The 55,989-nt window shown below is 73.8% G+C and carries 49 protein-coding genes (2 of these 49 running past the window's edge); 31 read left to right on the top strand and 18 right to left on the bottom strand.

Features of this window, described 5'->3' with window-relative positions; all coding sequences use genetic code 11:
- Positions 1–1,356, top strand: the 3' portion of a protein-coding gene (locus ACF073_RS12770; RefSeq protein ID WP_392069177.1) for an amino acid permease. Its footprint begins 63 nt before the window's first position; 1,356 of the gene's 1,419 nt are visible here — the last part of the coding sequence; the start codon falls outside the window, past its left edge; the stop codon is at positions 1,354–1,356.
- A 941-nt stretch (positions 1,357–2,297) separates the two neighbouring features.
- Here ACF073_RS12770 and ACF073_RS12765 read toward each other — a convergent pair.
- Positions 2,298–2,879, bottom strand: a complete 582-nt coding sequence (locus ACF073_RS12765) for a biotin transporter BioY (protein WP_392069175.1) — start codon at positions 2,877–2,879, stop codon at positions 2,298–2,300.
- A gap of 436 nt (positions 2,880–3,315) precedes the next feature.
- On the opposite strand from ACF073_RS12765, the gene ACF073_RS12760 reads away from it, so the two are divergent.
- The 7 genes from ACF073_RS12760 (at position 3,316) to ACF073_RS12730 (ending at position 11,059) form a co-directional block, all read left to right on the top strand.
- The gene (locus tag ACF073_RS12760) at positions 3,316–4,515 is read left to right on the top strand and encodes an ROK family protein (protein WP_392069174.1); all 1,200 of its coding nucleotides are present in this window, start codon (positions 3,316–3,318) and stop codon (positions 4,513–4,515) included.
- 206 nt (positions 4,516–4,721) lie between these two features.
- The gene (locus ACF073_RS12755; RefSeq protein ID WP_392069172.1) at positions 4,722–5,765 is read left to right on the top strand and encodes an ABC transporter substrate-binding protein; all 1,044 of its coding nucleotides are present in this window, start codon (positions 4,722–4,724) and stop codon (positions 5,763–5,765) included.
- Complete coding sequence (locus ACF073_RS12750) at positions 5,762–6,607, top strand: ABC transporter permease (protein WP_392069170.1); 846 nt, start codon at positions 5,762–5,764, stop codon at positions 6,605–6,607. The genes ACF073_RS12755 and ACF073_RS12750 overlap by 4 nt, the downstream gene beginning before the upstream one ends.
- Entirely contained in the window at positions 6,583–7,317 is a 735-nt protein-coding gene (locus ACF073_RS12745; protein ID WP_392069168.1) for an ABC transporter ATP-binding protein, read from the top strand. Before ACF073_RS12750 ends, ACF073_RS12745 begins: the two co-directional genes overlap by 25 nt.
- Positions 7,314–8,648, top strand: coding sequence for an LLM class flavin-dependent oxidoreductase (locus ACF073_RS12740; RefSeq protein ID WP_392069166.1), 1,335 nt, complete (start codon positions 7,314–7,316; stop codon positions 8,646–8,648). The genes ACF073_RS12745 and ACF073_RS12740 overlap by 4 nt, the downstream gene beginning before the upstream one ends.
- 13 nt (positions 8,649–8,661) lie before the next feature.
- A complete protein-coding gene (locus ACF073_RS12735) occupies positions 8,662–9,552 on the top strand; it encodes a TauD/TfdA dioxygenase family protein (RefSeq protein ID WP_392069164.1) in 891 nt (296 codons plus the stop codon).
- A 121-nt stretch (positions 9,553–9,673) separates the two neighbouring features.
- Positions 9,674–11,059, top strand: coding sequence for an amino acid permease (locus ACF073_RS12730; protein ID WP_392069162.1), 1,386 nt, complete (start codon positions 9,674–9,676; stop codon positions 11,057–11,059).
- Positions 11,060–11,270: 211 nt separating this feature from the next.
- Here the strand turns inward: ACF073_RS12730 and ACF073_RS12725 are convergent, their stop codons facing one another.
- Together ACF073_RS12725 and ACF073_RS12720 are read right to left on the bottom strand one after the other, a co-directional pair.
- Positions 11,271–11,879, bottom strand: coding sequence for a histidine phosphatase family protein (locus ACF073_RS12725; RefSeq protein ID WP_392069160.1), 609 nt, complete (start codon positions 11,877–11,879; stop codon positions 11,271–11,273).
- A complete protein-coding gene (locus tag ACF073_RS12720) occupies positions 11,876–13,318 on the bottom strand; it encodes an FGGY-family carbohydrate kinase (RefSeq protein ID WP_392069158.1) in 1,443 nt (480 codons plus the stop codon). The genes ACF073_RS12725 and ACF073_RS12720 overlap by 4 nt, the downstream gene beginning before the upstream one ends.
- A 179-nt stretch (positions 13,319–13,497) precedes the next feature.
- Between ACF073_RS12720 and ACF073_RS12715 the strand changes: the two genes are divergently transcribed.
- From ACF073_RS12715 to ACF073_RS12680, 8 genes are read left to right on the top strand one after another with little or no spacing between them, the layout of a single operon-like run.
- Complete coding sequence (locus tag ACF073_RS12715; protein ID WP_392069156.1) at positions 13,498–14,922, top strand: ABC transporter substrate-binding protein; 1,425 nt, start codon at positions 13,498–13,500, stop codon at positions 14,920–14,922.
- On the top strand, positions 14,922–15,806 hold the full coding sequence (locus ACF073_RS12710; RefSeq protein WP_392069154.1) for a carbohydrate ABC transporter permease: 885 nt from the start codon (positions 14,922–14,924) through the stop codon (positions 15,804–15,806). Before ACF073_RS12715 ends, ACF073_RS12710 begins: the two co-directional genes overlap by 1 nt.
- Positions 15,803–16,627: a carbohydrate ABC transporter permease gene (locus ACF073_RS12705; protein ID WP_392069152.1), complete on the top strand. Its 825-nt coding sequence runs from the start codon at positions 15,803–15,805 to the stop codon at positions 16,625–16,627. The genes ACF073_RS12710 and ACF073_RS12705 overlap by 4 nt, the downstream gene beginning before the upstream one ends.
- Positions 16,624–17,712, top strand: coding sequence for an ABC transporter ATP-binding protein (locus ACF073_RS12700; RefSeq protein WP_392069150.1), 1,089 nt, complete (start codon positions 16,624–16,626; stop codon positions 17,710–17,712). Before ACF073_RS12705 ends, ACF073_RS12700 begins: the two co-directional genes overlap by 4 nt.
- The gene (locus tag ACF073_RS12695; protein ID WP_392069148.1) at positions 17,709–18,536 is read left to right on the top strand and encodes a DeoR/GlpR family DNA-binding transcription regulator; all 828 of its coding nucleotides are present in this window, start codon (positions 17,709–17,711) and stop codon (positions 18,534–18,536) included. Before ACF073_RS12700 ends, ACF073_RS12695 begins: the two co-directional genes overlap by 4 nt.
- A complete protein-coding gene (locus ACF073_RS12690; RefSeq protein ID WP_392069146.1) occupies positions 18,514–19,587 on the top strand; it encodes an ABC transporter ATP-binding protein in 1,074 nt (357 codons plus the stop codon). The genes ACF073_RS12695 and ACF073_RS12690 overlap by 23 nt, the downstream gene beginning before the upstream one ends.
- Positions 19,584–20,609 (top strand): 2-hydroxyacid dehydrogenase, encoded by a 1,026-nt coding sequence (locus ACF073_RS12685; RefSeq protein ID WP_392069144.1) that lies wholly within the window; start codon positions 19,584–19,586, stop codon positions 20,607–20,609. The genes ACF073_RS12690 and ACF073_RS12685 overlap by 4 nt, the downstream gene beginning before the upstream one ends.
- Positions 20,610–20,618: 9 nt before the next feature.
- Positions 20,619–22,049 (top strand): FGGY family carbohydrate kinase, encoded by a 1,431-nt coding sequence (locus ACF073_RS12680; RefSeq protein ID WP_392069142.1) that lies wholly within the window; start codon positions 20,619–20,621, stop codon positions 22,047–22,049.
- A gap of 20 nt (positions 22,050–22,069) precedes the next feature.
- Here ACF073_RS12680 and ACF073_RS12675 read toward each other — a convergent pair whose 3' ends face one another.
- Complete coding sequence (locus ACF073_RS12675) at positions 22,070–22,732, bottom strand: DsbA family protein (RefSeq protein ID WP_392069140.1); 663 nt, start codon at positions 22,730–22,732, stop codon at positions 22,070–22,072.
- 140 nt (positions 22,733–22,872) lie between these two features.
- Between ACF073_RS12675 and pepN (ACF073_RS12670) the strand changes: the two genes are divergently transcribed.
- The 3 genes from pepN (ACF073_RS12670) (at position 22,873) to ACF073_RS12660 (ending at position 27,813) form a co-directional block, all read left to right on the top strand.
- A complete protein-coding gene (gene pepN, locus ACF073_RS12670; RefSeq protein ID WP_392069138.1) occupies positions 22,873–25,455 on the top strand; it encodes an aminopeptidase N in 2,583 nt (860 codons plus the stop codon).
- A 207-nt stretch (positions 25,456–25,662) separates the two neighbouring features.
- Positions 25,663–26,712, top strand: a complete 1,050-nt coding sequence (locus ACF073_RS12665; RefSeq protein ID WP_392069136.1) for a hypothetical protein — start codon at positions 25,663–25,665, stop codon at positions 26,710–26,712.
- Between the two features lie 288 nt (positions 26,713–27,000).
- Complete coding sequence (locus ACF073_RS12660; RefSeq protein ID WP_392069134.1) at positions 27,001–27,813, top strand: SGNH/GDSL hydrolase family protein; 813 nt, start codon at positions 27,001–27,003, stop codon at positions 27,811–27,813.
- A 66-nt stretch (positions 27,814–27,879) separates the two neighbouring features.
- On the opposite strand, the gene ACF073_RS12655 is transcribed toward ACF073_RS12660, so the two are convergent.
- The 4 genes from ACF073_RS12655 to ACF073_RS12640 form a co-directional block, all read right to left on the bottom strand.
- On the bottom strand, positions 27,880–29,073 hold the full coding sequence (locus ACF073_RS12655) for a glycosyltransferase (RefSeq protein ID WP_392069972.1): 1,194 nt from the start codon (positions 29,071–29,073) through the stop codon (positions 27,880–27,882).
- Positions 29,074–29,214: 141 nt separating this feature from the next.
- A complete protein-coding gene (locus tag ACF073_RS12650; protein WP_392069132.1) occupies positions 29,215–30,354 on the bottom strand; it encodes a serine hydrolase domain-containing protein in 1,140 nt (379 codons plus the stop codon).
- A 97-nt stretch (positions 30,355–30,451) separates the two neighbouring features.
- A complete protein-coding gene (locus tag ACF073_RS12645; RefSeq protein WP_392069130.1) occupies positions 30,452–32,215 on the bottom strand; it encodes a TIGR03767 family metallophosphoesterase in 1,764 nt (587 codons plus the stop codon).
- Between the two features lie 200 nt (positions 32,216–32,415).
- Positions 32,416–32,898 (bottom strand): NUDIX hydrolase, encoded by a 483-nt coding sequence (locus ACF073_RS12640; RefSeq protein ID WP_392069128.1) that lies wholly within the window; start codon positions 32,896–32,898, stop codon positions 32,416–32,418.
- Positions 32,899–33,105: 207 nt separating this feature from the next.
- Here ACF073_RS12640 and ACF073_RS12635 point away from each other — a divergent pair, with 207 nt between their 5' ends.
- Both ACF073_RS12635 and ACF073_RS12630 read left to right on the top strand, forming a co-directional pair.
- Positions 33,106–33,648: a CGNR zinc finger domain-containing protein gene (locus ACF073_RS12635; protein ID WP_392069126.1), complete on the top strand. Its 543-nt coding sequence runs from the start codon at positions 33,106–33,108 to the stop codon at positions 33,646–33,648.
- Positions 33,649–33,813: 165 nt separating this feature from the next.
- A complete protein-coding gene (locus tag ACF073_RS12630; RefSeq protein ID WP_392069124.1) occupies positions 33,814–37,119 on the top strand; it encodes a S8 family serine peptidase in 3,306 nt (1,101 codons plus the stop codon).
- Positions 37,120–37,206: 87 nt separating this feature from the next.
- Here ACF073_RS12630 and ACF073_RS12625 read toward each other — a convergent pair whose 3' ends face one another.
- Positions 37,207–38,298, bottom strand: coding sequence for a hypothetical protein (locus ACF073_RS12625; protein ID WP_392069122.1), 1,092 nt, complete (start codon positions 38,296–38,298; stop codon positions 37,207–37,209).
- A 1-nt stretch (position 38,299) separates the two neighbouring features.
- Positions 38,300–38,863, bottom strand: coding sequence for an RNA polymerase sigma factor (locus ACF073_RS12620; protein ID WP_392069970.1), 564 nt, complete (start codon positions 38,861–38,863; stop codon positions 38,300–38,302).
- Between the two features lie 329 nt (positions 38,864–39,192).
- Here ACF073_RS12620 and ACF073_RS12615 point away from each other — a divergent pair, with 329 nt between their 5' ends.
- Positions 39,193–40,212 carry an aspartate-semialdehyde dehydrogenase gene (locus tag ACF073_RS12615; RefSeq protein ID WP_392069120.1) on the top strand — a complete coding sequence of 340 codons (1,020 nt, stop codon included), beginning with the start codon at positions 39,193–39,195 and terminating at the stop codon, positions 40,210–40,212.
- Positions 40,213–40,235: 23 nt separating this feature from the next.
- Here the strand turns inward: ACF073_RS12615 and ACF073_RS12610 are convergent, their stop codons facing one another.
- On the bottom strand, positions 40,236–41,408 hold the full coding sequence (locus ACF073_RS12610) for an MFS transporter (protein WP_392069118.1): 1,173 nt from the start codon (positions 41,406–41,408) through the stop codon (positions 40,236–40,238).
- 90 nt (positions 41,409–41,498) lie between these two features.
- On the opposite strand from ACF073_RS12610, the gene ACF073_RS12605 reads away from it, so the two are divergent.
- Both ACF073_RS12605 and ACF073_RS12600 read left to right on the top strand, forming a co-directional pair.
- Entirely contained in the window at positions 41,499–42,470 is a 972-nt protein-coding gene (locus ACF073_RS12605; protein WP_392069116.1) for a LysR family transcriptional regulator, read from the top strand.
- A 208-nt stretch (positions 42,471–42,678) separates the two neighbouring features.
- Positions 42,679–42,927, top strand: a complete 249-nt coding sequence (locus ACF073_RS12600; protein WP_392069114.1) for a hypothetical protein — start codon at positions 42,679–42,681, stop codon at positions 42,925–42,927.
- 104 nt (positions 42,928–43,031) lie between these two features.
- Here ACF073_RS12600 and ACF073_RS12595 read toward each other — a convergent pair whose 3' ends face one another.
- Positions 43,032–43,508: a DUF1203 domain-containing protein gene (locus ACF073_RS12595; RefSeq protein WP_392069112.1), complete on the bottom strand. Its 477-nt coding sequence runs from the start codon at positions 43,506–43,508 to the stop codon at positions 43,032–43,034.
- 112 nt (positions 43,509–43,620) lie between these two features.
- Here ACF073_RS12595 and pepN (ACF073_RS12590) point away from each other — a divergent pair, with 112 nt between their 5' ends.
- Positions 43,621–46,191 carry an aminopeptidase N gene (pepN, locus tag ACF073_RS12590; RefSeq protein ID WP_392069110.1) on the top strand — a complete coding sequence of 857 codons (2,571 nt, stop codon included), beginning with the start codon at positions 43,621–43,623 and terminating at the stop codon, positions 46,189–46,191.
- An 82-nt stretch (positions 46,192–46,273) separates the two neighbouring features.
- Here the strand turns inward: pepN (ACF073_RS12590) and ACF073_RS12585 are convergent, their stop codons facing one another.
- A complete protein-coding gene (locus ACF073_RS12585) occupies positions 46,274–47,188 on the bottom strand; it encodes a LysR family transcriptional regulator (RefSeq protein ID WP_392069108.1) in 915 nt (304 codons plus the stop codon).
- Between the two features lie 168 nt (positions 47,189–47,356).
- On the opposite strand from ACF073_RS12585, the gene ACF073_RS12580 reads away from it, so the two are divergent.
- Positions 47,357–47,809, top strand: coding sequence for a DUF5707 domain-containing protein (locus ACF073_RS12580; protein WP_392069106.1), 453 nt, complete (start codon positions 47,357–47,359; stop codon positions 47,807–47,809).
- 15 nt (positions 47,810–47,824) lie between these two features.
- Here the strand turns inward: ACF073_RS12580 and ACF073_RS12575 are convergent, their stop codons facing one another.
- Positions 47,825–48,739 carry a DMT family transporter gene (locus tag ACF073_RS12575; RefSeq protein WP_392069104.1) on the bottom strand — a complete coding sequence of 305 codons (915 nt, stop codon included), beginning with the start codon at positions 48,737–48,739 and terminating at the stop codon, positions 47,825–47,827.
- A 28-nt stretch (positions 48,740–48,767) separates the two neighbouring features.
- Entirely contained in the window at positions 48,768–49,721 is a 954-nt protein-coding gene (locus ACF073_RS12570) for an EamA family transporter (RefSeq protein WP_392069102.1), read from the bottom strand.
- A 209-nt stretch (positions 49,722–49,930) separates the two neighbouring features.
- Here ACF073_RS12570 and ACF073_RS12565 point away from each other — a divergent pair, with 209 nt between their 5' ends.
- A complete protein-coding gene (locus tag ACF073_RS12565; protein ID WP_392069100.1) occupies positions 49,931–50,431 on the top strand; it encodes a MarR family winged helix-turn-helix transcriptional regulator in 501 nt (166 codons plus the stop codon).
- A gap of 149 nt (positions 50,432–50,580) precedes the next feature.
- Positions 50,581–51,174: a TetR family transcriptional regulator gene (locus ACF073_RS12560; RefSeq protein ID WP_392069098.1), complete on the top strand. Its 594-nt coding sequence runs from the start codon at positions 50,581–50,583 to the stop codon at positions 51,172–51,174.
- Positions 51,175–51,329: 155 nt separating this feature from the next.
- On the opposite strand, the gene ACF073_RS12555 is transcribed toward ACF073_RS12560, so the two are convergent.
- The 3 genes from ACF073_RS12555 to ACF073_RS12545 all read right to left on the bottom strand — a co-directional run bounded on the left by ACF073_RS12555 (position 51,330) and on the right by ACF073_RS12545 (position 54,068).
- The gene (locus tag ACF073_RS12555; RefSeq protein ID WP_392069096.1) at positions 51,330–51,617 is read right to left on the bottom strand and encodes a hypothetical protein; all 288 of its coding nucleotides are present in this window, start codon (positions 51,615–51,617) and stop codon (positions 51,330–51,332) included.
- Positions 51,618–51,716: 99 nt separating this feature from the next.
- Positions 51,717–53,822 (bottom strand): 4-alpha-glucanotransferase, encoded by a 2,106-nt coding sequence (gene malQ / locus ACF073_RS12550; protein WP_392069095.1) that lies wholly within the window; start codon positions 53,820–53,822, stop codon positions 51,717–51,719.
- Positions 53,823–54,068: a hypothetical protein gene (locus ACF073_RS12545; protein ID WP_392069093.1), complete on the bottom strand. Its 246-nt coding sequence runs from the start codon at positions 54,066–54,068 to the stop codon at positions 53,823–53,825.
- 168 nt (positions 54,069–54,236) lie between these two features.
- Here ACF073_RS12545 and ACF073_RS12540 point away from each other — a divergent pair, with 168 nt between their 5' ends.
- The 3 genes from ACF073_RS12540 to ACF073_RS12530 all read left to right on the top strand — a co-directional run.
- Positions 54,237–54,845, top strand: a complete 609-nt coding sequence (locus tag ACF073_RS12540; protein WP_392069091.1) for an RNA polymerase sigma factor — start codon at positions 54,237–54,239, stop codon at positions 54,843–54,845.
- Positions 54,842–55,747 carry a zf-HC2 domain-containing protein gene (locus tag ACF073_RS12535; protein ID WP_392069088.1) on the top strand — a complete coding sequence of 302 codons (906 nt, stop codon included), beginning with the start codon at positions 54,842–54,844 and terminating at the stop codon, positions 55,745–55,747. Before ACF073_RS12540 ends, ACF073_RS12535 begins: the two co-directional genes overlap by 4 nt.
- 160 nt (positions 55,748–55,907) lie before the next feature.
- Positions 55,908–55,989, top strand: the 5' portion of a protein-coding gene (locus tag ACF073_RS12530) for an ATP-binding cassette domain-containing protein (protein WP_392069086.1). It continues 692 nt past the right edge of the window; 82 of the gene's 774 nt are visible here — the first part of the coding sequence; it begins with the start codon at positions 55,908–55,910; the stop codon falls past the right edge of the window.

Raw genomic sequence — 55,989 nt, 5'->3', positions numbered from 1 at the left:
GGTGGTGTCATCGGAGCCGGCCTCTTCGTCGGTTCCAGTACCGGTATCGCCACCGCGGGACCCGGCATCCTGCTGTCCTACGCGCTCGTCGGCACTCTCGTCGTGCTGGTGATGCGCATGCTCGGCGAAATGTCCGCCGCCAATCCCACCTCCGGCTCGTTCTCCGCGCACGCCGACCGTGCGCTGGGCCGCTGGGCCGGTTTCTCCATCGGCTGGCTCTACTGGTTCTTCTGGGTCGTCGTGCTCGCCGTGGAGGCGACCGCCGGCGCGAAGATCCTCGAAGGCTGGATCCCGGCCGTCCCGCAGTGGGGCTGGGCGCTCATCGTGATGATCGTGCTGACCGCGACCAACCTGGTCTCCGTCGGCTCCTACGGCGAGTTCGAATTCTGGTTCGCCGGTATCAAGGTCGTGGCGATCGGCGCGTTCATCGTGGTGGGCCTGCTGGCCATCTTCGGTGTCCTGCCGGGCGTCGACGCCGAGAAGGCGAGTTTCGGCAACCTGTCCTCCCACGGCGGGTTCCTGCCACACGGTCCGGGCGCGATCCTCACCGGTGTGCTGCTGGTCGTCTTCTCCTTCATGGGCAGCGAGATCGCCACCCTGGCGGCCGGCGAGTCCGAGAACCCGCAGCGCGCGGTCACCAAGTCCACCAACAGCATCATCTGGCGGATCGGCGTCTTCTACCTGGGCTCGATCCTGGTCGTGGTCTCGCTGCTGCCGTGGAACGACCCGTCGATCAAGGAGCAGGGCTCCTACGTCGCCGCCCTGGACTCCCTCGGCATCGCGCACGCCGGTCAGATCATGAACTTCATCGTGCTGACCTCGGTGCTGTCCTGCCTGAACTCCGGCCTCTACACGGCCTCCCGCATGGCCTTCTCGCTCGGTGAGCGGGGCGACGCGCCGAAGGCGTTCGCACGGGTCAACAGCCGGGGCGTGCCGATGACCGCGATCCTCGCCTCGGTGGTGTTCGGCTTCGTCGCCGTCTTCTTCAACTACCTGTCCCCGGACACGATCTTCCTCTTCCTCGTCAACTCCTCCGGCGCGGTGGCCCTGTTCGTGTGGCTGGTCATCTGCTTCTCGCAGCTGCGGATGCGGAAGATCCTCCAGCGCGAGGCGCCGGAGAAGCTCGTCGTGAGGATGTGGCTGTACCCGTACCTGACCTGGGCGACGGCCACGCTGATCGTGGGTGTGCTGGTCTACATGCTGTTCGACACCGAGCACGACGGGCGCGAGACCGTGCTGCTGTCGCTGATGGTCGCCGCCGTCGTGCTGGTGATCGCGGTGGTCAAGCAGCGGCTCACGGCTGGCCGCCCGGCCCCGGCGGCCGAGACCCCGGCCGACAAGGTGTCCATCGGCTGACCCGTACGCACGCCCCCGAGCGAGCACGGCTCATGGCCGCATGACCTGACGAAGGTGTCAGGTCATGCGGCCATACCGCGTTCTGGGACCCCGCGAACGGCCGCACGGCCCGGCGGGGCGCCGCCGCCCGGGGGCGGCGGCGGGGGCCTCCGGGGCGGGAGTACGCGGGCCGGGAAGGCGCGAGCGAGCGAGGGCCAGGAAGGCGCGGGCGGGGAGACGGGGGCCGGGGCCGCACGCCGGGAAGTCTGGGTACGGGTTCGGGCGCGGGGGCGGGCCGGGACCGGGCGGGGCGCGGGCGGGGGCCAGGAAGGCGGGGGGCCAGGGCCGGGCGGGGCCGGGAAGACGGGGCCGAGGCCGCGCGCCGAGAGGACTGGGTACGAGACCGGGTGCGGGTCGAGCGCGGGCGCGGGCCGAGCGTGAGTGCGAGTACGGGCACAAGCACGAGTACGGGCCGAGCGCGGGTGCGGGCCCGGCCGGGCGCGGGGCCGGACCGGGCCGGGCGCGGGGCCGGGCCGGGCGCAGGCACAGGCACAGGTGCGGGCCGGCACGGGCGAGGGCCGAGCCGGGCGGGGCACGGGTGCAAGGCGGGCACGGACGCAGCGCGGGTGCAGGGCGGCCCGGGCGCGGGCCGAGCCGGGCGCGGCCCGGGCGCAGGCCGGCCCGGGCGCAGGCCGGCCCGGGCGCAGGCCGAGCTGGCCACGGGACACAGGCACCGGTGCGGGCCCGGCCGGGCGCGGGTGCGGGTCAGGCGCCGCGCGGGGGCAGGGCGGGCCTAGGTGCTCGCGGAGGGGGCGGGCCGGGTGCGTTCGGGCGGATGTCGGGGTGCCCTTCGGGGCGGCCGGCCCGGGGGTGCATGGTGCTCTCGACGCCGAAGAGGCCCGCCGGGCCGAAGCAGGGCTTCGGCCCGGCGGGCCTCTTCGCGGGAACCGCGGCGCGGGCGCCTAGCGCTTGCCGGCGAGCTTCCAGGCGGTGGGCAGGGCGCCCATCGCCAGGGCGGCCTTGAGGGCGTCGCCGATCAGGAACGGGGTGAGGCCGGCCGCGATCGCCTGGGACGCGGACAGGTGGGCCGCCAGGGCCAGGTAGGGGACACCGACCGCGTAGATGATCGCCTCGCCGAGGATCATCGTGCCGGCCATCCGCAGCGGGGAGCGGTCGGCGCCGCGGCGGGCCAGGGCGCCCACGGCGGCCGAGGCGAGCAGCATGCCGATGACGTAGCCGAACGAGACCATGCCGGCGCCGGAGGCACCCTGCGCGAACCACGGCACGCCCACCACACCGGCGACCGCGTACAGGGCGAGGGAGAGGAAGCCGCGGCGGGCGCCGAGGGCGGTGCCGACGAGCAGCGCGGCGAAGGTCTGGCCGGTCACCGGGACCGGGGAGCCGGGCACCGGCACCGACAGCTGGGCCGCGAGGCCGGTGAGCACCGCGCCGCCGGCCACGAGGGCGGCGTCGCGGACGCGGGAGGACGGCAGCAGGTCGGCGAGGACTGCGCCCGGGCGGGCGGTGGCGGTGGCGGTGCTCATGGGATCTCCGCGGGTGACGGGGACATGCTGGGACACGGTGACGCTATCCCAGGCCCCACGGGCCGATCACCGTCAGCGATCGACAAAGGCCGGAACATGACCTTGGTGGGCACCGGACAAAGAGTGGTGATGACACCGGTCCGGGCGTGACACTGATCACTGAGGCCGGGACGTTTCCGTCACTCTCGCGGGTCGCGGGCGGACTGTGGAGTCCCGCCAAACGAATCCTGGTCATCTGGTCGGATTCGGCTTTCCTGCCCTACCCTTCCAGCCATGGTTGCCCAGGCCCGGAATCTCACGTCGCGTCGCTATGTCGACCTGCGACGCCAGGGCACGGCCACCTGTCGCCGTCCGGGGTAGGGGCGGGCCCTTCGGCACGCCTCGCCTTCTTCGAAGTCTCCGAGACGTGTCGGCCCCGTTCCCGAGGACGGTCCTCATGACCCGTACCGCCGTTTCCCCCCTCGCCTCCCCCGTCCCGCGTGCCGCCGACAGCGACCGGCGGCGCACCAGCGCCAGCGTCGTGCTGCGCACGGTGCTGGAGCACGGCCCGGTGGCCCGCTCCACCGTCGCCCGGCTGACCGGTCTTTCGCCCGCGTCGGTGACCGAGCACTGCGCCCGGCTCGCCGAACGGGGCCTGATCCGGGAGTCGGCCGCGCCCCGCCGCTCCAACGGGGTCGGCCGCCCGCACGTCCCGGTCGACCTGGACGACTCCCGCTTCCTCGTCGCCGGGGTGCATGTGGCCGTGCCGTACACCACGGTGGCGCTGCTGGACCTGCGTGGCCGGGTGGTGGCCCGGCGGGAGCTGCGGCACGAGCGGACCGAGCCCGGCTGGGTGCTGGCGCGGGCCGCCGAGGGACTCGCGGGACTGCTCGCCGGGGTGCCGGGCCGGCGTCCGCTGGGGGTCGGCGTCGCGGTGGGCGGCTGGGTGGACCGGGAGACAGGGACCGTGGTCGAGCACGAGCTGCTGGGCTGGCGGGAGGTGCCGGTGCGGGAGCTGCTCGGCGCCCGCACCGGTCTGCCGGTCCAGGTGGACGGGCACGCGCGGGCGCTGGTGCACGGGGAGCGGCTGTTCGGGCGGGCCCGGGGCAGCCGCAGTGTGCTGCATCTGTTCGTGGGCAATGTGGTGGACGCCGCCTTCGCCACCCATGACGCGGTGCACTACGGGCCCCGGTCGGCGGCCGGCGCCATCGCCCATCTGCCGGTGCCGGGCGGCACCGAGCCGTGCGCGTGCGGCCGTACCGGCTGCCTCCAGGCGGAGCTGAGCGAGCGGACGTTGTGCCGGCGGGCACGGGCGGCCGGGGTGCGCGGCTCGGCCGACGCGCTGCGGGTGGTGGCCGCCGCCGAGGGCGGGGACGCGGTCGCCCGGCGGCTGCTGGTGGACCGGGCCAGGGCGACCGGGCGGGCGGCCGGGCTGCTGCTGGACGTGCTCAACCCGGAGACCGTCGTGGTCACCGAGGTCGGTGTCATCCACTTCGAGGACTGTCTCGACGCGCTGCGGGAGGCGGCGGGCACGGCACGTTCCGCCGCCGTCCGCCCGACGAGCTTCCCGGATTCCGTCCTGGCGGTCGCGGGCGGATCCGTCGTACTCGACGCGCTGTTCCGGGACCCGCTCGGTCTGTCACCTGAGGGTATTTAATTCAGAAACTCGGAATGTTGACAGAGGTCGGCCGCGGACAGGAACATCCTGGTCATGAGCCTTCTTCGGAGCTGTCGCACTCTTTGTTGCTGACACATTGCCGCGCGTGAAGCGCGTGTTTCCGGCTCCGTGCTCTTTCTTTCTTCCGGTGTCCGACTCCGGAATTCTTCCTGCCTTTCCCCTCCTTTTCCCCGGGGAGTCCTCCCATGCACCGTCGTGTCTTTCTCACCTCCCTGCTCGGGGCGTCCGCCGCCGCCGCGGGTGTCAGCGGCTGCGCGAACGGCAGTGCCGCCGCCGACACCAGCGGCGCCGCCGCCCGGCCGCTCGCCGACCGGGTCCCGGCCGGCACCAGCCTGAAGATCGCCTCCTACCAGGGCGTGCAGCAGCTCCAGTTCAGGCTGGCGAAGCTGCCCCGGCTGCCCTTCAAGGTGTCGGACTGGGTGAACATCGGGGCGGGGCCGGACGTCATCAACGCCTTCCGCGCCCACTCCCTCGACCTCGCCGCCAACGCGGGCATCCCGCCGATCCAGGCCCACTACCAGGGCTTCGCCGCGAAGATCGTGGCGATCGGCATCACCCGCAAGCCCGTCTACCTCTTCGCCACCAAGCCCGGCAGCGACATCCGCGGGCCCGAGGACTTCCGGGGAAAGAAGCTCGCCTTCTCCCAGGGCCAGGCCCAGGGCGTCGTGCTGCTGCGGGCGCTGAAGCGGGCGGGCCTCTCGTACGACGAGGTGACACTGGTCCCGCTGACCAGCAACCAGTTCCTGACCGCCCTGCAGTCCGGCCAGGTGGACATCGCCCCGCTCGCCAACAGCCAGGTGCCGGCGTATCTGAAGCAGTACGCGGGCCGGGGCGCCCGTGTCATCCGGACCGACGTCGTCGATCTGCTCAGTCTGCTCTGGGCGCCGCAGCCGGTGCTGGACGACCCGGCGAAGGCCGCGGCGATCGCCGCCTACATCCCGCAGTGGGCCCGGGGCCAGGTGTGGCAGTACGAGCACCCGGACGTGTGGAACGAGGAGTTCTACGTCAAGACGCAGAACCTCTCCCTGGAGCAGGCGGAGTCCGTCACCGCCCTCGCCAACAAGCCGCTGTTCCCGCCCCGCTGGGACGAGGCGGTCGCCTGGGAGCAGGAGACCGCCGATCTGCTCGCCGAGGGCGGCTTCGTGAAGAAGTTCGACGTGTCCTCCCTCTTCGACCACCGCTTCGAGGCCCTCGCGGCCCGGGCCGTACCCGAGGAGTACCGGAAGTGACCGCCGTGACCACGACGACCGCGGTGCCCCAGGCCGCCGCCGGGGAGCCGCCCCAGGTCCGCAGGCGCCGCCGGCTCTCACCCGGCCGCCGGCTGCCCGCCGCCCGGCTGCTCGGCCCGCTGGTGCTGCTCGCGCTGTGGGCCGGCGCCTCGGCCGCGGGGACGCTCGACACGGGTGCCGTACCGGCGCCCTGGACCGTCCTCGGGACCGCCGGCCGGCTGTGGACCGAGGGCACCCTGCCCACCGATGTCCTGACCTCCCTGGAACGGGCCGGCTACGGCTTCGCGATCGGTCTGACCGCCGGGGTGCTGCTCGCGCTCGCCTCCGGTCTGAGCCGGACCGGGGAAGCGCTGATCGACGGGACCGTGCAGCTCAACCGGGCGATCCCCACCCTCGGCCTGATCCCGCTGTTCATCCTCTGGCTGGGCATCGGCGAGACCTTCAAGATCGCCATCATCGCGATCGTCGTCTACATCCCGGTCTATCTGAACACCCATGCCGCGCTGTCCGGCATCGACAGCCGGTACGTCGAACTCGCCGAGGTGCAGGGCCTGTCGCGGTTCGCCTTCGTCCGCCAGGTCGTGATCCCCGGCGCGCTGCCCGGATTCTTCGTGGGACTCCGGCTCGGGGTGACCGGCTCCTGGCTCGGCCTGGTGGTGCTGGAGCAGATCAACGCAACCAGCGGCCTCGGCTATCTGATGTTCCAGGCGCAGAACTACGGCCAGAGCGACGTCATCCTCGTCGGCCTGCTGATCTACGGAGTCTTCGGCCTGGTCTCCGACAGCGCGGTCCGGCTGATCGAACGGAGGGTGCTGTCATGGCGCCGCACACTGAGCAGCTGACCCGGCCCGCGGTCCGGCTCCGCGGCCTGACCCGGTCCTTCGCCGGCCGCACGGTCCTCGACGACATCGACCTCGACCTGCCCGCCGGGCAGTTCACGGCCCTGCTCGGGCACAGCGGTTCAGGCAAGTCCACCCTGCTGCGGGCCGTCGCCGGGCTCGATCACGCAGTGGCCGGCAGCGGCCGGCTCACCGCGCCCGAGCGGGTGTCCGTGGTCTTCCAGGACTCCCGGCTGCTGCCCTGGCGCCGGGTGCTGGACAACGTGCTCCTGGGCCTGGACGGCAGGGACGCCGAGGAGCGCGGCCGGGCCGCGCTGGCCGAGGTGGGCCTGAACGGCCGCGAGCGGGCCTGGCCGGGCGAGCTGTCCGGCGGCGAGGCACAGCGGGCGGCGCTCGCCCGCTCCCTGGTCCGCGAGCCGGCACTGCTGCTGGCCGACGAGCCGTTCGGGGCGCTCGACGCGCTGACCCGGATCCGGATGCACGCCCTGCTGCGCGAGCTGTGGGAGCGCCACCGGCCCTCCGTGCTGCTCGTCACCCACGACGTGGACGAGGCGATCGTGCTCGCCGACCGGGTTCTCGTCCTGGACCGGGGCCGCATCGGCCTCGACCTGACCATCGACCGTCCCCACCCGCGCTCGTACCGCGAGCCGGTCCTGGGCGAATACCGCGAGCGGCTGCTGGCCGCGCTGGGCGTCACGGAGGACCACCAGTGACACGGAGAAGGCTCCATCTGAACGCGTTCCTGATGAACACCGGGCACCACGAGGCGTCGTGGCGGCTGCCGGAGAGCGACCCGTACGCGCATGTCGACCTCGCCCACTACGTCGAGCTGGCCCGGATCGCCGAGCACGGCACCTTCGACTCCCTCTTCCTCGCCGACGGCCCCCAGCTGTGGGGCAACCTCGCCCAGCGCCCGGCCGGCGCCCTGGAACCGCTCACCCTGCTGACCGCGCTGGCGACCGCCACCGAGCACATCGGCCTGATCGCCACCGCCTCCACCTCCTACAACTCCCCCTACAACCTGGCCCGCAGGTTCGCCTCGCTGGACATCGTCAGCGGCGGCCGGGCGGGCTGGAACATCGTGACCACCGCCGGTGCCGAGGCCGCCCGCAACTTCGGCCTCGACGCCGAGCCCGCGCACGCCGAGCGGTACGCCCGCGCCGCCGAGTTCCTCGACGTGGCGCTCAAGCTGTGGGACAGCTGGGAGGACGACGCGATCCTCGGCGACAAGGCGGCGGGGGTCTGGGGCGACGACACCAAGGTCCATCCGCCCCGGCACCGGGGGACGTACTTCCGGGTCGAGGGCGCGCTCAACGTGCCGCGCTCGCCCCAGGGCTACCCGCTCCTCGTGCAGGCGGGCTCCTCCGACGACGGGAGGGCCTTCGCGGCCCGGTACGCGGAGGCGGTGTTCACCGCCCAGCAGACCCTCGACGGCGCGCGGGACTTCTACGCCGATCTCAAGTCCCGTACCCGGCGGGCCGGACGCGACCCCGAGCACCTCAAGGTGCTGCCCGGGATCGTCCCGGTGCTCGGCTCGACCGAGGCCGAGGCGCGGGCCGCCGAGCAGGTGCTGGAGGACCACATCGTGCCCGAGCACGGCCGGGCCCGCCTGGAGAACCTGCTGCGCCTTGCGCCCGGCACCCTCGACCTGGACCGGCAGCTGCCCGACGACCTGCCGCCCGAGTCCGCGATCGAGGGCGCCAAGAGCCGCTACACGCTCGTCGTGGAGCTGGCCCGGCGCGAGCGGCTGACCGTGCGGCAGCTGATCGGGCGGCTCGGCGGCGGACGCGGGCACCTCACGTTCGCCGGGACGCCCGGGCAGGTCGCCGACCGGATCGAGACCTGGTTCGCCCAGGGCGCCGCCGACGGCTTCAACATCATGCCCGCCGTGCTGCCCTCCGGCCTCGCGGCCTTCGTCGAGCACGTCGTGCCGCTCCTGCGCGCCCGCGGCCTGCTGCGCACCGGCTACGGCCCCCGCCAGACCCTCCGGGAGCGCTACGGCCTTCCCCGCCCCGCCAACCAGCACACCGCCGCCCTCGTCTGAAAGGACCACGCCCGTGTCCCTGGAGATCACCAAGATCACCGCCCGTATCGGCGCCCATGTCTTCGGCGCCGACATCTCCCGGCCGCTCGCCCCGGAGGAGGTCGCCGCGATCCGGGAGGCCCTCGACGTCCACAAGGCGCTCGTCTTCGACGACGTACACCTGGACGACGCGGGCCAGCAGGCCTTCGCCCGCCACCTCGGCGACCTCACCACCGCCCACCCGACGGTCGGCGCGGTCGAGGGCGCCCCGAACGTGCTGCCGGTCGACAGCGAGCGGGGCCGCGCCAACCACTGGCACACCGACGTCACCTTCGTCCTCAACCCGCCGCAGGCCAGCACCCTGCGTTCGCTCACCGTCCCGCCGTACGGCGGCGAGACGCTGATCGCCAGCGCGGCGGGGGCCTACCGCGATCTGCCCGAGCCGCTGCGCCGTCTCGCCGACACCCTGTGGGCCGAGCACACCAACGACTACGACTACGCGGTGCCGGACGAGGAGATCGACGAGGAGCGGGCCGCGCAGCGCGCCCGGTTCACCTCGATCCGGTACCGCACCGCCCATCCCGTGGTCCGCGTCCATCCGCTGACCGGCGAGCGCGGGCTGTTCATCGGCGGGTTCGCCCAGCGGATCGTCGGCCTGTCGGCGGGCGAGTCCCGCAAGATCCTCGACCTGCTCCAGGCCTATGTCACCCGCCCGGAGAACGTGCTGCGCCACCGCTGGTCGGAGAACCAGCTGGTGCTGTTCGACAACCGGATCACCCAGCACTACGCCATCGACAACTACGACGGTCTGCCGCGCCGGCTGCACCGGGTCACCGTGGCCGGTGACATACCGGTCGGCATCGAGGGCAAGGAGAGCTACGCGATCGAAGGTGACGCCTCGCACTACACAAGCGTGGCCGGGTAACCGTATATTCACCCTTCGTACCGCGAGTGTCCGGATACTGGGCAGCCCCTTCGTCTGAGCGGACGGGCCGCCCAGACTGACGGGGTTTTTGCCCGCCTATTGCACTGGGAGAGCCGCGCCCATGCCCAGCAGCACCACGACCGAGACGCCGCCCCAGGACCAGGCGGGCACCTCCCTCTCCCATGGCCTCAAGCAGCGCCATCTGTCGATGATCGCCCTCGGCGGGGTGATCGGCGCCGGTCTGTTCGTCGGCTCCGGCGCGGGCATCGCCGCCGCCGGACCGTCCATCGTGATCGCCTACACCGTCTCCGGCCTGCTGGTGATGCTGGTCATGCGGATGCTCGGCGAGATGTCGGCCGCCTACCCGTCCTCGGGCTCCTTCTCCGCGCACGCCGAGCGGGCGATGGGCCCGTGGGCGGGCTTCGCCGCGGGCTGGTCGTTCTGGGTGCTGCTGTGCACGGCCGTCGGCCTGGAGGGCATCGGCGCGGCGAAGATCGTCCAGGGCTGGGTGCCGGGCACCCCGCAGTGGATGTGGGTCGCGCTGTTCATGGTGGTGTTCTGCGGGGCGAACCTGGCCGCCGTGAAGAACTTCGGCGAGTTCGAGTTCTGGTTCGCCGCGCTGAAGGTCGGCGCGATCAGCCTCTTCCTGATCCTGGGCGTGCTGGCCCTCGCGGGTGTGCTGCCCGGCACGGACTCCCCCGGCACCTCGAACCTCAGCGACTTCATGCCGCACGGCAGCGAGGGCCTGCTCGTCGGCCTGCTCGCCTCGGTCTTCGCCTACGGCGGCCTGGAGACGGTCACCATCGCGGCGGCCGAGTCGGAGAACCCGGTGCGCGGTGTGGCGTCCGCCGTGCGCACGGCGATGTGGCGCATCGCGCTCTTCTACATCGGCTCGATGGCGGTCGTCGTCGCCCTCGTCCCGTGGGACTCCAAGGAGGTCGTGGAGAAGGGCCCGTACGTCGCCACGCTCGACCACCTCGACATCCCCGGCGCGGGCCGGCTGATGGACGTGGTCGTGCTGGTCGCCCTGCTGTCCGCGATGAACGCCAACATCTACGGCTCCTCGCGCATCGCCTTCTCGCTGGTCGAGCGCGGCCAGGGCCCGAAGGCGCTGGCGAAGCTGTCCGGCGGGGTGCCCCGGATCGCGGTCCTCACCTCGTGCTTCTTCGGCTTCGTCTGCGTGCTGCTCAGCTACTGGCGCCCCGATGACGTCTTCCCCTGGCTGCTGAACATGATCGGCGCGGTCATCCTGGTGGTCTGGATCTTCATCGCGGTCTCCCAGCTGATGCTGCGCCGCCGCATCGAGCGCGAGGCCCCCGAGAAGCTGGTCGTCCGCATGTGGGGCTTCCCGTGGCTGACCTGGATCGCCCTGGCCGCCATGGCCGCGATCTTCGTACTGATGGCCCGTGAGGCGGACACCCGTGTCCAGCTGTACTCGACGGGCGCGATGACCCTGACCCTGGCCGCCGTCGGTTACGCCTGGCAGCGGGCGCGGGCCAGGCGCTGACGCCCCCCGTCCGCCGCACCCGGCGAGGCCCCCACGCACGACGCGTGGGGGCCTTTCTGTCGTTCCGGCCTTGTTATTGGTAGCGTGCAGTTGCAAGCTCTTCGCAATAAGCCCTGAGCGTCCCGCCTCGTGATCGTCTTCTCACCCTTCACGGAGGCGGGCGGAGAAAAGAAGACCCCCGTGAGGACCTGACTCACGGGGGTCTTCCCGTTCACTCGCAGGGCGTGTTGAGCGACAGCAGCGCGGTGTGCCGCCCGTCGAGGCGGATCTCGCTGACCGCCGCGTTGCGCAGCCCCGGGAAGACCCGCCGGTAGTCGGCGAGCGCGATGCCCAGCAGGGAGCAGAGCACCAGCCGCAGCAGGGTGTTGTGGGCGACGACGAGGACCCGTCCGCCGGGGTGTGCGGCGGCGATCCGGCCGAGCGCGGCCGTGCCCCGGGCGGCGGCGGCGCCGGGTTCCTCGGCGCCCGGGAAGGGATGGGCCACCGGGTCGGCGCGGAAGGCGTCCGCCGCCCGGGGGTCCTCCTCGGCGAACTCGGCGAGGGTGCGGCCCTCCACCACCCCGAAGTCGCATTCGCGCAGGCCGTCCTCGCGGTGCGGGGTGAGGCCGAGGGCCCGGCAGGCGGGGCCGGCGGTGAGCACCGCCCGGGACAGCGGCGAGGTCCACACGGCGTCCACCGGGTGCGCGAGCACCCAGCGGCCGAGCGCCTCGGCCTGGGCCCGCCCGGTGTCGGTGAGGGCGACATCGCTCACCCCGGCGTACCGGTTCTCGGCGTGCCAGACGGTCTGCCCGTGACGGGCCAGCAGCAGGGTCGTACTCATGAGCCCGGAGTATTCCGGCCCAGCCGGGCCCGCGCATGCCCGGCCACCGCGCGCGGCAGCCAGCCCCGCGCCTCCAGCTCCCCCACCAGCCGCGCGTACGGTTCGGCGAAGCGGGCCGTGCGGCCGGGCCGGGGCTCGACCGTCGCGCCGGGGCGCACCATGCCCTCCGCCACCTGGGCCAGCCCCGCCCCCGCCCCGGTGCCGTACGCGGCGAGCGCCGCCATGCCCAGCGCCGGCTCGGTGCGGGCCGGCACCGTGAGCGGGCGGCCCAGGACGTCGGCGCGCAGCTGTGTCCAGTAGGCGCTGCGGGCCCCGCCACCGGTGACGGTGAGCGGGCCGTCCAGGGGGGCGCCCAGCTGGTGCAGGTAGTCGAGGCAGAGGCGTTCGGTGAAGGCCACGCCCTGGAGGAGGGCCGCCCACAGGTCGGCGTCCGACTCCGGGTCGCCGAGCAGCAGGGCGGTGGCCCCCGGGGCGTGGAACGGGAAGCGTTCGCCGGGTGAGACGAGCGGGTAGGCGACGGCGCCGGACGGCTCGAAGGCGGCGGCGCGGGCGTCCAGGGCGGCCGGGTCGGCGCCCGGGAAGCGGGCGGTGAGGACGCCGGCGCCGACGCTGGAGGCGCCGCCGGGCAGCCAGGTGCCGTCGGGCGCGCGGTGGTTGTAGACCACGCCGGCCGGGTCGGACACCGGCGCCGACGCCGCGCCCTTCAGTACGAGCGTCGTGCCCAGCACCGAGTTCCACGCGCCCGGCCGCAGCGCCCCGGCGGCGATCTGGGCGGCGCAGCCGTCGGTCATGCCCGCGATGACGGCGGTGCCGGCGGGGATGCCGGTGGCGGTCGCGGCGGCCCCGCAGACCTCGCCGAGCCGGGTGCCGGGGCGCACCACGTCCGGGAGGGTGCCGGCGGGCAGTCCGGTCAGCTCGGGCCAGGACTCGCGGCGCAGGTCGTAGGCGGTCTTCAGGGCGTGGCTGGAGTCGCTGGGCACGCGGTGCCCGGTCAGCGCGGCGGTGATCACGTCCGGCTGGTGGGCGATCCGCCCGGGGCCGTGCGCGGCCGTCAGCCAGCGCGCCTTGGGCAGCGCCCAGGTGTCCTGCACCGCGAGCCCGGCCGACCGCAGCCGGGCGCCCTCGGCCGCCGCGCGCCGGTCGTCGTACATGAGGGCGGGCCCCAGCGGGCGTCCGCCGTCGTCCGTGAGCAGCACGGTCCCGGAGGTCCCGCACACCGCGACCCCGGCCGGCCTGGCCCGCGCCCCGGCGAGCGCCGTCCGGCAGGCCGCGCACACCGCGGTCCACCACTCCGCCGGGTCCTGCTCGTGCCGGACGCCCGCCCGGTGCCCGTTCCGTAACGGCGCCGAGCCGCTGCCGAGCACCTCGCCGTCCGCCGCCACCAGCAGCGCCCGTACCCCCTGCGTGCCGAGGTCCACCCCGAGCCACGCCTCGTCCATCCCGACCTCCGCACTTCGCGACCGAGCCTGTGAACTTCCCACTCCTCTCCGAGATTTCCCCTTGATTTCCCCGTGCGCAAGGGATTGACGGCCCTCCCGTGCCGTTACACCCTCTGTTGTCGAGTCGACTCGCACTGTTAACCCGCCCGACCCCACCGCCCCACCGACGGAGGTCCCGGATGGACAGGCACGCGCACGACCGCCGACGCTTCCTCACGCTCACCGGGGCCCTCGCCGCCGCCCCGCTGCTCTCCGCGTGCGGCGCCGGCTTCGGCGGCGACAGCGGCGGCGACGGCGGCGGTTCGGCCGCGGGCGACGTCACCGGGGCCTTCGACTGGAAGCGGGAGAAGGGCACCGCCATCAAGGCGCTGCTGAACAAGCACCCGTACACGGACGCCCTGATCGCGGACCTGAAGTCGTTCACCGAGCGGACCGGCATCGAGGTGAGCTACGACGTCTTCCCCGAGGACAACTACTTCGACAAGCTCACCGTCGACCTGTCCAGCGGACGCGCCTCCTACGACGTCTTCATGCTCGGCGCCTACATGGTGTGGCAGTACGGGCCCCCGGGCTGGCTGGAGGACCTGGGCCCGTGGATGCGCAACTCCTCGGCCACCGGCGCCGAGTGGGACCAGGCGGACTTCTTCCCGAACCTGCTCCAGGCCGACCAGTGGTCGCTGAAGGCGGGGGCGCCGCTGGGCCGGGGCGGGCAGTACGCGCTGCCGTGGGGCTGGGAGACCAATGTGGTCGCCTACAACACCGAGGTGTTCCGCAAGCTGGGGCTGAGGCCGGCCGAGTCCTTCGACGAACTGCGCGAGCTGGCCGGGGCGATCAAGAAGAAGGCGCCCGGCGCCGGGTTCGACGGGATGTACGGGATCGCCGTGCGCGGGTCGCGCAGCTGGGCCACCATCCACCCCGGGTTCATGACCATGTACGCCCGCAACGGACTGCGCGACTTCACGGTCGAGGGCGGGAAGCTCACACCCGCGATGAACTCGCCGGCGGCCGTCGCGTTCACCGAGGACTGGGCGGACATGGTCCGGCGGGGCGGCCCGCCGTCCTGGACGTCGTACAGCTGGTACCAGTGCTCCGCCGACCTCGGCGCGAAGAAGGCCGGGATGCTCTTCGACGCGGACACGGCCGCCTACTTCCAGGCCGTGCGCGGGGCCTCCCCCGCCTCCGGGAAGATCGCCTTCCACCCGGGGCCGAAGGGGCCCGACGGCTCGCTCGCCACCAACATGTGGATCTGGTCGCTCGGCATGAACGCCAGGAGCAGGCGCAAGAGCGCCGGCTGGCTGTTCCTGCAGTGGGCCACCGGCAAGGAGCATCTGCGCCGGGCGGCGCTCACCGACGACCACATCGACCCCGTGCGCAGGTCGATCAGCCAGGACGGCGCCTACAAGGACAAGATGCGGCACCTGCCCGGCTTCCTGGAGACCTTCGAGACGGTCGTGGACCGGACGAGGATCCAGTTCACCCCGCAGGCCCAGTTCTTCGACGCCACCACCAGCTGGGCCGCGGCCCTCCAGGAGATCTACGGCGGACAGAGCGCCCGGTCCGTGCTGGACGGCCTCGCGGACGACCTGCGGCCGAAGGTCGGCTGATGCGCGTCCGCCCGGCGCTGCGGCCGTATCTCCTCGTCCTCCCGGCGCTCCTGCTGACCTGCGGGATCCTCTATCCGTTCGGACTCGGCCTGTACTACACGCTGTTCGACTTCTCGGCGGCCGAGCCGCGCCCGGACCTGGTGGGCCTCGCGAACTACGAGACCGTGTTCACCCAGGACGCCTTCTGGAACTCGGCGTGGGTGACCGTGCTGTACGCGCTCGGCGCGGCCGGCGCTGAGACCCTGCTCGGGGTCGCCGTCGCCCTGCTGCTGCACCGCTCGTCCCTGGTGGGCCGGGTCCTGGAGAAGATCCTGATCCTCCCGCTGATGATCGCCCCGGTGATCGCGGCGATCATGTGGAAGCTGATGCTCCAGCCCTCGGTGGGGGTGGTCGACCATCTGCTGAAGCCGTTCGGGCTCGGCGGGGTGCAGTGGACGGACACCCCGACGGGCGCGCTGCTGTCGTCGATCGCCGTGGACGTGTGGGTCTACACCCCGTTCGTGGCGATCCTCGCCCTGGCCGGGCTGCGCTCGCTGCCCGGCTCCCCGTTCGAGGCGGCGGCGGTGGACGGCGCCGGCCCCTGGTACACCTTCCGCCGGCTGACCCTGCCCATGCTGTGGCCGTATGTGCTGGTGGCGGTGATCTTCCGGTTCATGGACTCGCTGAAGGTCTTCGACATCATCTACGCGCTGACCGAGGGCGGGCCCGGCGACTCCACCGTGGTGCTCCAGATCCGGGCGTATCTGGAGGCGATCCGATTCCAGCGGTACTCCTTCGGGATCAGCTACACGATCGTGCTGTGGGCGGTGGTGTACCTGGCCGCGACGGTGCTGGTCCGGTACCTGGGGCGGATCCAGCGGAAGGCCGCGGAGGTGTCCGCATGAGGAAGCGGCTGTGGGGCCTGCTGGCGGACGCCGCCCTCCTGCTCTACTTCGCCTTCGCGCTGTTCCCGGTCGCCTGGATGCTGATCCTCTCCCTCAAGCCGGCCGACCAGCTCTTCAGCACCTACTTCTCCTTCACCCCGACCCTGGACGCCTACCGCACGGTGCTCGGCGGCAGCGAGGGCATCCCGTTCGTCCGCTTCTTCGTCAACAGCCTGGTGGTGTCGGTGGGCGCGGTCGCGCTGTCGCTGGTGGTCGGGCTGCCGGCCGCGTACGCCTCGGCGCGCTGGCGGTTCAGGGGCTCGGAGAACCTGCTGTTCCTGCTGCTGTCGTTCCGCTTCGCGCCCGAACTCACCGTGATCATCCCGCTGTTCGTGCTGTACCGGAAGCTGGGCCTGTTCGACACGTACGCCGGCATGGTGTGGGTGCTGCAGCTGGTCACCCTGCCGCTGGTGGTGTGGATCATGCGCTCGTACTTCGCCGATCTCACCCCGGAGCTGGAGCAGGCCGCGCTGCTCGACGGGTACCCGCGCAGGCAGGCGTTCTTCAAGGTGGCGCTGCCGCTGGTCAGGCCCGGCATCGCGGCCGTGTCGCTGCTGGCGTTCATCTTCGCCTGGAACAACTTCGTCTTCCCGCTGATCCTCACCTCCAGCTCGGCCCAGACGGTGACCGTCGGCGCGCTGTCCTTCCTCGGCGGCGACCGGCCCAAGTACCAGCTCACGGCCGCCGCCGCGCTCGTCTCCGCCGTCCCGCCGCTGCTGCTGGCGCTGACCATCCAGCGGTACCTGGTGCGCGGCCTGTCCTTCGGGGCGGTGAAGTCATGAGCATCGCGCTGCGCGGCGTACACAAGGCGTACGGCCGGACAGCGGCCCTGGACGGGCTCGAACTCGATGTGCGGGAAGGCGAGTTCTTCTGCCTGCTCGGGCCTTCGGGGGCCGGCAAGACGACCGCCCTGAAGACCGTCGCCGGTCTGGAGCGGCCCGACGCCGGCACGGTCGAGATCGACGGCCGGGACATGCGGGACGTGGAGCCCTACGACCGGGGCGTGGCCATGTGCTTCGAGAGCTACGCCCTGTATCCGCACCGGTCCGTGTACGACAACCTGGTCTCGCCGCTGCGTTCCCCGCGCCACCGGCTGCCGGCCGCCGAGGCCCGGGACCGGGTGGGCACCGTCGCCGGGCTGCTCGGGATCGGCGGCCTGCTGGACCGGATGCCGGCCCAGCTGTCCAACGGGCAGCGCCAGCGGGTCGCGCTCGGCCGGGTGCTGGTCCGCCCGGCCCGCGCCTTCCTGCTCGACGAGCCGCTGTCCCACCTGGACGCCAAGCTGCGCCAGCAGATGCGGGCCGAGCTGAAGGCGCTCGGCGCCGTACGGCGCACCACCACCCTGTACGTCACCCACGACTCCGTGGAGGCGCTGGCGCTCGGCGACCGGATCGGGGTGATCCGGGAGGGGCGGATCGTGCAGACCGGCACCCGGGAGGACATCTGGTACCGGCCCCGCGACACCGAGGTGGCGCGGGCCTTCGGGCGGCCCCGGATCAATCTGCTGCCGGGCACGGTGACCGAGGACGGCCGCTTCCGCTCACCGGACGGCGCCCTGGAACTGCCGCTGCCGGTGCGGATCGCGGCCGGCACCGAGGTGCTGGCCGGTGTGCGGCCCCGGGACGTGTCGCCGGCCGGCGCCGGGCACGGGTTGGCCGGCACGGTCTACGTCACCGAGGTGCTCGGCCGGTCCGTGGAGGTGACCGTGCGGATCGGCGCCCAGCGGCTGTCCTTCGTCGCCGCCCGGAGCGAAACGGCCGGACTGCGTCCCGACGACCCGGTCCGTCTGGCCGTCCGGCCTGAGAACCTGCTGCTGTTCGAGGCCGACCGGCCGCGGCGCCCAGGACGACGGATAGAGCAGCGATGAGCAGCAATGGTGCACAGCAGGGACCCGCGGCCCGGCAGGCCGCGATGGCCGAACGCGTGCTCGCCGAGGGGTCGGCGACCGCGGCCGAGCTGGCCGAGCGGTTCGGGGTGAGTCTGATGACCATCCACCGGGACCTGGACGAACTCGAACGGCAGGGCATCGTAAGAAAGTTCCGCGGCGGGGTGACCGCGCAGCCGTCCGGGGTGTTCGAGTCGAACGTGCAGTACCGGCTGAAGACCATGCGCGCGCAGAAGGCCGCGCTCGCCGAACGGGCGATGCGGTCGATCGAGCCCGGCATGGCGATCCTGCTCGACGACTCCACCTCCACCCTGGAGATAGCGCGCAGGCTGCGCCTCGGCGAGATCACCCCGCTCACGGTCGTCACCAACTTCCTGGAGGCGATCAATCTCCTCGCCGACCAGCGGGGCATCCACCTGATGGCGCTCGGCGGCGACTACGACCCGCTGCACTCCTCCTTCCTCGGGGTGTCCTGCGTGGAGGCCGTCGGGCAGCTGCGCGTCGACGTCGGCTTCGTGTCCACCTCGGGCGTGCACGGCGGCTACGCCTACCACCAGGAGCAGCACATCGTCTCGGTGAAGCGGGCGATGCTCGGCGTCGCGGCGCGCAACGTGCTGCTGGCCGACCACACCAAGCTGGGCCGGGTCGCCCTGCACCGGGTGGCCCCGCTGTCCCGCTTCGACCTGCTGCTGGTGGACGACGGTGCGGCCCCCGAGGCGCTGCGCGACCTGGACGAGCACAAGGTGCGCTACGAGGTGTGCGCCACCGATCCGAGGGAGGGCGATGACCGCGCTGGAGTTACGTGAGCTGCGCAAGACCTACCACTCGCGGGGCCGCCCGCCCGTGCGGGCGGTCCGCGGGATCGACCTGCGCCTGTCCCCCGGTGAACTGCTGGGGCTGCTGGGCCCGTCGGGCTGCGGGAAGTCCACCACGCTGCGGATGATCGCCGGCCTCGAGGCGGTGACCGGCGGGGACATCCTGGTGGGCGGCGCCTCGGTGGTGGACCGTCCGGCGCGGCACCGGAACATCGGGGTCGCCTTCGAGAACTACGCGCTGTATCCGCCGCTGACGGTCGCGGAGAACCTGGCGTTCGGGCTGAAGGCCCGCCGGAAGGCCCGCGGGGACGACGTCGCCCGCAAGGTCGCCGAGATCGCCGAACGGGTCGGTCTCACCGAGGTCCTCGGCGCCCGCCCGGCCGGTCTGTCCAGCGGGCAGAAGCAGCGGGTCTGCCTGGCCCGGGCGCTGATCAGGAAGCCGGACGTGCTGCTGCTCGACGAGCCGCTGTCCCATCTGGACGCGGCCCAGCGGGACACCACGCGCCGTGAGCTCAAGCGCATCCAGCGGGACGCGGGCCACACCACGATCCTCGTCACGCACGACCAGGAGGAGGCCCTGTCCCTCGCCGACCGGATCGCCGTCATGCGGGACGGCGTGATCCAGCAGCTCGGCACCCCGTACGAGATCTACGACCACCCCGCCACCTCCTTCGTTGCCGACTTCGTCGGCGAGCCCGCGATCAACCTGCTGCCGGGTATCGCCGGCGCCGACGGCCGCGCCCGGCTCTCCGCCGGGGTGCGCGTGCCGCTGCCCGTGCCGGTGCCCGAGGGCCGCCCGGTGCTGGTCGGGATCCGCCCCGAGGACCTGACCCTGACCGGCGCCGAGGGCATCCCCGCCCGGGTCGTCGCGCACGAACCCCTGCTGGAGTCCGGCATCGCCACCCTCGCCCTGGACGGGGTGGAGCGCCGTCTGGTGGTCCTCACCGGGCCCGAGGTGCGGCTCGCCCACGACGAGCCGGTGCGGGTGGCGGCCGGACTCACCCATGTCTTCGACGCCGAGACGGGAGATTCCCTGCGATGACCTCCAGTGCTGTGCGTGTGGTGGCCGCCGGCGACCACTTCGTCCTGCCCTCCCTCATCACGGCCGCCCTCGCGAAGGAGGCCGACTGCGCGGTGCGGGAGCTGACGCTGGACTGGCCGCTGACGCCGTTCGGTCCGGTGGCCGAGGTGAGCGAGGCGAGCGACGCCGAGGACGAGCTGATCGCGGCGCTGGCCGGCGCCGAGGTGCTCGTCACCCAGATGGGCCCGGTCACCGAGCGCGTCCTGACCGCCTGCCCCGCGCTGCGGCTGGTCGTCGTCTGCCGGGGCGGACCGGTGAACGTCAACCTGGAGGCGGCCGGGCGGCACGGCGTGCGGGTGTGCTTCGCGCCCGGCCGCAACGCCGCCGCCACCGCCGAGTTCACCGTCGGCCTGCTGCTCGCCGCCCTGCGCCGCATCCCGCAGGTCCACGACGCGCTGGCCCGGCAGGGCAGTTGGGCGGGCTCGGCGTACTACACCTACGAGCACAGCGGCCTTGAGCTGGAGGACCTGCCCGTCGGCCTGGTCGGCTACGGCGCGGTCGGCAGCCGGGTCGCCCGGGTGCTGTGCGCGTTCGGGGCGCGGGTGATGGTGTACGACCCGTATGTGCGCGGCGAGGTGCACGGGCTGCGCCTGGAGTCGCTGGACGAGCTGCTGCGCCGCTCGTCCGTCATCACCCTGCACGCCCGGCTCACCGCCGAGACCCGCGGCCTGATCGGCGCCCGCGAGCTGGCGCTGCTGCCGCCGGGCGCGGTGGTGGTCAACGCGGCCCGGGGCCCGCTGCTGGACGAGGACGCGCTGTGCGCGGCGCTGGCGGAGGGCCGGCTGTCGGCCGCGGCCCTCGACACCTATGCCGAGGAGCCGCTCCCGGCCGGCTCCCCGCTGCGGGAGCTGTCCGACCGGGTGGTGCTCGCCCCGCACCTGGGCGGTGCCAGCCGGGCGGTGGCCGAGAAGGCCGCGCGGATCGCCGCCGGCGAAGTGGGGCGCTGGCTGCGCGGGGAGCCGCTCGCGCACCGTCTGACGTGAGGAGAGGGCATGTTCGTCGGGATCGACGTGGGGACGTCCCTGGTCAAGGCGGCGGCCTTCGACCGCGGGGGACGGGAGCTGGCGGTGGAGGCACGGCCGGTCCGCCTCGATGTGCGCCACGGTGCCGTGGAGCAGGACATGCGGGAGGTGTACGCGGCCGTCGGCGGCGTGCTGGGGGCCCTGACCGGGCGGCTGGCCGGCGAGCCGGTGGAGCTGGCGGGGCTGACCGGGCAGGGCGACGGGGTGTGGCTGGTGGACGCGGCCGGCCGGCCGGTGCGCCCGGCGCTCTCCTGGATGGACGGCCGCGCCCATGAGCTGGTGGACCGGTGGCTGGCGGACGGCACCGTGGAGGCGGTGTTCCGGCGCACCGGCAGCGCGATGTTCCCGGGCTGCCCGGGGCCGCTGCTGGCCTGGCTCGACGCGCACGAGCCGGAGGCCCTCGACGCGGCGGACGCGGCCGTCTTCTGCAAGGACATGGTGTTCCAGCGGCTGACCGGCGCCGAGCGGGCGGTGACGGACGTGTCGGACGCGTCGATGCCGTTCCTCGACCCGCGCACCCGGGCCTACGACGACACGGTGGTGGAGCTGCTGGGCCTGGCCCACCGCCGCCGGCTGCTGCCCCCGATCGGCGACCCGGTCGCGACGGGCGAGGCGTGCGGCGAGGGCCTGCCGGCCGGCACCCCGCTGGCGAACGGCCCGTACGACCTGCCCGCGTGCGCGCTCGGGGCGGGCGTCACCGCGCCCGGTGACGGGCTGCTGATCCTCGGCACCTGCCTGGCGAGCCTGGTCGCCACCACCGAGCTGGATCTGACCGGCGAACCGGCGGGCCTGTACATCTCCACCGACCGCCCCGGGCACTGGCTGCGGGCGATGCCGGCGATGGTCGGGACGGCGGCGCTCGACTGGGTGCTGCGCACGACGGGGACCCGGCACGAGGAGCTGGACGGCCTGCTGGTCTCGGCTCCGCCCGGCGCGCACGGGGTGCGGGTGCTGCCGTACTTCGCGCCGTCCGGTGAGCGGGCCCCGTTCGTGGAGCCGGGGCTGCGGGCCGAACTCCTCGGTGTCTCCCTGGAGTCGACGCCCGCCCAGCTGGTCCGGGCGACCTGCGAGGGCATCGGCTACGCGGCCCGGCACTGCCTGGCGGCGGCGGGCCTGACCGGTTCGCTCGCGGTGTGCGGCGGCGGCGCCCGCAGCCCCGCCTGGGTGGGGCTGCTCGCCGATGTGCTGGGCCGGCCGCTGCGGGTGGTGGACGGCGAGGTCGGCGCGCGGGGCGCGGTGCTGGCGGCGGCCGAGCGGTACGGCGTCCCGCTGGACGCCGGCCGGTGGACCCGGCCGGCCCGGATCGTGGAGCCCGACCCGGACCGGGCGGCGTTCTACACCAAGGGCTTCGCCGAGCACCTGGAGCTGCTGGCCGCGGCGCGCGAGCGGGCCCGGCGCTGAACCGGGCCCGGCACGGCGGACTACAGGTTGCTGAAGTCGGGGCCCTGGGTGCGGCTCCGCTTGATCTCGTAGAAGCCCGGCACGGAGGCCACGGCGATGGTGCCGTCCCACAGCCTGGCGGCGTCCTCGCCCTTCGGGGCGGGGGTGACGACGGGACCGAAGAAGGCGACCTGCTCGCCGTCGGCTCCGGGCACCGCGATGACCGGGGTGCCGACCTCCTGGCCGACCTTCTCGATGCCCTCCTTGTGGGAGGCGCGCAGCTCGGCGTCGAACTCGAAGTCCTCCTGGTCGGCGTAGTCGATCAGCTCGGCGGGCAGGCCGGCGTCGGCGAGCGCGCCGGCGATGGCCTCCCGGGTCGGGCCCTCGCCGTCGTTGTGGATGCGGGTGCCGAGCGCGGTGTACAGCGGGCCGAGGACGTCGTCGCCGTGCTTCTGCCAGGCCGCGGCGACCACGCGGACGGGCGCCCACGCCTTGGTGGTGAGCAGCTCGCGGTAGTTCTCGGGCAGTTCGTCCAGCTTGTCCTCGTTCAGGACGGCGAGGCTCATGAGGTGCCAGCGGACCTCGATGTCGCGGACCTTCTCCACCTCCAGCACCCAGCGGGAGGTCATCCAGGCCCACGGGCACAGCGGGTCGAACCAGAAGTCGACGGGGGTCTTGCCGGACGAGGTGGTGGTCTCGGACATGGCGCTCCTCAGCAGAACCATCTTTTGAAAGGTCAACGAGGCTGCCCCCGCGCGCATTCCCTGCTGCCCGCCGTCAGGAGCACATGGCAGGATCGGTCCTGTTCAGCCGCCATTCACGCGATCACAAGGGAGTGCCGTCCGTGCCCGGTGAGAATCTGTCCCGCGACGAGGCCCGCGAGCGGGCCGCCCTGCTGTCCGTCGAGGGGTACGAGGTGTCCCTGGACCTGAGGTCCGCCGTCGGCGACAGCGGCGGCGAGCCGCGCACCTTCCGCTCGGTGACCACCGTCCGCTTCCGCTGCAACGAGCCGGGGGCGTCGAGCTTCGCCGATCTGATCGCGCCGGGCGTGACCGCGGTCTCGCTCAACGGCCGGGATCTGGACCCGGGCGAGGTGTTCGACGGCTCCCGGATCGCCCTGGAGGACCTGGCCGCGGAGAACGAGCTGGTGGTGGACGCGCAGTGCGCCTACTCGCGCACCGGCGAGGGCCTGCACCGCTTCGTCGACCCGGAGGACGGCGAGGTCTACCTGTACACGCAGTACGAGCCGGCGGACGCCCGCAGGGTCTTCGCGAACTTCGAGCAGCCGGACCTGAAGGCGCCGTACCGCTTCGAGGTGCGGGCGCCCGAGGGCTGGACGGTGTGGAGCAACGGCGCCGGCGAGCAGGCGGACGGGGTGTGGCGGTTCGCGGAGACCAGGCCGATCTCGACGTACATCACCTGCGTGGTGGCGGGCCCGTACCACTATGTGACCGATTCCTACACCCGTACCTTCGAGGACGGCACGACGCTGGAGATCCCGCTCGGCGCGATGTGCCGCAAGGGTCTCGCCCCGCACTTCGACGCGGACGACGTCTTCCTGGTCACCAAGCAGGGCCTGGACTTCTTCCACGAGCACTTCGACTACCCGTACCCGTTCGGCAAGTACGACCAGGCGTTCGTGCCGGAGTACAACCTGGGCGCGATGGAGAACCCGGGCCTGGTGACCTTCCGCGAGGAGTACATCTTCCGCGGGAAGGTGACGCGGGCGTCGTACGAGGCGCGGGCCAACGTCATCCTGCACGAGATGGCGCACATGTGGTTCGGCGACCTGGTCACCATGGTGTGGTGGGACGACCTGTGGCTGAAGGAGTCCTTCGCCGACTTCATGGGCACGTTCGCGAACGTGGGCGCGACCCGCTTCAAGGACGCCTGGATCACCTTCGCCAACCGCCGCAAGGCCTGGGCGTACCGCGCGGACCAGCTGCCCTCGACGCACCCGATCACCGCGGACATCCGCGATCTGCAGGACGCCAAGCTGAACTTCGACGGCATCACCTACGCCAAGGGCGCCTCGGTGCTCAAGCAGCTGGTGGCGTACGTCGGCCAGGACGCCTTCCTGGAGGGCGCCCGGCGCTACTTCAAGCGACACGCGTACGGCAACACGCGCCTGGGCGACCTGCTGTCGGTGCTGGCCGAGACGAGCGGCCGGGACATGACCCAGTGGTCGCGGTCCTGGCTGCAGACGGCCGGGGTGAACGCGCTGACCCCGCAGGTGCTGCTGGACACCGAGGGCGGCCGGATCGCCGAGCTGGCGATCGTCCAGGAGGCCCCCGAGTCCCACCCGGAGCTGCGTCCGCACCGGATCGCGGTGGGCCTGTACCGGCGTACGCCCGAGGGCGCGGTGGAGCGGTACGCGCGCGTGGAGACGGATGTGCACGGCCCGCGCACGGTCGTGGCGGAGCTGGCGGGCGCCGAGGCGCCGGAGCTGGTGCTGGTCAACGACGACGACCTGACGTACTGCAAGACGCGCTTCGACGAGACCTCGCTCGCGGCGCTCCGGCGCGGTCTGGGCGACATCACCGATCCGCTGGCGCGGGCCCTGTGCTGGTCGGCGCTGTGGAACATGACGCGGGACGGGCTGCTGCCGGCGCGGGAGTTCATCGGCCTGGTGCTGCGGTTCGCGGGGCGGGAGTCGGACATCGGCGTGCTGCAGATGCTGCACGCGTGGGCGGAGTCGGCGGCGGTCCACTACACGGCGGCCGGGCGGCGCGAGGAGGCGGCCCGGGAGCTCGCCGAGGGCTCCTCGCGCCATCTGCACGCCGCCGAGCCGGGCAGTGAGCACCAGCTGGCCTGGGCGCGGTTCTTCGCGCGCTCGGCCGCGGCGCCGGCCGCGTTCGAGCTGCTGAAGGGGCTGCTGGACGGCTCGGTGACGCTGCCGGGTCTTGAGGTGGACCAGGAGCTGCGCTGGACGTTCCTGGAGCCGCTCGCCGTGCACGACGTGATCGGCGAGAAGGAGCTGGCCGCCGAACTCGCCAGGGACGACACCGCCTCCGGCAAGCGCCACCAGGTGCGCTGCCTTGCCGCGCGGCCCTCGGCGGCGGTCAAGGCGCAGGCCTGGGCGCAGGTGGTGGAGTCCGACGCGCTGTCGAACGCGCTGGTGGAGGCGACGATCGCGGGCTTCGCCCAGCCCTCGCAGCGGGAGCTGGCCGCCCCGTACACGCCGAAGTACTTCGCGGCGCTCGAACGGGTGTGGAACGAGCGGTCGATCCAGATCGGGATGGACGTGGTGCGGGGCCTGTTCCCGGCCCTCCAGGACTCCCCGGAGACGCTGGAGGCCACGGACGCCTGGCTCGGGGCGCACCCGGACGCGCCGCCGGCGCTGCGCCGGCTGGTGCTGGAGGCGCGCGACGACCTGGCGCGGGCGCTGCGCGGACAGGCGTGCGACGCGGCGGCCGCCGGCCACTGAGCTTTGGCCTGAGCTTGCCCGGCGGGTGACCGTTACGAAATTCGGGCAAACATAGCCGTAACCCTTGGTCCGCACCCGATCGGACCAGGGGTTTTCGGTGCCTACTCGGCATCCGAACACCTGACCTTTAGTCCCGTCTTGTCCGCATTTTTCGACGGGCGTGTAACAGCGGTTACGGGCCGGTCCGGGCGGGGGAATTCCGACGCCATGACCCACAACACCCCGCTCTCCCCCCGCCCCCTCCGCCACCTCTCCGAAGGCCGCCGCCGCGTTCTGACGGCGGCCCAGCTGCGCGCCCACGGGGTCGGCGCGGCCGAGCTCGCCGAGCAGTGCCGCCCCGACGGCCCCTGGCGGGAGCTGCTCCCGAACGTGATCCTGCTGCACCCCGGCCCGGCCACCGGCGAGGAACTGCTGCACGGCGCCCTGCTGTACGCGGCCCGCGCGACGGAGCCCGGCGTCCCGGCCCAGCCGACGGCCGGCAGCGCCCACCGGCCGCTGTACGCGGAGGCGGTGCTCACCGGCCTCGCCGCGCTGGCCCTGTACGGCTTCGCGTCCGCCCCGCCGCTGCCCGCCGTCCACCGGGTCGACGTCCTGGTCCCCCGGCTGCGCCGGCTGCGCTCCACCGGCCATGTCCGCATCCTGCGCACCGCCGCCCTGCCCGCGGCGCAGGCGGTGAGCGGACTGCCGGTGGCGCCGGTGCCGCGGGCGCTGGCGGACGCGGTGGCGGAGCTGCGGGACGCCCAGGCGGTGCGCCGGCTGCTGACCGAGGCGGTGCGCGACGGCCACTGCGAACCGGCGGCCGTGGTCCGGGAACTGACCCAGGCGAAGCTGCTGAACCGCCCGCACGTGGTGGACGCGGTGGACGCCCTGGTCGCGGAGGGCCGCTCGATCGCCGAGGACCGGCTGTACCGGATGGTCTCCGAGCACGGCCTGCCCGACCCGGTCTGGAACGTCGACCTGCGGCTGCCCGGCGGACCGCACCTGGGCGGCGTGGACGCCTACTGGCCCGACCAGGCGGTCGCCGTCGAACTCGACACGCGCGCGCCGCGCCAGGGCGACGCGCAGGACGATGACGCGCTGTGGTCGGAGTACGCCCGCAAGCGCGAGCACCTGGAGCGCCTCGGCATCACGGTCGTGCACATCACGCCGCGCAAGCTCCGGGCCTCCCTTGAGCAGCAGGCGGCGGTGGTGCGGACGGCACTGATGGCGTCGGGCGACCGCGACCCGGCCGCCTATGTCGTGGTGCTGCCCCGGTAGTGACGGACCCGGACCGCGCCGGCAGGCCACGGGGACGGCCGTCAGGAGGGGGCCAGGAGGCCGTCAGGAGGGGAGAGGAGGGGCCACCGGACCGGACCGGTGGCCCCTCCTCGTACGGGTGCCGTGCCGGTCCCCGTACGGGTGCCGTGCCCTCCCCGTACGGGGTGCCGTGCCGCGCGTACCGCCGTCCGGCCGGTTCTCCTGTTTTGCTGCGCCGTCCGGGTGAGGGCTCACCGCAACGGCCGCCCGCCGCGGGCGGCGCCGCGCGGGCCGCGGTACAGGAGACTCATGAGAAAGTCCCGAATAGCCGCGGCCGGTTGCTCCCTGCTCCTCACCGCCGCCTGCGCCTTCGTCGATCCCGCGACGGCACAGGTGGCGCCCCGGACCGCGGCAGCCGGCTATGTGGCCCTCGGCGACTCCTACTCCTCGGGTGCCGGGGCGGGCGACTACCTGCCCTCCTCCGGCAAGAACTGCAAGCGCAGCAGCCGGGCCTACCCCGTGCTGTGGGCCGAGGCCCACGCGCAGTCGTCCTTCAGCTTCGTCGCGTGCAACGGGGCCGGTACCGGCGAGGTGCTCTCCGAACAGCTCGGCCCGCTCGGCGCCCGCACCCGCCTGGTCTCCCTCACCGTCGGCGGCACGGACTCGGGCTTCGCCACCGTCATGACGACCTGCGCCATCGGCGGCACCTCCCGGTGCACGTCCGCCGTCTCCCGGGCGCGCTCCGCCATGGACGGGACCCTCAGCCGCAACCTCGACCGGCTCTACTCGGTCATCCGGGACCGGGCGCCCGCCGCCCGCGTCGTGGTGCTGGGCTACCCGCACCTCTACCACCTCGGCGGCCGCTGTTCGCTGGGCCTCCCGGAGGACGAGCGCGCCTCGCTCAACTCCGCCGTGGACCATCTCAACCAGGTGATCGCCCAGCGCGCCGCGGCCCACGGCTTCGCCTTCGCCGACGTCACCGGCGCCTTCACCGGGCACGAGATCTGCTCGTCCACACCGTGGCTGCACGGCGTGGACGTGCTGGCGATCACCGAGTCGTACCACCCGACGGCACCGGGACAGTCCCTCGGCTACCTTCCGGCGCTCGACCGCGCCCTGTGAGCCGCGGCGCCGCCGCGGCGGGACGGAGGCCGGTCCGGAGGGCGCGTCCCGTCCCGGCCGCCGTCGCTACAGCGGCTCGGCCAGCGGCGGCAGCGGCGCGGCCCGGGTGTGCACGCCGTCGAGGAGCGCGGCGTACGCCGCGATCATGCGGGTCCGGCTGAAGCGCTCGCGGCTCGCCGCGAGCGCCGGGGCGAGGCCGGCGCGGCCGGCCGCGGCCGCCGTCCAGGCCCGGGCCACGGCCTCCGGGTCCCGCGGGGTCACGAAGCCGAGGCCGCGGACCAGCTCCGCGCTGTCGCCCACGTCCGTCGTCACCGGGACGGCGCCGCACATCATGCCCTCGATCAGGCACAGCGGCGCCGCCTCCCCGGAGACGGAGGTGAGGGCGACGACATCGGCGGCGGCGTAGACGGTCTCCATGTCGCGGCGGACGCCGAGCGGACGGACCCGCTCCGCGAGGTGCCGGTCGGCGCCGAACGCCATCTCGGTGTCGGCCCACAGGGCGGGGTTGGTGTCGTCCATGCCCGCGCCGCACATCAGGACGTGTCCCGCGGGCTCGCGGGCGAGCCAGGCGCGGGCGGCCCGGAGGAGGAGCGGGACGTTCTTCATCGCGGCGTAGCGGGCCGCGAAGACGATCACGGGGGCCGTGGCCGGGATGCCGAGGGACGCCCGGAACGCCTGCCGGGCCGCCGGGTCCGGGCGGAAGCGGAGCAGGTCCACCCCGTTGGGGATGACGTGCAGCAGCTCGCCCGGGACGCCGGCGGCCTCGTAGGCGGCCCGCGTGGACTCGGCGCAGCAGACGCAGGCCGCGACGGTGCCGTCGGCGATGGCGGCCTTCAGCTCGTCCAGGGCGGGCCCCTGGTTCTCCGGGTCGGAGCGGTGCAGGCAGACCACGACCGGGCGGCGGGGCAGCCCGGCCTGGTTCAGCAGGGCGAGCGGCTGCTCCTTCAGCGAGAGGATCACGTCCGCGGCGGCCATGGACCGAGCAGTTTCGGCCAGCTCCGGGCCGCTGAAAACATGCGCCGCCACCCGGCCGTCCACCAGGCCGGCGGTGCGGCCGAGCGAGGTGACCCCGACGCCGCCGGCGGTCAGCGCCCGGTAGCAGGCGTCGTCCTCCATGCGCTGCCTGGTGGCCTCGCGGTGGACCTCGCCATGGATGCTGAGCACCTGGTGGGACTGGCCGCCCTCGGCCAGTCCCCGTACGACGTCGGAGTGCACGATCCGGGCTCCCCCGGAGAAGAAACCCTCGTAGACCGACAGCACACGCAGTCCGTGCCTCGTACGCACACGACCACCCGCCTTGCATAGAGATCGAGCCATCCCCGTGGACATCGGGTTAGCCGATATGAGGCGGTACGGACATTGCGTACGGGTTAACGCGGAACTACGCGAATGAAACGCTGCCTAACAGAATTCCTTTTCGATCACGGACCCCGTGTCGCCCGCCCAGTCCCCGTTGAAATTCAGCGCCACGGAATGCCGGCCGTCCGTCGTCGTCACCGCCGAGGACGCCGATCCGTGGATGCCGCCGTCATGGCCCCAGACGTGGACACCGCAGGTCAGCGTGGTATCGATGAGACCGAGGCCATAGCGGACGTTCGGGGCGCCGGGAATCGCCACCGTGTTCTTCATTTCCTTCAGTTGCCGCGCGGGAAGGAGCTTCCCGCTCAGCAGGGCACTGTAGAAGCGATCAAGATCCGCGGAATTCGAGATCATTTCCCCGGCGGCGGAGGCGATGGACGGGTTGAGATTCGTGACGTCGTACGAGGGGCCCGTCGCGGTCTCGGCGAGTTTGGAGTAGGCGCGACTGGCGGGCCGCGGGAGGGTGACCTTAGTGCCGGGCAAGGAGGTGGCGGTCAGGCGCAGGGGCTCGATGACGCGGCGCCGGATCTCGGCGGCGTAGGGGCGGCCGGTCACCTTCTCGATCACCATGCCCGCCAGGACGTAGTTGGTGTTGGAGTAGTTCCAGGACGTGCCCGGCGCGAAGTCCGGCTCGTGCCGCATCGCGACCGCGACCAGTTCGGCCGGGGTACGGGTGTCGTAGCGGTGCCGGTCGAAGCCGTCCTTGAGGAAGTAGGCGCGGGCGAAGTCCTCGTCCGACGTGTAGTTGTAGATGCCGCTGGTGTGGTTCATGAGCTGGCGGACGGTGATGTGGCGGCCGTCGTGCCCGTGGCCCCTGACGACGCCGGGCAGCCAGGTGTCGACCGTGTCGTCCAGGGAGAGCCTGCCCTCCGCCTCCAGCTGGAGCAGGACGGTGGAGACGAAGGTCTTGGTGATGCTGCCGACGCGGTAGCGGTCGGCCGTCGAGCGGGGTTCGCCGGTGCGCAGGTCGCCGACGCCCGCGGTCGCCGACCAGGTGCCGCGGGCGTCCTTCGCGGTGACGGTCACGCCGGGCACGCCGGCCGCGACCGCCGCGTCGATCGCCTCCCGGGTCCCGGCGTGGCCGCCCCCTCTGTGCTGTGCGGGGGCGGCCACGGCCGGGGCCGCGAGGGCGGCCGTAAGGAGCAGGACGGTGGTGCCCAGCAGAGTCGTGCGTACGCGCATGTCTTCCCCAGACCTGTGTGATGGGCGGTGCGGTCGGGGAAGGGGACCCGGGGGTGCTGCGCGAAGGTTGCCTCGGTGTGGGCCGGTTGGGTGAGTTTCAGCCCTTCTTCAGCACCAGCTCGGTGTTCCGGTCGGCGGTGGTGCCGGCGAGGGCCTTGTTGGCGCCGGGGGCGTTGTAGGACAGCTCGCGGTAGAGCGCGGCGAGGCCGGTCTGGGAGAGGTCGGCGTAGTCGGTGCGGTGCGGGGCGGCCGACTCGATCAGGGTGGTGAACAGGGAGACGGTGCCGTCCTTGTTGTCGGTCAGCTCGATGACCCGGGCGAGCTGGGGGTGGTCGACGTGCGAGGCGGTGGAGATCTCCCAGAAGGAGCGCGCGCCTGACGCCTTGTGGGGGGTGATGACGTTCTTGTGGATGTGCCCGTTCACCCAGGCCAGGACGTTGGGGTGGGCGGAGAGGACGGAGATCACGTCGGCGCCGCCGTGCCGCTTCTCGGTGGGGCGGGCCGGGTCGGGGCGGGTGTTGGTCATGGTCTTGCTGGTGTGGTGGCTGAAGACGACGGCGTAGGAGTCCTTGTTGTCCTTCAGCGTCTTGTCGAGCCACTTCAGCTGGGCGGTGCCGAGGGAGCCCTCGTAGTGGCCGCCCGCGTCGGTGGTGTCGAGGCTGATGCCGATGACGTCGTCGGAGACGCGGAAGGCGTAGTACTGGGTGCCCGCGTCCAGGTTCGCCGAGGAGTAGCCGTGGCCGGCCGGGCCGACGCCCTGGTAGGCCGGGTCCAGATGGGCCTTCAGGTAGTCGGACCGGGTGTACGGGGCCCGCTTCTCGTCCGCGGTGACCGAGCGCATCGAGCGGGCGTGGGCCTTGAGGAAGTCCCGGTAGCCGGTGGCCTTGGGGTCCTTGGCGTTCTTGATGGTGTCCTGGAGCTTCTTGGCGTCGGCGGCGGTGACGCTCATCAGCTTCTTGCCGCTGATGGCCGCCTCGGCGAGGTACCGGTCGCCGTGGGAGCCGTAGCAGCCGAGCGGGAGCGCGTCGTGGTTGCCGACGGTGGAGTACCAGGGCAGCTTCAGGCCGGGGCTGCGCACCTCGCGGATCGCAGCGGCCAGGAAGCCCTTGAGGTAGGGGAAGCCGAGCGCCTTGTCGTTGTCGCGGGCGCTGGAGCCGGGCTGCCAGTACTGCTTCAGACCGCTGTTCTGGACGCCCTCGTAATGCTTGGGGTCACCGGAGTTGGGGGTGATCCGGCCGCCGCTCATCACCTTCATGAACCACTCCAGCTCGGAGTGGGCGTTGTTGTCGGTGTTGTCGCCGGTGGTCATCACGAAGTGCAGCGGGGCGCCGGTGACGGGGGCGCCGCGCAGCGCGTTGACCCGCTCCACGAGGGATACGGCGCCGGGCACGGTGAGCGCCTCGTGCGGGCGCCAGGCGTGCACATCGTGGGAGCGCAGGTACTCCAGGCGCAGCGGGTGCTGGACGTCCATCAGGTGCAGGTCGGTGAACTGCACGAACGCGGCGAGGGTGGTGCGGCGGCCGGCCCGGCCGGACTTGGGCGCCGCCAGCTCGCCGCGCACGACCCGTTTCCAGCCGGGCCCGTCGCCGAGGCGGCGGTAGCCGGAGCTGTTGCGGGGGGCGGCGACGGAGGCGACGGTGGTGCCCTTGGTGTAGGGCGCCAGCGGGCTGGTCGCGGCGGCCTGCCGGGAGTGGGCGACCGGCGCCTCGGCCTCCCCGGCGGACGCGGTGGCGGCCTGGCTCTCGGTGGGGCGCAGGGCGTAGCCGACGCCCGCGGAGAGCGAGACGGCTCCGGCCGCGGCGAGGACGGTACGGCGGTTGACCCCCAGAGCGGAGGCGGCGACAGAGCGTATGCGCGACATGGCGCGATCTCCCCGGGTGCGAACGCGTCGGCAGTGGTCGCGGGCCGTCGCGGACGCGAACGTCCCGCTCACTGTGGATCGTTGGCAGTGGGGATGACCTGCGCGTGAACGCGGCGGCAACGCGCAGCGCCGATCACCGTACGTGGATCACGGGGTACCGGATGCGGTCACGGAGTGGATTGCGGGTGGCCGGTGACCGGTCACTCCTCGTTCATCTGACGGGGTAGGGGATGGTCCTCCAGGCGTCCGCGGGGCGGTCGTTCGCGCCACAGCCGCAGGGCGGTGTCGACCAGCCGCACGCGGGTGAGTCCGGGCACGTCGGCCAGATCCTGCCAGGCGGCGAAGTCGGTCGAACCGCCGACCTCGTGGCGGAGCTCGCCGCCGACCACCTCGCCCGCGTACAGGATGCGCACCCCGTGGTGGTCGGTGCGGCGGCGCGGGCGCCCGCCGGGGGCGACACGGCGGCTGGAGTCGATACCGAGGAGGCCGGTGACCTCGATCCGGTAGCCGGTCTCCTCGGTGACCTCGCGGCGGACGGTGTCGTACGGGTCCTCGCCGTGCTCCATGCCGCCGCCGGGCAGCACCCACTCGGGTGTGCCGTCGGGGCCCGGTGAACGGGCGAGCAGGACACGTCCGTCACGGACGCACACGGCGTAGGCCGCCACCCTCAACTTCCGGCGCATTCCCTGACGTTAGCGGGCCGGATCGCCCCGCGGGTACTCCGGAGCGGAGCGGCGCGGGGTGCGGCGGACGGGGTGCGGCGGGCCTCGGCGGGGTGGAGCGGTCGCCACCCCGATCACATCTAACCGTCTCAGACCACTGTAAGGGGTTAGACTCGACAGAGTCAACCGTTCACGTACGCTTGAGCGGTTAGCCAAGGAGGAGTGCCCATGTCCACCGCCCGCGATCCCCGCCCGCTCACCGGCGAGCCCCTCGCGCTCGACCTGGTCAACACCCGGTGGAACGAGGAGGGCGCCGCCCGGGACCTGCTCGCGGACACCGAGGGACTCGCGGCGTGGCTGGCGGGCAACGGGCTGGCCGGGGACCACCCGGCCGACGCGGAGGTGCTGCACCGTCTGCGCACCGCGCGCGAGGCGCTCCGGGCCGCGCTGGACGGCCCGCCGGAGCAGGCGGCGCCGCTCGTGGACGCCGTACTGGCGAACGGGCGCATCCGTGCCCGACTGACCGCGGCGGGCCCCGCCGAGGAGCCCGAGTTCGCCGACCCCGCCTGGGCCCCGGCCTGGCTCGCCGCCCGGAACTACCTGGACCTGCTCACCCGGGCCCCAGAGCGGATCCGCCACTGCGCCGGCGGCGGCTGCGTCCTGCACTTCTTCGACACCTCGCGGAACGGCACCCGCCGCTGGTGCTCGATGGCCGCGTGCGGCAACCGCGCCAAGGCGTCCCGCCATTACGCGCGTTCGAAGGAGAACTGACCAAATAGCCGACCAATATCGGGCTATCAGCAGCCGATCCGGTCAAATCCCATCGCGGGTTTTCCCCACACGTTCATCTCGATTAGGTCAACGGACCCCAAACGCAGGGCCCTTCGGTAAGGCTGAGCGCTCTCGTCCGCTCGTTCCTTTACCTGAGGGATGCCGATGACCCACACCCCCGAGCGTGAATCCATACCCGGTCCGAGACGCCTGGCCCGCATAGCCGTGGCCGTGGGCGTGGTGGCCGCCCTCTCCGCGGCGGGCCCGGTACCCCTGGCCCTAGCCGCCGGCGCTCCCACCGCCCCGGCCGCCGACCCCGGCGTCAAGTCCGCCCCCGAGAAGCTGGGTCCGGACGACGCCGACGCCCTCGCCGAGGCCAAGGCCGACGGCGCCAAGACCGTCACGATGATGATCGCGACCGCTCCGGGACAGACCGAGCAGGTCGCCCAGAAGCTGGACGCGGTCAAGGGCGGCTCCGTGGGCCGCAGCTACGACAAGGTCGGCTACGTCCGCGCCACCGTGCCCACCGGCGAGGCGGACGCGGCCATCAAGGCCGCGGCGGGCCTCTCCTCGGTGCACGCCATCGACCTCAGGCAGGAGATCCCGCTCGACGACCCGACGCCGAGCGCCGACACCGCCGCCAAGGCCCGTACGGCGACCGAGGGCCGGCCCGCCCCGGGGAAGAACACCCCGGCGGAGAACCCGTACAACCCCTCCTTCGAGACCGGTGCCGTCGACTTCGTCCAGGAGCACCCGAAGGCGGACGGCCGCGGGGTCACCATCGGCATCCTCGACTCCGGCGTCGACCTCGGCCACCCGGCGCTGCAGAAGACCACCACCGGCGAGCGCAAGATCGTCGACTGGGTCACCGCGACGGACCCGATCCTCGACAGCGACGGCACCTGGCGCCGGATGACCAACCCGGTCAGCGGCCCGTCGTTCAGCTACGGCGGCGCGGACTGGAAGGCGCCGGCGGGCGACTACCAGATCAGCCTGTTCCGCGAGAACGCCACGGCCGGCGGCGACGCCAAGGGCGACGCGAACCGGGACGGCGACACCACCGACGCCTGGGGCATCCTCTACGACCCCGCCGCCGGCACCGTCCGCGTCGACCTGAACAACAACCAGGACTTCACCGACGACACGCCGATGAAGCCGTACAAGGACGAGCACCAGGTCGGGTACTTCGGCACCGACGACCCGAAGACCGACGTCTCCGAGCGGCAGCCGTTCGTCGTCCAGATCCGCAAGGACGTGCCCACCGACCCGTACGGCGGCGACTGGGTCGGCAAGAAGGCCGACTTCGTCAACATCGGTGTCATCGAGTCCGAGCACGGCACCCATGTCGCCGGCATCACCGCCGCCAACGGCCTGTTCGGCGGCAAGATGAACGGCGCCGCCCCCGGCGCGAAGATCGTCTCCTCCCGGGCCTGCACCTGGACCGGCGGCTGCACCAATGTCGCCCTCACCGAGGGCATGATCGACCTCGTCACCAACCGCGGTGTCGACATCGTCAACATGTCGATCGGCGGCCTGCCGGCGCTGAACGACGGCAACAACGCGCGCGCCGAGCTGTACACCCGGCTCATCGACACCTACGGCGTCCAGCTGGTGATCTCCGCCGGCAACTCCGGCCCGGGCGCGAACACGATCGGCGACCCCGGCCTCGCGGACAAGGTGATCTCGGTCGGCGCGACCATCTCGAAGGCGACCTGGGCCGCCAACTACGGCTCGGACGTCAGCACGAAGTACGCGATGATGCCGTTCTCCTCACGCGGCCCGCGCGAGGACGGCGGCTTCACCCCGACCCTGAGCGCCCCCGGCGCCGCGATCAACACCACCCAGACCTGGCTGCCCGGCTCCCCCGTCGCCGAGGCGGGCTACGCGCTGCCGGCCGGCTACTCGATGCTCCAGGGCACCTCGATGGCCTCCCCGCAGGCCGCGGGCGCGAGCGCGCTGCTGCTGAGCGCCGCGAAGCAGAAGGGCGTCGACCTGACGCCCGCCACCCTGCGCACGGCCCTGACCTCCACCGCCGACCACATCAAGGGCGTGCAGGCGTACGAGGAGGGCGCGGGCCTCATCAACATCCCGGACGCGTGGGAGTCGATCAAGGACGGCGCCTCGGCGCACGACTACACCGTCAAGGCGCCGGTCGACACCGCGATCGACGACGCCCTGAAGACCCCGGGCTTCGGCACCGGCCTGTACGACCGCGAGGGCGGCCTGAAGGCGGGCCAGAAGAAGACGTACGACGTGACGATCACCCGTACCTCGGGCCCCGACAAGGCCCTCCGGCACGAGCTGCACTTCGAGAACAACGCCGGGCACACCTTCCGGATCCTCGGCGACGACGTGGTGCGGCTGCCGCTGAACCAGCCGGTGACCGTCAAGGTCCAGGCCGCCCCTGAGTCCGCCGGCCTCAAGAGCGCGATCCTGGAGGTCGACGACCCGAGGACGGAGGGCGTCGACAAGCAGGTCCTGTCCACCGTGGTGGTCGCCTCGCCGGTGCGGCACACCTGGTCGGTCTCCGGATCGGTGCAGCGCAACAGCACCCGCTCGTACTTCCTGACCGTGCCCGAGGGCGCCAAGTCCCTCGAGGTCGCCATCGGCGGCCTGAAGGACAAGAGCCAGACCCGGTTCATCGCCATCCACCCGTACGGCACCCCGGTCGACAACACCGGCACCCCGTACTGCTACCCCAACTACCTGGACGGCAACGGCTGCAAGCCCGACGTGCGCGCGTACGCCGACCCGCAGCCCGGCGTCTGGGAGGTCGAGGTCGAGTCCCGGCGCACCTCGCCGCTGCTCGACAACCCCTACCGGCTCGACGCGGCCGTCCTCGGTGCCGCGTTCGACCCGGAGACCGTGACCGTCCCCGAGGCCAGGGTCGGCACGCCGGTCGCCGCCTCCTGGAAGGTGACCAACAAGTTCGCCGCCCTTGACGCCACGCTGGCCGGCGGCCCGCTCGGCTCCTCCAAGACGACCCGCCCGGCGATCAAGCAGGGCGAGACGCAGACCACCACGGTGGACGTCCCGGCCGGCGCGACCTCGCTCGACGTCGCCATCGGGGGCGTCTCGGACGCGGCGGCCGACCTGGACCTGACGGTGTACGACGCGAGCGGCAAGCAGGTCGCGCAGTCCGCCGACGGCGACGCGGAGGAGGCGGTCTCCGTGCCGTCCCCGGCCGCCGGGACCTACACCGTCAAGGTCGTGGGCTACTCGGTCCCGACCGGCTCGACCGACTACGACTACCGGGACGTGTTCTTCTCCTCCGCGCTCGGTTCCGTCACGGTCGGCGACTCGGCCCCGGTCAAGCTCGGCACGGGCGACTCGGCGACGGTGACCGGCCAGGTCACGGCCGCCGCCGAGGCTCCGGCCGGCCGTGAGTTCTTCGGCCGGGTGCAGCTGCTGAACGCGCGCGGCACGGTCGCGGGCACCGGCAGCGTGCAGATCGGGAAGGTCACCCCGTAACGGGGTGACGCGCACAGGAGGGGCGGGCGTCCGGCAGGACGCCCGCCCCTCGGCGCGTCACGCGCTGTGGGCCGGCCCCGGGCCGGCTCAGGGCCCGTCGTCGGCGGGGCAGGCCGTGTCCCGGGACCCGGGCACGGCCTCGGTGATCCAGCCGCGCTCGGCGGCCACCCGGCTGTCTCCCACGGCCCACAGGCTCGCGTACCGCTCGCCCCGGGCGACCCGGACGAGCACGTGCTGTCCGGCGCGCGGCGCCGGTTCCACGTCCGGCTCCAGCAGGAAGCCGACCTCGGCGGGGCCGTGCGCGGGCTTGAAGGAGCGGCTCACGGTGAGCGTCACCCGGCTCGCGCGGGAGTCCGGCAGCGGCTCGACCCGGGCCACGGTGCCCTCCACGACCAGCCGGGAACAGGCCAGCTCGCGTTCCGGGTCCGCCGGCCGCCCGGCCGCCCCGGTGGCCTCCTTCGCGCCGTCGGCGGCGCTCTTGGCCGACCCGGCGCTGTCCCCGGAGATCCCGCCCCCGGACCGCGTCACCAGCAAGCCGAGGCCCAGGGCCAGCGAGAAGGCCGCGGCGCCGGCGAGCGAGCCGAGCGCGATCCGCAGCGCCCGGCGGCGCCCGGACGGCCGCCCGGGCCGCGGCGGACGGCCCGGTCCGGCGGGCCGGGTACGGCTCCGGGGGCGCCGGGCGGCTGACCCGGCCGGCCCGGCGCCGCCCGGTCCGTCCACGCCCCCCGTCGCCCCGTCCCCGGTCACCCCTTCCCCGTACACCGCGCCCCCGGACGCCTCGCTCCCGGCCGCCCCCTTGCCCGCCGTACCCTTGCCCGCCGTCCCCTCGCCGGCCGTGTCCCGCCGCGCCGCCTCCGGTCCGCCGCTCTCGCGCCCGGCGGTCTCCGCGCCGGTCAGCGGCTCCCCCGTCAGCGCCTCCGCGAGCCAGGCGAGCCGGTCCCGCAGCAGTGCCACATCGGCCTCGGCCGCCCGGTGTCCGGCGAGGAAGGCGGGGTCCCTGCGGGCCTGCGCCGGCAGCGGGTCACCGGTGATCGCGGCCATCAGGGCGTCCATGCCGTCGTACTCCCGGTGCGGGCCGTACTCGCCGTACTCGCCGGTCCCTGTCTCCCCGTTCTCCCCGTCCCGCCCGGCGTTCGCGGCGTTCCCGGCGTCCCGCGCGTCCTCGTGTTCGGCGGTCATGTCACACCACCTCGTCCTCGTGCAGCCGGTCGCGCAGTGCGCGGACCGCCGTGTGCAGCCTGCTCTTGACCGTGCCCTCCGGGATGCCCAGCTCCTCGGCGATGTCCCGCACCGGCAGGTCGGCGAAGAAGCGCAGCACGACCACCTGCCGCTGGGCGGCCGGCAGCCCGTCGAGGCCCCGGGCGACGGCGAGGGACAGCACGCTGGTCTCCTCGCCGGAGGGGTGCGCGAGCGCGCGCAGCCCGGACAGCCGCTCCCCCAGCCGCTCCTGGCGCCGCTTGGCCCGATGCCAGTCCATGGCCAGGTTGGAGGCGACCACCGCCGCCCACGCCGACACGTCGCGCGGCGGCTCGTGTCCGCTCGCGGCCCGCTCCAGCAACCGCAGCCTGACCTGCTGCACCCCGTCCGGCAGGTCCGACTGCGGGACACCGCCGAGCGCGAGCACCGCCCGCACCCGGCGTTCCTGGGCCGCGTCCAGCGGATCGCCGCCGGTGCGGTCCGCACCGGCGGCGTCCGCACCGGCGGCGACCGCCACCTGGTCGCGGCGCGTCCTTCCGCGCAGCACAAGCCACCCCCTCACGCTTTTGCCCCTACGACGCCCCGGCGGGCCGAAACGTTCGGCAGGCCGCCGGCCGCCGCCGAGGCGTACGTCACACCCTCGTATGGCCGGGGTCCCGACGGGCAGGGGCGGGACAGCACAGCTTCCGGTGCGGCCCCGAGGCCGAGGGAATTTCTGCAGCTCAGCGAGGTGTCCGACGGACATGTGGAACCGCCCGCCGGGTGGCCGTGTCCCACACCTCGGGCACGCGCGGCAAAGAATTGGACAGGTGGGCCGGGGTCGGCCGCATGATGGAAACGCCCCGGTCAGGCAAGAGACATATAGAGGGAGTCGCTGTGAGGGTCGGAATCGTCGGAGCCACCGGTCAGGTCGGCACGGTCATGCGCAGGATCCTCGTGGAGCGGAACTTCCCGGTCACCGAGCTGCGCCTGTTCGCCTCGGCCCGTTCCGCCGGGACCGTGCTGGACGGCGTGACGGTGGAGGACGCGGCGGTCGCCGACTACACCGGCCTGGACATCGTGATCTTCTCCGCGGGCGGCGCGACCTCCAGGGCGCTGGCCGAAAAGGTCGCCTCCCAGGGCGCCGTCGTGATCGACAACTCCTCCGCCTGGCGCAAGGACCCCGAGGTCCCGCTTGTGGTCTCCGAGGTGAACCCGCACGCGATCGCGGACCGCCCCAAGGGCATCATCGCCAACCCGAACTGCACCACGATGGCCGCGATGCCGGTCCTCAGGCCGCTGCACGAGGAGGCCGGTCTCGAGGCGCTGGTCGTCGCCACCTATCAGGCGGTGTCCGGCTCGGGTCTCGCGGGCGTGGCCGAACTGCACGGCCAGGTGCAGAAGGTGGCCGCCGAGGCCGACAAGCTGACCCACGACGGCTCGGCGGTCGACTTCCCCGAGCCGCAGGTCTACCAGCGCACCATCGCCTTCAACGTGGTGCCCCTCGCCGGCAACCTCGTCGACGACGGTCTCAACGAGACCGACGAGGAGCAGAAGCTGCGCAACGAGTCCCGCAAGATCCTGGAGATCCCGGCCCTGAAGGTCTCCGGCACCTGTGTGCGCGTCCCGGTCTTCTCCGGCCACTCCCTCCAGGTCAACGCCCGCTTCGCGCGCCCGATCTCCCCGGAGCGCGCCACCGAGCTGCTGGCGGGCGCCCCCGGCGTCGCCCTGTCCGAGATCCCGACCCCGCTGCAGGCGGCGGGGCAGGACCCGTCGTACGTCGGCCGGATCCGCCGGGACGAGACGGTGGACAACGGCCTCTCCCTGTTCATCTCCAACGACAACCTCCGCAAGGGCGCCGCGCTGAACGCGGTGCAGATCGCGGAGCTGGTGGCGGCGGAGCTGTCGGCCAGGTAAGGCACCCGTACGGCAGGGGGCGCTCACGCGCGCGTGGCCGCCCCCGCCGTCTCCACGGCCGCCGCGAGCAGCGCGAGCAGCGCGCCCGTGACCAGGACGGCACCCGGCCCCAGCCCGTCCGCGAGCCGCCCGCCCGCGAGGGCGCCCAGCGCGATGGCGGCGTTGAACACCCCGGCGAACAGCGCGGACACCGCCTCCGGTGCCTCGGGCGCGGCGGCGGCGAGGGCCCGCTGCGCGGACACGGACACCCCGCCGTACGCCAGTCCCCACACCAGGAGCAGCGCGCCCGCCACGGCCGCGGAACCGGTGGCCGGGGCCAGGAGCAGGACGGCGGCGCCGAGGACACCGGAGACCAGCCGCAGGGCGCGGCGCGGATCGCGGGCCGCGAGCGCGCCGCCCGCGAAGTTCCCGGCGACACCGGCGAGGCCGTAGCCGAACAGCAGGGCGCTCACCAGGCCGGAGCCGGTGTCCGGCGTCCGCTCCAGGACGGGCCGGACATAGGTGTAGGCGGCGAAGTGCCCGGTGACCAGCAGGGTGACGGTGACCAGCCGCCACCGGACGCGCGGGACGCGCAGCAGCCGCGGGAACGTGCCGAGGCGGACGGCGCCCCGGGCGGGCAGCGGCGGCAGGACGACGGCGAGGGCGACCGCCACCAGGAGCGCGATGCCGGCCGTCCCGGCGAACGCCCAGCGCCAGCCGGCGAGCGCGCCGAGGAAGGTCCCGGCGGGCACGCCGAGCACCGAGGCGACGGCGATGCCGCTGAAGACCAGCGCGGTGGCCCGGCCGCCGCCCGGACCCGGCACCAGCCGTGGGCCGAGCCCCGCGGCCACCGCCCACACCCCGCCGATGCACACCCCGACCAGCAGCCGGGCCGCCAGCAGCACCGGGAAGACGGGGGCGAAGGCGGTGACCAGGTCGGCGGCGGCGAGCAGGAGCAGCAGCGCGCACAGCACGGTACGGCGGTCGGCGCGGCGCACGGCGACCGGCAGCAGCGGGGCGGCGAGCGCGGCGACGAGGCCGGGCAGGGTGAGGGCGAGGCCCGCGGTGCCGTCGGACACGTGCAGCGCGCGGGCGAGCGAGGTGAGCAGCCCGACGGGGAGCATCTCCGTGGTGACGACGGCGAAGGTGGCGGCGGCGAGGGCGGATACGCCCGTCCAGGAAGCCGTCTCGGGCGGGGTGAGCTGCGTGGAGGCCATGCCCGACAGCCTGTTGCGGACCGGCCGGGGGAACAACGGCGATGTCCTCACCCTTGCATGAGCGGGAGTGATCGACGTCGGGGAGGCCGTGTGTCCGGGCTGGAGCTGCGGGAGTTGGAGTGCTTTCTGGTGCTCGCGGAGGAACTGCACTTCGGGCGGACCGGGGAGCGGCTGTTCGTCTCGCAGAGCCGGGTGAGCCAGCTGACGGCCGCGCTGGAGCGCCGGGTCGGCGCCCGGCTGGTGCACCGTTCGAGCCGCCGGGTGGCGCTGACCCCGCTCGGCGAGCGGTTCCTCGAGCGGCTGCGGCCGGCGTACGGGGCGGTGCGCGCGGCGGTCGCGGACGCGCGGGCGGTGGCCCGGGGCGGGGCGGGGCCGCTGCGGCTGGGGTTCCAGGGGGCGGCGGACGCGGGGCTGGTGGCGGCGGTCGCGGCCTTCGAGGCGGCGGAACCGGCCCGGAGCGTGGACCTGGTGGAGATCCCGTACGGGGATCCGTTCGGGGCGGTCCGGCGGGGCGCGGTGGACGTGGCGGTGGTGCTGCTGCCGGTGGACGAGCCGGACCTGGTGCTCGGCCCGGTCTTCAGCCGGGTGCGGCAGACGGTGGCGGTCTCGCGCACGCATCCCTTCGCCGGCCGGGACCGGGTCGGCGCGGCGGAGGTGTCGGCCGTGCCGCTGATCGGGGCGGCCCCGCCCGCGCCGTCGTACTGGCGGGCCGCGCGCGCCCCCGGCTCGCCGGCGGGACCGGTGGCCGGCACCCTCCAGGAGGCGCTGACGCTGGCCGCCGCCGGCCGGGGCGCGCTGCTGCTGTGCCGCCCCACGGCCGCCTGCCACCCCCGCGACGACATCGCCTACGTCCCCGTGGAGGGCCTGCCCGACTCCGCGCTTGGCCTGGTCTGGCACCGGGAGGCGGAGACGGAGACGGTACGGGAGTTCGCCCGGGTGCTCGCGCGGACGCGGGCGGCGCGGGAAGGGGACGGCGCCCGCCCGCCAGGCGCCCCGGGGCGGCAGCGCGGCGGACGCGCGGGCGCGTCCGTCCGAGATGCCGAGCCGACGGCGGGCGACTAGCTTGTTGGAGGAGGGCCGCGATCGGACCGTGTGCCCGCCGTCGGCGAGTGTCCCGTCCACCGGGCCGACAGCCCGGGTGGCACGTGGACCGGCTCCCCGACCTCCGCGGCGACACCTGACGACCGCGCAGCGTCCGTCCGCACCGCGGTAGCGGCCATCGCCCCCGTACCGGAAACCCCCTGCGAGGGCGTGGAAGGAAGGAAGGCCCATGAAAGCACAGCGCGTGAGGCGTCTCTTCGCGGTATCCGCGGCCGGCGTCCTCCTGGCCGGCGGCGCCGCCATCAGCACGGCGGGTACGGCCTCGGCAGCTACTCCCGACCAGGTCACCACCAACCGCGGCTGCGGCTACGGATGGGGCGGCTGCAACAACTTCGGCCGGGGCGGCTTCTTCGGCAACGGCTTCGGCTACGGCAACGGCTACTTCGGCACCGGTGTCGTGGTGATCGTGGTGGGCTGACCACGCGAGCGGACCGCTGATTCGATTCCGCCACGCCTGCGCCGGACGGGTCCCCACCCGTCCGGCGTCGGCTTGCGCGGCCCCGCCTTCCCCGGGACCCCGCGCTAGGGCCGGCGCACCTCGTACAGGAAGCACCCGTACTCCACGGCCCGCACGTGCACCAGCGCCACCTCGGGGTCGCCGAACGCCTCCGCGAGGGCGGGCCGGAAGCCGTCCTCGCCGGTCACGAGCCGGCCGCCGAGGATACGGCCGTCCGCCGAGTAGCGGCGCAGCGTGCGGTGGGCCCGGGTGAAGGGCAGGTCGTCGCCGTCCGGGCCGGGGCACTCCCCGGCGTGGACGAAGACGGGGCCCTGCTCGTCGTAGGCGCCCGGGTCGGCGCCGGTCTCGGCCGCCCAGCGGCGCAGCGGCGCGTACGAGACGAGCGCGATCCGCTCGCCGGGGACGCTGCGGCGCAGGCAGCAGCGCAGCGGGGCACCGCCCTCCGTGTCGGTGAACGGAGCCGGGGCGCGGCCCGCGTCGTCGGCGGTGCGCAGCTCCTTCAGGACCGCGGGGGCGATGGGGCGTGCGAGGTGTGCCGTCATGCGTCCAGCGTCCCGCCGCCCCGCCGCGGCCACCGGCGGGATACGGACATCGCCTTCCGTGCGGCTCCCATGGAAGGATGACGCAACCGACACATATCGAGGAGATGACCGCGTGCCTGGCACAAACCTGACTCGCGAAGAGGCGCAGCAGCGGGCCGAGCTGCTCACCGTTGACTCGTACGAGATCGATCTCGACCTCTCCGGCGCGCAGGAGGGCGGCACCTACCGGTCCGTGACCACGGTGCGCTTCGACGCCGCCCGCGGCGGCGCCGAGTCCTTCATCGACCTGGTGGCCCCGGCCGTCCACGAGGTGGTCCTCAACGGCGAGACGCTGGACCCCGCCGAGGTCTTCCAGGACTCGCGGATCGCCCTGCCCGGTCTGCTCGCGGGCCGCAACGTCCTGCGGGTCGTCGCGGACTGCGCCTACACCAACACCGGCGAGGGCCTGCACCGCTTCGTCGACCCGGTGGACGAGCAGGCGTACCTGTACACCCAGTTCGAGGTCCCGGACGCCCGCCGCGTCTTCGCCTCGTTCGAGCAGCCGGACCTGAAGGCGACCTTCCAGTTCACCGTGACGGCCCCCGAGGGCTGGACGGTGATCTCCAACTCGCCGACGCCGGAGCCGAAGGACAACGTCTGGTCCTTCGAGCCGACCCCGCGGATCTCGACGTACATCACGGCGCTGATCGTCGGCCCGTACCACTCGGTGCACAGCGTGTACGAGAAGGACGGGCAGTCCGTGCCGCTCGGCATCTACTGCCGGCCCTCGCTGGCCGAGTTCCTCGACTCGGACGCGATCTTCGAGGTCACCCGGCAGGGCTTCGACTGGTTCCAGGAGAAGTTCGACTACGCCTACCCGTTCGCGAAGTACGACCAGCTCTTCGTGCCCGAGTTCAACGCGGGCGCCATGGAGAACGCGGGCGCGGTGACCATCCGCGACCAGTACGTCTTCCGGTCCAAGGTGACCGACGCGGCGTACGAGGTCCGGGCCGAGACCATCCTGCACGAGCTGGCGCACATGTGGTTCGGCGACCTGGTCACCATGGAGTGGTGGAACGACCTGTGGCTGAACGAGTCGTTCGCCACCTACACCTCCATCGCCTGCCAGGCCGCCGCGCCCGGCTCGCGCTGGCCGCACTCGTGGACCACGTTCGCCAACTCCATGAAGACCTGGGCGTACCGGCAGGACCAGCTGCCGTCCACCCACCCGATCATGGCGGACATCCGCGACCTGGACGATGTGCTCGTCAACTTCGACGGCATCACGTACGCCAAGGGCGCGAGCGTGCTCAAGCAGCTCGTGGCGTACGTCGGCGAGGACGAGTTCTTCCAGGGCGTGCAGGCCTACTTCAAGCGGCACGCGTTCGGCAACACCCGCCTCTCCGACCTGCTGGGCGCGCTGGAGGAGACCTCCGGCCGTGATCTGAAGACCTGGTCGCGGAAGTGGCTGGAGACGGCCGGCATCAACGTGCTGCGCCCGGAGATCGCCGCCGACGCGGGCGGCACGATCACCTCCTTCGCCGTCCGCCAGGAGGCCCCGGCGCTGCCGGCCGGCGCGAAGGGCGAGCCGACCCTGCGCCCCCACCGCATCGCCATCGGCCTGTACGACCTCGACGCGGCCACCGGCAAGCTGGTGCGCACCGAGCGGATCGAGCTGGACGTCGACGGCGAGCTGACGGCCGTGCCGCAGCTGTCCGGCAAGCGGCGCCCGGCGGTGATCCTGCTCAACGACGACGACCTGTCGTACGCCAAGGTCCGCCTGGACGAGCAGTCGCTGGCGTTCGTCACCGAGCACCTGGGCGACTTCGCCGAGTCCCTGCCGCGCGCGCTGTGCTGGGCGTCGGCCTGGGACATGACCCGTGACGCCGAGCTGGCGACCCGCGACTACCTCTCGCTGGTGCTGTCCGGTATCGGCAAGGAGTCCGACATCGGCGTCGTGCAGTCCCTGCAGCGCCAGGTGAAGCTGGCCATCGACCTGTACGCCGACCCGGCGGCCCGCGAGGCCCTGCTGACCCGCTGGACGGAGGCCACGCTGGCCCATCTGCGGACGGCCGAGGCGGGCAGCGACCACCAGCTGGCCTGGGCCCGGGCGTTCGCGGCGACCGCGCGCACCCCGGAGCAGCTCGACCTGCTGGACGCCCTGCTCGACGGCACGCAGACCGTCGAGGGCCTGGCCGTCGACACCGAGCTGCGCTGGGCGTTCGTGGAGCGGCTCGCGGCCGTCGGCCGGTTCGACGAGACGGAGATCGCGGGCGAGTACGAGCGGGACAGGACGGCGGCCGGCGAGCGGCACGCGGCCACCGCCCGCGCCTCCCGCCCGACGCCGGAGGCGAAGGCGGAGGCCTGGTCCTCGGTCATCGAGTCGGACAAGCTGCCCAACGCCGTGCAGGAGGCCGTGATCGCCGGCTTCGTGCAGACCGACCAGCGCGAGCTGCTCGCGCCGTACGCGGACAAGTACTTCGAGGTGGTCAAGGACGTCTGGGAGTCGCGTTCGCACGAGATCGCCCAGCAGATCGCCACCGGCCTGTACCCGACCGTCCAGGTCTCCCCGGAGACGCTGGCCAGGACGGACACCTGGCTGTCCTCGGCCGGCCCGAACGCGTCCCTGCGCCGCCTGGTCTCGGAGTCCCGCGCGGGCGTCGAGCGGGCCCTGCGGGCCCAGGCGGCGGACGCTTCCGCGTAGCCCCCCGCACCAGGAGAAGGGCGCCCGGCACCTGCCGGGCGCCCTTCCGCCTCCCTGACGGGGCGCGGCCCGCGATACGGGTTCACGCCCGTGGGATCGCCGGTGGTCCGGCGGCGTCCGCGAGGGCCTTCAGGACCCTGCCGACCGCCGCTCCCCCCTCCGCGCCCCTGCGGACCGCCGCCACCACGTGCCGTACCGGCCGGTCCGTGCCCAGTTCGCGCATCACCACGCCCTCCCGGCGGGCCGCGGCCATCCGGGGGACCAGGGCGACGCCCATCCCGGCCTCCACCATGGCCAGGATCGCGGTCCAGCCGGCGGCCGAGTGGCCCTGGTGGGGGCTGAAGCCGGCCGTCTCGCAGGCGCGGCGGGTGATGTCGGACCAGGGGCCGCTGCCGCCGAAGATCCAGGATTCGGCGGCGAGGTCGGTGAGGGTCACGGCGGCGGCGCCGGCCAGGGGGTGGCCGGGGGGCAGGGCCACGTCCAGGGGGTCGGTGAGCAGCGGGACATGGGTGAAGCGGGGGTCGGCCGCGCTGGGCGCCTCGGCGGCGAGGGAGACGGCGAGGTCGACCTCGCCGGCGGCCAGCAGGTCGTAGGCCGCGGCCGCCTCGGCCTCCCGGACGCGGACGGTCACTTCGGGGTGCGTGGCCCCCAGTTCGCGTACGGCGGGTACGACGAGGGCGGGTACCGCCGTCGAGAAGGCCCCGACCCGCACCTCGCCCGCCTCGCCCCGCGCGTACGCCGCGAGCGCCGCGTCCGCCCGCTCCAGCTGCTCGAACACCGCCTCCGTCCGGGCCAGCACCAGCCGGGCCGCGTCGGTGAGCCGGACCCGGCGGCCCTGGGCCTCCAGCAGCTTCACGCCGAGCTGGGCGGCGAGGTTGGTGAGCTGCTGGGAGACGGCGGACGGGGTCATGTGCAGGGCCTCGGCGGTCGCGGTGACGGTGCCCCGCTCGCGCAGGGTGCGCAGGATCCGCAGCTTCCTCAGGTCCCACTCGGCCATGCGGGCACGTTACCCGGCGGAAGGGGCGGCCGGGCCGGGTGCGCGCACCCAGGCCGAGTTGAGTATCCGTGCTCAGGGCCGGGGCGTGCCCGGGAGGCGAGTATCGACGCAACGGCGCGGCCGAGCGCGCCGGCTGCGACCCGCTGACCCCGTTACGGAGAACCCGCCATGTCCCGACGTATCGCCCTGTCCCTGGCCGCCGGTGTCGTCGTCCTCGGCGGCGCCGGAGCCTTCGCCGTCGCCTACGCCGGCAGCCAGCCCCCCGCCCTGGCGCACAGCACCGCCCGCTACACCGCTCCCGGCGGCGGCCGGGACGGTTCGCTCGCCTTCAGCACCGAGGTCACGGCCTCCTCCGGCGTCAGGAGCCTGAAGGTGCTCGCCTGGCCGGCGGACTCCTCCCTCGCCGGGAAGGAGCCGACCGCCGCGGAGATGGCCGCGGTGGAGCCGGCCGCCTGCGAGAGCGCCGGCAAGGGCACCGTGCGCTGGGCCTGCACGGTCCGCGTGACGGGCGCCGACGCCGCGTCGTCCCCGCGCGGTGCCTGGCGCGTCGCCGTGCTCGCCACCGCGCAGGACGGCACCAGCACCCTGGACACCGAGGCGGCCGGCTTCACCGTCCGCTGAGGCCGCCTTCGCTCGTCAGCGGCGCGAGCCCGCGCCCAGGACGACCCCGGTCAGGATCAGCGCCATGCACAGCAGTTGCGGCCATCCGGTCCGTTCGCCCAGCACCGCCCAGGACAGCAGGGCCGCGCACACCGGCTGGAGGTAGTACACGATGCCCGCGCGGACGGCGCCGACCAGCGCGATCGCCTTGTTCCAGGCGAAGAAGGCCACCGCCGACGAGGCCACGCCGACGTAGAGGAGGGGCAGGACCGTCGACGGGGCCGGGCGGAAGCCGCCCTGGACGGCGAGGCTCACCGCCTGCACGGGCAGCAGGAGCAGCGTGCCGACCAGGAACGTGGTGAACAGGAAGGCCGTACCGCCGATCTCGACGGGCCTGCGGCGCAGCAGGGCGCTGTACCCGGCGAAGCTGCAGCACGCCGCGATCATCCACAGGCCGCCCGCCCCCGGGCCGGCCCCGCCGCCGACCAGCAGCAGCACGCCCGCGCAGGCCATGAGCAGCCCGGCGGTGCGCCGCGCCCCGAGCCGTACGCCGCCCAGCCGTTCGAACACCGCCATCAGCACCGGCGCCGCGGCCATGATCATGCCCATGGTGGCGGCGGGGGTGGTGAGCCCGGCCTGGTTCACCAGGGTGTTGTAGACGGCGACACCGAGCAGGGAGGCCAGCAGGACGTAGCGGCCGTGCCGCCGGATCAGCCGCCGCTGCCGCCAGGCCGGCCGGGCACCCAGGGGCGCGACGGCGACGAGCGCGATCACCCAGCGCCAGAAGGCGTGCTGCACGGGTGGGACGCTGTCGTGCAGCGCCCGCGAGGTGACGAAGCTCCCGGACCAGACGACCGTGGCGAGGGCGGCGAGGCCGAGGCCGAGTGCGGGGGCGGCGGCCTTCCGGGGGCGGGCTGTCGGGGCGGCTGTCAGGTGCGGGGCCGTGGCCACGGAGTTCCTTTCGGTGGGCGGTGTGCCCCTACCGTGGCAACGCCTGACCTGTCAGGTCCATCGAATCTTTTCGACCGGTCTGTTCAGTGGAACTGAACGATGGGGCCTTGGGGGTCTTGCCGTCCGCGGCCCGGCCGGTGCCCAGCTGGCCGGCCAGTGTCGCGCCGAACGCCAGCGTCATGCCCGCCACCTGCACCGGGGTGAGCGCCTGCCCGAGCGCCGCCCAGCCGACGACCGCCGCGGTCAGCGGGGACAGCGGGCCGAGGAAGCCGGCCTGGGTGGCGGTGAGCCGGCCGATCCCGCGGAACCAGAGCCAGTAGGCGACGGCGGTGTTGGCCAGGGCGAGGTAGAGGTATCCGCCGACGGCGGGGCCGTCCAGGGCGGGCGGGGCGCCCTCGGCCAGGAGCGCGACCGGGGCTATGAGCAGGCCGCCCGCGGTGAGCTGCCAGCCGGTGAGGGCCAGCGGGCCGACGCCGGCGGGGCGGCCCCAGCGCTTGGTCAGCACGGTGCCGGCGGCCATGGAGGCGGTGGAGGCGAGGGCCGCGAGGACGCCGGCCAGGTCGAGCGCGCCGGCTCCCTTCAGTACGACGAGGCTGACACCGAGCGCGGCCACCAGGCCGGTGACCAGCGTGCGCGGAGCCGGCCGCTGTCCGAGCAGCAGCGCCGAGAGCCCGACGACGATCAGCGGTCCCACCGAGCCGACGACCGCGGCCATCCCGCCGGGCAGCCGGTACGCCGCGACGAACAGCAGCGGGAAGAAGGCGCCGATGTTCAGCGCCCCGAGCACGGCCGCCTTGGCCCACCAGGCGCCGCGCGGCAGCACCCGGGTGAGGGCGAGCAGCAGCAGACCGGCGGGCAGGGCCCGCGTCAGGGCCGTGAACAGGGGGCGGTCCGGCGGCAGGAACTCGGTGGTGACCGCGTAGGTGGTGCCCCAGGAGACGGGGGCGAGGGCGGTGAGCAGGACGGTCGCGGACCGTTTCATGACCGGGTCCCTTCGGTGCGGGTGGCGGCGGCGACGGGCAGGGCCCACTCCCCGCGGACCCGCTCGGCGTCCTGTCTCACGCGGCTCTTCTCCGTGCCTCTCACGACACCCTCCCCCAAATAGGCTCGATGGGAAGTATCTTAGTCGTAAGCTACTTGTGGTCAAGCTACTTTCTTGCGGGCGACCGGAACCGGGCGGATACTCTGCGCATGCAGCAGCGCAAAGACCCGGTCGACGCGATCATCAGTCAGTGGGCGGCCGAACGGCCCGACCTCGACACGAAGGCCATGGAGGTCTTCGGGCGGATCCACCGCCTCTCACGAGCCATGGGCGACCGCATGGAGAGGGCCTACGCCGCCTACGGCATCTCGCGCGGCGAGTTCGACGTCCTGTCGGCCCTGCGCCGGTCCGGCGAGCCGTACACCCTCTCCCCGCGCCAGCTCTCGGCGACGCTGATGCTCACCACCGGCGGCATGACCGGCCGCCTCGACAAGCTGGAGCGCGCGGGCCTGCTGCGCCGCTCCCCCGATCCGCACGACCGCCGCGGCCTGCAGGTGACCCTGACCGAGAAGGGGTTCGGCGTCATCGACGAGGCGGTCGGCGCGGGCCTCGCCGTCCAGACGGAGGCCCTGTCCTCCCTCGGCGACGAGCAGGCCGGCCAACTGGCGGGCCTGCTGCGCGAGTTGCTCGCGGGGACGGAGCAGGAGTAACCCCGGGGGCGCCTGCCGTCCGGGCCGGCCCGGGCCTCGACGACCGTTGGCCTACGAGTGTTGACCCACGCCTGTTGACCTACATCCGTTGACCCACACCTGTTGACGCACGCAAGTCGGCCTACGCAAGTTGACCTACGTTTGTCGGCATGACGGCGACCACGCAGCAGAACCAGCCCCCCGCGCCCCCGCCCCGCCGGTCCGACGCCACGCGCACCGCGATCCTCGCCGCCGCCCGCGAGCGCTTCGCCGCCGACGGCTACGAGCGGGCCACCATCCGGGCCGTCGCCAGGGACGCGCGGATCGACCCGTCGATGGTGATGCGGTACTTCGGCAGCAAGGAGGGGCTGTTCGACGCGGCCGTCGCGCTCGACCTGCGGCTGCCGGAGCTGGCCCGGGTCCCGCGCGAGGAGGTGGGCCGCGCGCTGGTGGACCACTTCCTCCACCTGTGGGAGGAGAGCGAGGAACTGACGGCCGTCCTGCGGGTCGGGGTCACCAACGAGGCCGGGACGGAGCGGCTGCGGGCCATCTTCCGCGACCAGATGCTGCCGGTGGCCCGTCAGGTGTGCCCCGACCCCGAGCAGGCCCCCGCGCGGGCGGCGCTGTGCGCGTCCCAGCTGCTCGGGGTGGCGCTCACCCGCTATGTGCTGCGGTTCGCGCCGGCCCAGGCGCTCGCCCGCGAGGAAGTGGTGGCGTGGCTGGGCCCGACGGTGCAGCGCTATCTGACCGCGCCCGCTCCCTGACGCCGGCCGGGCCCCTCGACGACGGCCGGGCACACGGGACCGGAGCGACGGCCGGGCGCACGAAGAACGCCGGGGGCGCCGGTCTCACCCCGGGTACGGCATGCGCGCGTACCGACGGGAGGACCGGCGCCCCCGGCGACTGGACCGACGTAGGGTCAGGCCTTGGCCTGCGCGCCGGACTTGGCGCCCGCGCGGGACGAGGGGGTGTTCTTCACGACCCGGATCTTGGACTTGTCCAGCACCATGACCAGGCCGGCGACCACCAGGAACAGCACCACCGGGAGAAAGACGTACAGGCCCAGCGTCTCGATGACGCTCAGGCCCTTGCCGGGGTCGTCGCCGTCGTCGCGGGTCAGCGCGAGCGCGGGGGACGACATGAGCAGCATCATCAGCGTCGTACCGGCAGCCAGGGCGCCGGCGCGCAGGGCGTTCTTCTTGTCCACGGTGCCAAGTTAGCGAACGGCCCGGAAGGCCGCGCGCCCGGGGTGCCCGTACGGGGTGCGGACACCCCCGCACCCCCGCCCCCGGCGCGCGGCGCGCGCTCAGCGCAGAACCTCCAGCAGTGCCCGCAGCCGGGGCGAGGCCACCAGCTCCTCCAGCGGCACCGGCCTGCCCTCGCCGTCCGCGATCGGCAGGCGCCAGTTCGGGTACTGGTCCCAGGTGCCCGGCAGGTTCTGCGGGCGCCGGTCGCCGACGCCGTCCGGGAGCCAGACGCCGATCAGCCGGGCGGGGGTGCGCAGCAGGAAGCGGTGGACGGCGCGGATCTCCTCCTCCTCGTCGGACCCGGGCGGTCCGGCCGCCGGACGGTCCAGCAGCCCGAGGCTGCCCAGCAGGGCGAGCCACTCGGCGATGTCGGCGGTGGCCTCGGCGCGTTCCTCCGGGGCCGAACGGGTGAGCAGGCCCAGCCGGTCGCGCAGGTCGACGTGGTCGCCGGTGAGCCGGGCGGCGGTGGGCGGCAGATCGTGGGTGGTGGCGGTGGCCAGGCAGTCGGCCCGCCAGCGCTCGGGCGGCAGCGGGTGGCCGTCGCCCTCCCAGTCCCGCTCGAACCAGAGCACGGAGGTGCCGAGCACGCCGCGCCGCTGGAGCGCCTCGCGCACACCGGGCTCGACGGTGCCGAGGTCCTCGCCGATCACGACGGCCCCGGCGCGGGCGGCCTCCAGGGCGAGGAGGGCGAGCATGGCGTCGGCGTCGTAGCGGACGTAGGTGCCGTCGGTGGGCGGGCTGCCCTGGGGGACCCACCAGAGCCGGAACAGGCCCATGACGTGGTCGATGCGCAGGGCGCCCGCGTAGCGGAAGAGGGCGCGCAGGAGGTCGCGGTAGGGGGCGTGGCCGCAGGCGGCGAGGCGGTCGGGGCGCCAGGGCGGCAGGCCCCAGTCCTGGCCGCGGGCGTTGAAGGCGTCCGGTGGGGCGCCGACGGACATGCCGGCGGCGAACACGTCCTGCTGCGCCCAGGCGTCGGCGCCCGAGGGATGCACGCCGACGGCGAGGTCGTGCACGATCCCGACGGCCATGCCGGCCTCGCGGGCGGCGCGCTGGGCGGCCCGGAGCTGGCCGTCGGTGAGCCAGGCGAGACGGGTGTGGAAGGCGATGCGGCCGGCGAGTTCGGTGCGGGCGCGGGCGGTGGCGGCCGAGCGGGGATCGCTCAGGCCGTCCGGCCAGCGGTGCCAGTCGGAGCCGTGGAGTTCGGCGAGGGCGTACCAGGTGGCGTGGTCGTCGAGGGCCTGGCCGTGGGCGGCGCGGAAGGCGTCGTAGGCGGCCTGCCTGCCGGGGCCGAGGGGGACCGCCAGGACCGTCTCCAGTGCCTCCCGTTTCAGCTCCCACACCGCGTCCCGGTCGATGAGGGCGCCCTTGTCGAGGACGGCGGAGCGCAGTCGTGCGGCCCGCCCCAGCAGCGCGGTCAGCCGCTCGCGGTCCTCGGCGTAGGCGAACTCGGGGATGTCCTCGACGCGCAGGTGCACGGGGTCGGGGAAGCGGCGGGAGGAGGGGCGGTAGGGGGAGGGGTCGGTGGGGGCGCCGGGTACCGCCGCGTGCAGCGGGTTGACCTGGACGAACCCGGCGCCCGCCGTGCGTCCGGCCCAGCCGGCCAGCTCGGCCAGGTCGCCGAGGTCGCCCATGCCCCAGGAGCGGTGGGAGAGCAGGGAGTACAGCTGGACGAGGAGGCCCGAGGAGCGGCCGGGCGGGGCGGGCAGCCGGTCCGGGGCGACGACGAGGAACGCCTCGCCGGTGCGTCCGTCGGGGGCGGCGGCGGTCAGCCGGTGGACACCGAGCGGCAGCCCGGCGATCCCCCGGTCCGCCGGGCCCTCGCCATGGGCCGGGAACTCCCCCTCCTCGCCCTCCTCCGTCTCGACGCGCAGCCGGGTGCCGGCGGGCAGGGCGGTGAGGGCGGCGGGCGGGCGGGCGCCGGCCCAGTGGACGACCGTGGGCGGCAGCAGCCGCTCGCGCAGCTCGCGCTCCCGGGCGGCGAGGGCGGCGCGTACGGCGTCGGGGCCGCTCGCGTCGACGCCGAGGGCGGCCAGGGCGGAGGTCACGGCGGCGGCGGGGACATGGACGGTACGGTCCGGTGCCGGGCGGTAGGAGGTGGCGACCCCGTGCAGCCCGGCGAGCCGGGCGAGGTCCTCCGACGGCTGCGCCTCGGGCGCCGCTGCCATCTACAGCCCCGGCGCGTAGAAGTCAGGGACCGGGTCGGACTCGCTGGTCAGCGGGGCGGCCTCGGCCAGTGGGGGCTCGCTGGTCAGCGGCTCGGCGTCGGGCAGCGGCGGCTCGCTGGTCAGCGGTGCCTGCGTGCACGCGCGCTCCGCGCCGAAGACGCACCGGGGCGCCTGGTCGGTCTCGGCGGACGGTTCCGCCACGGGTTTCCACTGGGCCGGGATCGGAAGACGAGCCGGTGCGGCCACGGGGCCTCCTTGTCGTTGTGCCGGACGCTGTGCCGGACGCTGCGGCTTGGGTCGGTGTACGGGCAGGCCTACCCCGTGAGCCCGCGACCACGCGCACCGGAACCCGCGCCGCTGTGATCCGGTTCCGCCCCGGCCGTCGATAGAGGGGGTGTGAGACTGTTCCGCCCCATGGGGGGCCAGCGGGAGACGGACGACGGGGCCGGTGCGGACGCGGCCCTGCTGCGGGCCGTGGCGCAGGGCGATGCCGCGGCCATGACCGCCCTGTACGACCGGCACGCCGGATGGCTGCACGCGCGGCTGGCCCGGCGGTGCGCCGACCCCGAGCTGGTGCGGGAGGTGCTGCAGGACACGTTCGTCACGGTGTGGCGGTCGGCGGCCGGGCACCGCGGGCAGGAGGCCGGCGGCTGGCTGTGGACGATCGCCGCGCGCCGGCTGGTCGACGCCCGGCGGGCCCAGGAGCGGACCGCGCGGGTCGCGGGACCGCTGCCGGAGCCGGAGGCGCGGGGGCGGTACGAGAGCGCCGCCGCGCCCTCCGCCGAGGACCGGGTGCTGGCCGGGCTGGAGTACGGCGATGTCGGCACCGCGCTCGACCGGATCTCCCCCGAGCTGCGCGAGGTGCTGCGGGCGACGGTCGTCGACGGGCTCAGCACCCGTGAGGCGGCCCGGCTGCTCGGCATCCCGGAGGGCACGGTCAAGTCCCGGGCCCGCCGCGCCCGCGCGGAGCTGCGCGAGGCGCTCGACCAGTTGCACCCGTCCCCGCTGGGAGGTACGGCATGACGCGCCGCGACAGAAGGCCCTGGCACGCCTCCGACGAGCTGGCCGCCCGCTATGCCGGGGGCGTCCTGCCGGAGCCGGACGCCTGGTCCCTGGAGAAGCACGTGGAGGGCTGCGCGGACTGCGCGTCCCGGGTGTCGGCCGCGGTGCGCGGTACGGCGGCGGGACCGGTGCTGGCGCAGGTGCGCGCTGCGGTGCTGGCAGCGGCGCCGGAGGCGGTCGCGGCGGCCCGCGAGCCGCTCGCGCCCGCACCGACCCGGCCCGCGCGCCCCGGGCTCTCCCGGCTCGCCCGGCTGCTGTGGGCCGCGGGGCCCGCCGTGCGCGGAGCCTGGCTGCCGGCCGTGCTGGGGGTGGCCGCCGCCGCGCCCGCGCTGTCGTACGGGGCGGGTTTCCCGGACGTGCGGGCGCTGCTGCTGGCCGTCGCCCCCGTGCTGCCGGTCGCCGGGGTCGCCCTGTCGTACGGCCCGCACGCGGACCCGCTGTACGAGGTCACCGCGGCCACACCGGGCGGCGGGCTGCGGCTCGCGCTCATCCGTACGGTCGCGGTGCTCGCGGTGAGCCTGCCGCTGCTGACCCTCACCGGGCTGCTGCTGCCCGCCTCGGGCGCCCCGGCCGCCGCCGCCTGGCTGCTGCCCGGGCTCGCGCTGGCGCTGGCCTCGCTGGCCCTCGCCTCCTTCGTGGGCTGCCGGGCGGCGGCCGGGCTGACGGGGGGCGGCTGGCTGCTCGCCGTGCTGTCACCGGCGGCCGTCGCGCCGGGCGGTACGGCGGGCGCACGGCTGGCCGGGCAGCTCTCCCGCTGCCTCGACGGCACGGCCGCGCAGGGCGCGTGGGCGGCGGCGGCCGTCCTGAGCGCCGTCCTGCTGACCGCGCGCCGGCCGGTGTACGACCGCCCGCTGCGCCCGTGACAGGGCGCGGCGGGGCTCCGCGGCCCGCCCCTCCCGCCTCCCGCTGCTCCTGACCGTCCTTCTCCTGACCGTCGCTCCTGACCGTCATTTTGTGATCGTTTCTGACCGAATCACGGGACCGCCCGCCGTCGTGGCGTCCCGCGCCCTCTCCTGGAGAGACATGACGTCCCTACGCGTGACCGGCCTGCGGGTCCGGCATCGCAAGACCCTCGCCCTCGACTCGCTCGACCTGGCCCTCGGCA

Source organism: Streptomyces sp. NPDC015171, assembly GCF_043079545.1.
In the GTDB taxonomy this organism is placed as follows: Bacteria; Actinomycetota; Actinomycetes; order Streptomycetales; family Streptomycetaceae; genus Streptomyces.
Note: the sequence above shows the minus strand (reverse complement) of the source record. Positions and strands in the feature narration are given on the sequence as shown.

Excerpts from the sequence above, each read along its gene's own strand:
- ACF073_RS12765 (WP_392069175.1), bottom strand. The coding sequence starts at position 2,879 with ATGAGCACCGCCACCGCCACCGCCCGCCCGGGCGCAGTCCTCGCCGAC.
- ACF073_RS12760 (WP_392069174.1), top strand. The coding sequence starts at position 3,316 with ATGACCCGTACCGCCGTTTCCCCCCTCGCCTCCCCCGTCCCGCGTGCC.
- ACF073_RS12755 (WP_392069172.1), top strand. The coding sequence starts at position 4,722 with ATGCACCGTCGTGTCTTTCTCACCTCCCTGCTCGGGGCGTCCGCCGCC.
- ACF073_RS12745 (WP_392069168.1), top strand. The coding sequence starts at position 6,583 with ATGGCGCCGCACACTGAGCAGCTGACCCGGCCCGCGGTCCGGCTCCGC.
- ACF073_RS12730 (WP_392069162.1), top strand. The coding sequence starts at position 9,674 with ATGCCCAGCAGCACCACGACCGAGACGCCGCCCCAGGACCAGGCGGGC.
- ACF073_RS12725 (WP_392069160.1), bottom strand. The coding sequence starts at position 11,879 with ATGAGTACGACCCTGCTGCTGGCCCGTCACGGGCAGACCGTCTGGCAC.
- ACF073_RS12720 (WP_392069158.1), bottom strand. The coding sequence starts at position 13,318 with ATGGACGAGGCGTGGCTCGGGGTGGACCTCGGCACGCAGGGGGTACGG.
- ACF073_RS12715 (WP_392069156.1), top strand. The coding sequence starts at position 13,498 with ATGGACAGGCACGCGCACGACCGCCGACGCTTCCTCACGCTCACCGGG.
- ACF073_RS12710 (WP_392069154.1), top strand. The coding sequence starts at position 14,922 with ATGCGCGTCCGCCCGGCGCTGCGGCCGTATCTCCTCGTCCTCCCGGCG.
- ACF073_RS12705 (WP_392069152.1), top strand. The coding sequence starts at position 15,803 with ATGAGGAAGCGGCTGTGGGGCCTGCTGGCGGACGCCGCCCTCCTGCTC.
- ACF073_RS12700 (WP_392069150.1), top strand. The coding sequence starts at position 16,624 with ATGAGCATCGCGCTGCGCGGCGTACACAAGGCGTACGGCCGGACAGCG.
- ACF073_RS12695 (WP_392069148.1), top strand. The coding sequence starts at position 17,709 with ATGAGCAGCAATGGTGCACAGCAGGGACCCGCGGCCCGGCAGGCCGCG.
- ACF073_RS12690 (WP_392069146.1), top strand. The coding sequence starts at position 18,514 with ATGACCGCGCTGGAGTTACGTGAGCTGCGCAAGACCTACCACTCGCGG.
- ACF073_RS12685 (WP_392069144.1), top strand. The coding sequence starts at position 19,584 with ATGACCTCCAGTGCTGTGCGTGTGGTGGCCGCCGGCGACCACTTCGTC.
- ACF073_RS12680 (WP_392069142.1), top strand. The coding sequence starts at position 20,619 with ATGTTCGTCGGGATCGACGTGGGGACGTCCCTGGTCAAGGCGGCGGCC.
- ACF073_RS12675 (WP_392069140.1), bottom strand. The coding sequence starts at position 22,732 with ATGTCCGAGACCACCACCTCGTCCGGCAAGACCCCCGTCGACTTCTGG.
- ACF073_RS12665 (WP_392069136.1), top strand. The coding sequence starts at position 25,663 with ATGACCCACAACACCCCGCTCTCCCCCCGCCCCCTCCGCCACCTCTCC.
- ACF073_RS12660 (WP_392069134.1), top strand. The coding sequence starts at position 27,001 with ATGAGAAAGTCCCGAATAGCCGCGGCCGGTTGCTCCCTGCTCCTCACC.
- ACF073_RS12650 (WP_392069132.1), bottom strand. The coding sequence starts at position 30,354 with ATGCGCGTACGCACGACTCTGCTGGGCACCACCGTCCTGCTCCTTACG.
- ACF073_RS12645 (WP_392069130.1), bottom strand. The coding sequence starts at position 32,215 with ATGTCGCGCATACGCTCTGTCGCCGCCTCCGCTCTGGGGGTCAACCGC.
- ACF073_RS12640 (WP_392069128.1), bottom strand. The coding sequence starts at position 32,898 with ATGCGCCGGAAGTTGAGGGTGGCGGCCTACGCCGTGTGCGTCCGTGAC.
- ACF073_RS12635 (WP_392069126.1), top strand. The coding sequence starts at position 33,106 with ATGTCCACCGCCCGCGATCCCCGCCCGCTCACCGGCGAGCCCCTCGCG.
- ACF073_RS12630 (WP_392069124.1), top strand. The coding sequence starts at position 33,814 with ATGACCCACACCCCCGAGCGTGAATCCATACCCGGTCCGAGACGCCTG.
- ACF073_RS12625 (WP_392069122.1), bottom strand. The coding sequence starts at position 38,298 with ATGACCGCCGAACACGAGGACGCGCGGGACGCCGGGAACGCCGCGAAC.
- ACF073_RS12610 (WP_392069118.1), bottom strand. The coding sequence starts at position 41,408 with ATGGCCTCCACGCAGCTCACCCCGCCCGAGACGGCTTCCTGGACGGGC.
- ACF073_RS12600 (WP_392069114.1), top strand. The coding sequence starts at position 42,679 with ATGAAAGCACAGCGCGTGAGGCGTCTCTTCGCGGTATCCGCGGCCGGC.
- ACF073_RS12595 (WP_392069112.1), bottom strand. The coding sequence starts at position 43,508 with ATGACGGCACACCTCGCACGCCCCATCGCCCCCGCGGTCCTGAAGGAG.
- ACF073_RS12585 (WP_392069108.1), bottom strand. The coding sequence starts at position 47,188 with ATGGCCGAGTGGGACCTGAGGAAGCTGCGGATCCTGCGCACCCTGCGC.
- ACF073_RS12580 (WP_392069106.1), top strand. The coding sequence starts at position 47,357 with ATGTCCCGACGTATCGCCCTGTCCCTGGCCGCCGGTGTCGTCGTCCTC.
- ACF073_RS12570 (WP_392069102.1), bottom strand. The coding sequence starts at position 49,721 with ATGAAACGGTCCGCGACCGTCCTGCTCACCGCCCTCGCCCCCGTCTCC.
- ACF073_RS12565 (WP_392069100.1), top strand. The coding sequence starts at position 49,931 with ATGCAGCAGCGCAAAGACCCGGTCGACGCGATCATCAGTCAGTGGGCG.
- ACF073_RS12560 (WP_392069098.1), top strand. The coding sequence starts at position 50,581 with ATGACGGCGACCACGCAGCAGAACCAGCCCCCCGCGCCCCCGCCCCGC.
- malQ (WP_392069095.1), bottom strand. The coding sequence starts at position 53,822 with ATGGCAGCGGCGCCCGAGGCGCAGCCGTCGGAGGACCTCGCCCGGCTC.
- ACF073_RS12540 (WP_392069091.1), top strand. The coding sequence starts at position 54,237 with ATGGGGGGCCAGCGGGAGACGGACGACGGGGCCGGTGCGGACGCGGCC.
- ACF073_RS12535 (WP_392069088.1), top strand. The coding sequence starts at position 54,842 with ATGACGCGCCGCGACAGAAGGCCCTGGCACGCCTCCGACGAGCTGGCC.